General features: G+C 63.1%; 52 protein-coding genes (1 of these 52 cut by a window edge). 23 read left to right on the top strand and 29 right to left on the bottom strand.

Annotated elements, in window-relative coordinates; genetic code table 11:
* Nucleotides 1-80: the end of an arylsulfatase gene (locus ACFORG_RS17800; protein ID WP_386736883.1), read on the top strand. It extends 2,428 nt beyond the left edge of the window; only the last 80 of its 2,508 coding nucleotides appear in the window; its start codon lies beyond the left edge, outside the window; it ends in the stop codon at nucleotides 78-80.
* Nucleotides 81-347: 267 nt separating this feature from the next.
* Here the strand turns inward: ACFORG_RS17800 and ACFORG_RS17795 are convergent, their stop codons facing one another.
* The 6 genes from ACFORG_RS17795 to ACFORG_RS17770 all read right to left on the bottom strand — a co-directional run bounded on the left by ACFORG_RS17795 (nucleotide 348) and on the right by ACFORG_RS17770 (nucleotide 7,964).
* Nucleotides 348-545, bottom strand: a complete 198-nt coding sequence (locus ACFORG_RS17795) for a helix-turn-helix transcriptional regulator (protein ID WP_386736882.1) — start codon at nucleotides 543-545, stop codon at nucleotides 348-350.
* Nucleotides 546-616: 71 nt separating this feature from the next.
* A complete protein-coding gene (locus tag ACFORG_RS17790; RefSeq protein WP_386736881.1) occupies nucleotides 617-1,732 on the bottom strand; it encodes a tyrosine-type recombinase/integrase in 1,116 nt (371 codons plus the stop codon).
* Nucleotides 1,733-2,271: 539 nt separating this feature from the next.
* Complete coding sequence (locus tag ACFORG_RS17785; RefSeq protein ID WP_386736880.1) at nucleotides 2,272-5,325, bottom strand: efflux RND transporter permease subunit; 3,054 nt, start codon at nucleotides 5,323-5,325, stop codon at nucleotides 2,272-2,274.
* 4 nt (nucleotides 5,326-5,329) lie between these two features.
* Entirely contained in the window at nucleotides 5,330-6,409 is a 1,080-nt protein-coding gene (locus ACFORG_RS17780) for an efflux RND transporter periplasmic adaptor subunit (protein ID WP_386736879.1), read from the bottom strand.
* The gene (locus tag ACFORG_RS17775; RefSeq protein ID WP_386736878.1) at nucleotides 6,393-7,004 is read right to left on the bottom strand and encodes a TetR/AcrR family transcriptional regulator; all 612 of its coding nucleotides are present in this window, start codon (nucleotides 7,002-7,004) and stop codon (nucleotides 6,393-6,395) included. The genes ACFORG_RS17780 and ACFORG_RS17775 overlap by 17 nt, the downstream gene beginning before the upstream one ends.
* 471 nt (nucleotides 7,005-7,475) lie before the next feature.
* Complete coding sequence (locus ACFORG_RS17770; RefSeq protein WP_386736877.1) at nucleotides 7,476-7,964, bottom strand: GatB/YqeY domain-containing protein; 489 nt, start codon at nucleotides 7,962-7,964, stop codon at nucleotides 7,476-7,478.
* 150 nt (nucleotides 7,965-8,114) lie between these two features.
* Between ACFORG_RS17770 and ACFORG_RS17765 the strand changes: the two genes are divergently transcribed.
* The 3 genes from ACFORG_RS17765 (at nucleotide 8,115) to ACFORG_RS17755 (ending at nucleotide 11,771) form a co-directional block, all read left to right on the top strand.
* Complete coding sequence (locus ACFORG_RS17765; RefSeq protein ID WP_386736876.1) at nucleotides 8,115-8,573, top strand: hypothetical protein; 459 nt, start codon at nucleotides 8,115-8,117, stop codon at nucleotides 8,571-8,573.
* An 87-nt stretch (nucleotides 8,574-8,660) separates the two neighbouring features.
* Entirely contained in the window at nucleotides 8,661-9,815 is a 1,155-nt protein-coding gene (gene carA, locus ACFORG_RS17760) for a glutamine-hydrolyzing carbamoyl-phosphate synthase small subunit (RefSeq protein ID WP_386736875.1), read from the top strand.
* A 75-nt stretch (nucleotides 9,816-9,890) separates the two neighbouring features.
* Complete coding sequence (locus ACFORG_RS17755) at nucleotides 9,891-11,771, top strand: glycosyltransferase family 2 protein (RefSeq protein WP_386736874.1); 1,881 nt, start codon at nucleotides 9,891-9,893, stop codon at nucleotides 11,769-11,771.
* Between the two features lie 3 nt (nucleotides 11,772-11,774).
* Here ACFORG_RS17755 and ACFORG_RS17750 read toward each other — a convergent pair whose 3' ends face one another.
* A complete protein-coding gene (locus ACFORG_RS17750) occupies nucleotides 11,775-12,425 on the bottom strand; it encodes a GntR family transcriptional regulator (RefSeq protein ID WP_386736873.1) in 651 nt (216 codons plus the stop codon).
* Between the two features lie 101 nt (nucleotides 12,426-12,526).
* On the opposite strand from ACFORG_RS17750, the gene ACFORG_RS17745 reads away from it, so the two are divergent.
* From ACFORG_RS17745 to ACFORG_RS17735, 3 genes are all read left to right on the top strand, one after another.
* Nucleotides 12,527-13,171 (top strand): pyrimidine 5'-nucleotidase, encoded by a 645-nt coding sequence (locus ACFORG_RS17745; RefSeq protein WP_386736872.1) that lies wholly within the window; start codon nucleotides 12,527-12,529, stop codon nucleotides 13,169-13,171.
* 113 nt (nucleotides 13,172-13,284) lie between these two features.
* Nucleotides 13,285-13,533: a hypothetical protein gene (locus ACFORG_RS17740; protein WP_386736871.1), complete on the top strand. Its 249-nt coding sequence runs from the start codon at nucleotides 13,285-13,287 to the stop codon at nucleotides 13,531-13,533.
* A 68-nt stretch (nucleotides 13,534-13,601) separates the two neighbouring features.
* Nucleotides 13,602-14,798, top strand: coding sequence for a UbiH/UbiF family hydroxylase (locus ACFORG_RS17735; protein ID WP_386736870.1), 1,197 nt, complete (start codon nucleotides 13,602-13,604; stop codon nucleotides 14,796-14,798).
* A 76-nt stretch (nucleotides 14,799-14,874) separates the two neighbouring features.
* Here the strand turns inward: ACFORG_RS17735 and ACFORG_RS17730 are convergent, their stop codons facing one another.
* From ACFORG_RS17730 to ACFORG_RS17720, 3 genes are all read right to left on the bottom strand, one after another.
* A complete protein-coding gene (locus ACFORG_RS17730; protein ID WP_386736869.1) occupies nucleotides 14,875-16,002 on the bottom strand; it encodes an aminotransferase class V-fold PLP-dependent enzyme in 1,128 nt (375 codons plus the stop codon).
* A 73-nt stretch (nucleotides 16,003-16,075) separates the two neighbouring features.
* Nucleotides 16,076-16,534, bottom strand: coding sequence for an Lrp/AsnC family transcriptional regulator (locus tag ACFORG_RS17725; RefSeq protein WP_386736868.1), 459 nt, complete (start codon nucleotides 16,532-16,534; stop codon nucleotides 16,076-16,078).
* Entirely contained in the window at nucleotides 16,531-16,986 is a 456-nt protein-coding gene (locus ACFORG_RS17720; RefSeq protein ID WP_386736867.1) for an Lrp/AsnC family transcriptional regulator, read from the bottom strand. Before ACFORG_RS17720 ends, ACFORG_RS17725 begins: the two co-directional genes overlap by 4 nt.
* 132 nt (nucleotides 16,987-17,118) lie before the next feature.
* Between ACFORG_RS17720 and ilvC the strand changes: the two genes are divergently transcribed.
* Nucleotides 17,119-18,141 carry a ketol-acid reductoisomerase gene (gene ilvC, locus ACFORG_RS17715; RefSeq protein ID WP_386736866.1) on the top strand — a complete coding sequence of 341 codons (1,023 nt, stop codon included), beginning with the start codon at nucleotides 17,119-17,121 and terminating at the stop codon, nucleotides 18,139-18,141.
* A gap of 34 nt (nucleotides 18,142-18,175) precedes the next feature.
* Here ilvC and ACFORG_RS17710 read toward each other — a convergent pair whose 3' ends face one another.
* The gene (locus ACFORG_RS17710; RefSeq protein WP_386736865.1) at nucleotides 18,176-18,397 is read right to left on the bottom strand and encodes a hypothetical protein; all 222 of its coding nucleotides are present in this window, start codon (nucleotides 18,395-18,397) and stop codon (nucleotides 18,176-18,178) included.
* Nucleotides 18,398-18,517: 120 nt separating this feature from the next.
* Between ACFORG_RS17710 and ACFORG_RS17705 the strand changes: the two genes are divergently transcribed.
* Complete coding sequence (locus ACFORG_RS17705; protein WP_386736864.1) at nucleotides 18,518-19,417, top strand: DMT family transporter; 900 nt, start codon at nucleotides 18,518-18,520, stop codon at nucleotides 19,415-19,417.
* Nucleotides 19,418-19,473: 56 nt separating this feature from the next.
* Nucleotides 19,474-20,145 (top strand): DNA alkylation repair protein, encoded by a 672-nt coding sequence (locus tag ACFORG_RS17700; RefSeq protein ID WP_386736863.1) that lies wholly within the window; start codon nucleotides 19,474-19,476, stop codon nucleotides 20,143-20,145.
* Here the strand turns inward: ACFORG_RS17700 and ACFORG_RS17695 are convergent.
* Nucleotides 20,142-20,609: a hypothetical protein gene (locus tag ACFORG_RS17695; protein WP_386736862.1), complete on the bottom strand. Its 468-nt coding sequence runs from the start codon at nucleotides 20,607-20,609 to the stop codon at nucleotides 20,142-20,144. The genes ACFORG_RS17700 and ACFORG_RS17695 overlap by 4 nt on opposite strands.
* Nucleotides 20,610-20,700: 91 nt before the next feature.
* On the opposite strand from ACFORG_RS17695, the gene moaA reads away from it, so the two are divergent.
* Genes moaA through ACFORG_RS17680 form a run of 3 tightly spaced genes read left to right on the top strand, consistent with a single transcriptional unit; the run spans nucleotide 20,701 to nucleotide 24,045 of the window.
* Nucleotides 20,701-21,708, top strand: coding sequence for a GTP 3',8-cyclase MoaA (gene moaA, locus ACFORG_RS17690; protein WP_386736861.1), 1,008 nt, complete (start codon nucleotides 20,701-20,703; stop codon nucleotides 21,706-21,708).
* 1 nt (nucleotide 21,709) lies between these two features.
* Complete coding sequence (locus tag ACFORG_RS17685) at nucleotides 21,710-22,999, top strand: 3-deoxy-D-manno-octulosonic acid transferase (protein ID WP_386736860.1); 1,290 nt, start codon at nucleotides 21,710-21,712, stop codon at nucleotides 22,997-22,999.
* Entirely contained in the window at nucleotides 22,999-24,045 is a 1,047-nt protein-coding gene (locus tag ACFORG_RS17680; protein WP_386736859.1) for a glycosyltransferase family 4 protein, read from the top strand. Before ACFORG_RS17685 ends, ACFORG_RS17680 begins: the two co-directional genes overlap by 1 nt.
* A gap of 50 nt (nucleotides 24,046-24,095) precedes the next feature.
* Here the strand turns inward: ACFORG_RS17680 and ACFORG_RS17675 are convergent, their stop codons facing one another.
* Genes ACFORG_RS17675 through argE form a run of 5 tightly spaced genes read right to left on the bottom strand, consistent with a single transcriptional unit; the run spans nucleotide 24,096 to nucleotide 29,425 of the window.
* The gene (locus tag ACFORG_RS17675; RefSeq protein ID WP_386736858.1) at nucleotides 24,096-25,259 is read right to left on the bottom strand and encodes a M20 aminoacylase family protein; all 1,164 of its coding nucleotides are present in this window, start codon (nucleotides 25,257-25,259) and stop codon (nucleotides 24,096-24,098) included.
* Between the two features lie 28 nt (nucleotides 25,260-25,287).
* Nucleotides 25,288-26,451: a M20 aminoacylase family protein gene (locus tag ACFORG_RS17670; protein WP_386736857.1), complete on the bottom strand. Its 1,164-nt coding sequence runs from the start codon at nucleotides 26,449-26,451 to the stop codon at nucleotides 25,288-25,290.
* Between the two features lie 11 nt (nucleotides 26,452-26,462).
* Entirely contained in the window at nucleotides 26,463-27,629 is a 1,167-nt protein-coding gene (locus ACFORG_RS17665) for a M20 aminoacylase family protein (protein WP_386736856.1), read from the bottom strand.
* A gap of 38 nt (nucleotides 27,630-27,667) precedes the next feature.
* Nucleotides 27,668-28,201, bottom strand: a complete 534-nt coding sequence (locus ACFORG_RS17660) for a MarR family winged helix-turn-helix transcriptional regulator (RefSeq protein ID WP_386736855.1) — start codon at nucleotides 28,199-28,201, stop codon at nucleotides 27,668-27,670.
* A gap of 60 nt (nucleotides 28,202-28,261) precedes the next feature.
* Nucleotides 28,262-29,425, bottom strand: coding sequence for an acetylornithine deacetylase (argE, locus tag ACFORG_RS17655; protein ID WP_386736854.1), 1,164 nt, complete (start codon nucleotides 29,423-29,425; stop codon nucleotides 28,262-28,264).
* Nucleotides 29,426-29,549: 124 nt separating this feature from the next.
* On the opposite strand from argE, the gene ACFORG_RS17650 reads away from it, so the two are divergent.
* Nucleotides 29,550-30,002, top strand: a complete 453-nt coding sequence (locus tag ACFORG_RS17650) for a PRC-barrel domain-containing protein (protein WP_386736853.1) — start codon at nucleotides 29,550-29,552, stop codon at nucleotides 30,000-30,002.
* Between the two features lie 67 nt (nucleotides 30,003-30,069).
* Here the strand turns inward: ACFORG_RS17650 and ACFORG_RS17645 are convergent, their stop codons facing one another.
* Entirely contained in the window at nucleotides 30,070-31,902 is a 1,833-nt protein-coding gene (locus ACFORG_RS17645; RefSeq protein ID WP_386736852.1) for an ABC transporter ATP-binding protein, read from the bottom strand.
* Nucleotides 31,903-32,192: 290 nt separating this feature from the next.
* Between ACFORG_RS17645 and ACFORG_RS17640 the strand changes: the two genes are divergently transcribed.
* The 4 genes from ACFORG_RS17640 to ACFORG_RS17625 all read left to right on the top strand — a co-directional run bounded on the left by ACFORG_RS17640 (nucleotide 32,193) and on the right by ACFORG_RS17625 (nucleotide 37,253).
* Complete coding sequence (locus tag ACFORG_RS17640) at nucleotides 32,193-33,896, top strand: peptide ABC transporter substrate-binding protein (protein WP_386736851.1); 1,704 nt, start codon at nucleotides 32,193-32,195, stop codon at nucleotides 33,894-33,896.
* A gap of 100 nt (nucleotides 33,897-33,996) precedes the next feature.
* Complete coding sequence (locus ACFORG_RS17635) at nucleotides 33,997-35,004, top strand: ABC transporter permease (protein WP_386736850.1); 1,008 nt, start codon at nucleotides 33,997-33,999, stop codon at nucleotides 35,002-35,004.
* A complete protein-coding gene (locus ACFORG_RS17630) occupies nucleotides 34,997-35,971 on the top strand; it encodes an ABC transporter permease (RefSeq protein WP_386736849.1) in 975 nt (324 codons plus the stop codon). The genes ACFORG_RS17635 and ACFORG_RS17630 overlap by 8 nt, the downstream gene beginning before the upstream one ends.
* 211 nt (nucleotides 35,972-36,182) lie before the next feature.
* A complete protein-coding gene (locus tag ACFORG_RS17625; protein ID WP_386736848.1) occupies nucleotides 36,183-37,253 on the top strand; it encodes a YeeE/YedE family protein in 1,071 nt (356 codons plus the stop codon).
* Here ACFORG_RS17625 and ACFORG_RS17620 read toward each other — a convergent pair.
* The 5 genes from ACFORG_RS17620 to ACFORG_RS17600 form a co-directional block, all read right to left on the bottom strand.
* Entirely contained in the window at nucleotides 37,177-38,469 is a 1,293-nt protein-coding gene (locus ACFORG_RS17620; RefSeq protein ID WP_386736847.1) for a DUF3422 family protein, read from the bottom strand. The genes ACFORG_RS17625 and ACFORG_RS17620 overlap by 77 nt on opposite strands.
* Before the next feature lie 173 nt (nucleotides 38,470-38,642).
* Nucleotides 38,643-40,076 carry an NAD(P)(+) transhydrogenase (Re/Si-specific) subunit beta gene (locus ACFORG_RS17615; RefSeq protein WP_386736846.1) on the bottom strand — a complete coding sequence of 478 codons (1,434 nt, stop codon included), beginning with the start codon at nucleotides 40,074-40,076 and terminating at the stop codon, nucleotides 38,643-38,645.
* A 13-nt stretch (nucleotides 40,077-40,089) separates the two neighbouring features.
* A complete protein-coding gene (locus ACFORG_RS17610) occupies nucleotides 40,090-41,661 on the bottom strand; it encodes a Re/Si-specific NAD(P)(+) transhydrogenase subunit alpha (RefSeq protein ID WP_386736845.1) in 1,572 nt (523 codons plus the stop codon).
* 127 nt (nucleotides 41,662-41,788) lie between these two features.
* Complete coding sequence (locus ACFORG_RS17605) at nucleotides 41,789-42,238, bottom strand: methyltransferase family protein (RefSeq protein WP_386737049.1); 450 nt, start codon at nucleotides 42,236-42,238, stop codon at nucleotides 41,789-41,791.
* 14 nt (nucleotides 42,239-42,252) lie between these two features.
* A complete protein-coding gene (locus ACFORG_RS17600; RefSeq protein ID WP_386736844.1) occupies nucleotides 42,253-43,203 on the bottom strand; it encodes an MBL fold metallo-hydrolase in 951 nt (316 codons plus the stop codon).
* 124 nt (nucleotides 43,204-43,327) lie between these two features.
* On the opposite strand from ACFORG_RS17600, the gene ACFORG_RS17595 reads away from it, so the two are divergent.
* Nucleotides 43,328-44,080, top strand: a complete 753-nt coding sequence (locus ACFORG_RS17595; protein ID WP_386736843.1) for an SDR family NAD(P)-dependent oxidoreductase — start codon at nucleotides 43,328-43,330, stop codon at nucleotides 44,078-44,080.
* Nucleotides 44,081-44,145: 65 nt separating this feature from the next.
* Nucleotides 44,146-45,339: a kynureninase gene (gene kynU / locus ACFORG_RS17590; RefSeq protein ID WP_386736842.1), complete on the top strand. Its 1,194-nt coding sequence runs from the start codon at nucleotides 44,146-44,148 to the stop codon at nucleotides 45,337-45,339.
* 72 nt (nucleotides 45,340-45,411) lie between these two features.
* On the opposite strand, the gene ACFORG_RS17585 is transcribed toward kynU, so the two are convergent.
* Nucleotides 45,412-45,990, bottom strand: a complete 579-nt coding sequence (locus ACFORG_RS17585) for a TetR/AcrR family transcriptional regulator (protein ID WP_386736841.1) — start codon at nucleotides 45,988-45,990, stop codon at nucleotides 45,412-45,414.
* 99 nt (nucleotides 45,991-46,089) lie between these two features.
* Here ACFORG_RS17585 and ACFORG_RS17580 point away from each other — a divergent pair, with 99 nt between their 5' ends.
* From ACFORG_RS17580 to ACFORG_RS17570, 3 genes are all read left to right on the top strand, one after another.
* Nucleotides 46,090-46,554 carry a (2Fe-2S)-binding protein gene (locus ACFORG_RS17580; RefSeq protein ID WP_386736840.1) on the top strand — a complete coding sequence of 155 codons (465 nt, stop codon included), beginning with the start codon at nucleotides 46,090-46,092 and terminating at the stop codon, nucleotides 46,552-46,554.
* A gap of 2 nt (nucleotides 46,555-46,556) precedes the next feature.
* Entirely contained in the window at nucleotides 46,557-48,794 is a 2,238-nt protein-coding gene (locus ACFORG_RS17575; protein WP_386736839.1) for a xanthine dehydrogenase family protein molybdopterin-binding subunit, read from the top strand.
* A 196-nt stretch (nucleotides 48,795-48,990) separates the two neighbouring features.
* Nucleotides 48,991-51,060, top strand: coding sequence for a Hint domain-containing protein (locus ACFORG_RS17570; RefSeq protein WP_386736838.1), 2,070 nt, complete (start codon nucleotides 48,991-48,993; stop codon nucleotides 51,058-51,060).
* A gap of 29 nt (nucleotides 51,061-51,089) precedes the next feature.
* On the opposite strand, the gene ACFORG_RS17565 is transcribed toward ACFORG_RS17570, so the two are convergent.
* The 5 genes from ACFORG_RS17565 to gatB all read right to left on the bottom strand — a co-directional run bounded on the left by ACFORG_RS17565 (nucleotide 51,090) and on the right by gatB (nucleotide 56,608).
* Nucleotides 51,090-51,869 (bottom strand): gamma-glutamyl-gamma-aminobutyrate hydrolase family protein, encoded by a 780-nt coding sequence (locus ACFORG_RS17565; RefSeq protein ID WP_386736837.1) that lies wholly within the window; start codon nucleotides 51,867-51,869, stop codon nucleotides 51,090-51,092.
* Nucleotides 51,870-52,019: 150 nt separating this feature from the next.
* Nucleotides 52,020-52,445 carry a GlcG/HbpS family heme-binding protein gene (locus ACFORG_RS17560; protein ID WP_386736836.1) on the bottom strand — a complete coding sequence of 142 codons (426 nt, stop codon included), beginning with the start codon at nucleotides 52,443-52,445 and terminating at the stop codon, nucleotides 52,020-52,022.
* An 87-nt stretch (nucleotides 52,446-52,532) separates the two neighbouring features.
* Nucleotides 52,533-54,665 (bottom strand): malate synthase G, encoded by a 2,133-nt coding sequence (locus ACFORG_RS17555; protein ID WP_386736834.1) that lies wholly within the window; start codon nucleotides 54,663-54,665, stop codon nucleotides 52,533-52,535.
* Between the two features lie 104 nt (nucleotides 54,666-54,769).
* Nucleotides 54,770-54,919 (bottom strand): DUF2256 domain-containing protein, encoded by a 150-nt coding sequence (locus tag ACFORG_RS17550; protein ID WP_386737048.1) that lies wholly within the window; start codon nucleotides 54,917-54,919, stop codon nucleotides 54,770-54,772.
* Nucleotides 54,920-55,096: 177 nt separating this feature from the next.
* Complete coding sequence (gatB, locus tag ACFORG_RS17545; RefSeq protein ID WP_386736833.1) at nucleotides 55,097-56,608, bottom strand: Asp-tRNA(Asn)/Glu-tRNA(Gln) amidotransferase subunit GatB; 1,512 nt, start codon at nucleotides 56,606-56,608, stop codon at nucleotides 55,097-55,099.
* Nucleotides 56,609-56,716: the final 108 nt, after the last annotated feature.

Here is a 56,716-nt window from a genome sequence, read left to right as displayed (position 1 = left end):
CCATCAAGGTGGACCGGCCGCAACTGAGCGAGGCCGACATCAAGAAGCTGGAAGACGCCCGTCAGCGCGCCAGCGATTGAGGGGTATTACAAGGCCGCGCCTGACAAGGCGCGGTCTGGCTTGGCACGGGGCTCGGTCAAGAGACCGGACATTCGCGAAGCTTCGCCATTTGTCGGCTTCGTCCGCGACCCGGTCATTGCCGAAGTGAAAATGCTGCGCCAAGCACTAATGGCAGGAATGCGAAAGCTGCAGTGCGGCGCCCGACGAACCTGCGGAGGTCCGGTCTGGGCCGGGTGCTGACAAAATGGGTGACCGGGCTGTGCACGCCCGATCACCCTGCTCCTGTATCAGGAGTGTCGTTTGGGCGCTTCTCGACAATCCAGACGTTGCTGAAGCCAGTCCAGCACCTCATCCTCAACCCATCCCACTCTGTTCGGGCCAAGCTGTACCCGCTTGGGGAAATGACCTGCCTTTTCCAGCCGCGCGACGTGTTGCGGCGAGTAGAGGACCAGCTCCTTGAGCTGGCGTTTTGAAAGTATCCTCATCACGATGTCTCCATGACTGAAGAGCACCGCGATGCCCTAGGGTTGACAAAAGCCTAGGCTGGGTGAGCGTATCAGGTCTCAATCAATTTGACGATGTATTCATCAAATCTGGCCATCGCCTCTCTCATTTCTTCTGCGTATGTGTGCTGGTTGTAGACTGCTGCCACACCACTGATGGTACCGGTGACATGGTTCAAGAGCTTTTCAGTAACGTGGATTGGGGTCCCAATCTTGGCATGAACAGTCGCGAAGGTTCGGCGTAGATCGTGCAATGTGTAGGGAGCAACATCTTCAAGGTCGTCATCAAATTGCGCCTTGTGCCACGCCCAACCGCTGAAGGTTTTTTCATTGTTCGTCGCAGCGGGAAATAGCAGGTCTCCGGTATCGGGCAGACCCTCGATGATCTCTTGGCTCCTGCCAGTAAGTGGGAAGCGGTGTTCGCGCTTGTTCTTCGTGAACCCGGCAGGGAACACCACGCAATCGTCGATTATCCAAGTCCGGCGCAATGAACCGACTTCTGACCTGCGCTGACCGGTAAGGATCAAAAGCTGCATGATCGGACCAAAGGGGAAAGGGGTTTCCTGTGACCTCAGAAAGACGTCCCTCAGCTCACCCTCGCTCAAAACACGATTTCGCGCAATCGACCCTTGTTTGATCTGCGGAACGATTGATTGCTCCACCAGCCCATGTCGCACGCACCAGTTCATCATCGTGCGGATGGCAACATAAGCGTGCGATTGCTCCGAAGGCGTATTCGACAGACTGGAAACGACCTTCATAACTTGCTGGCGACTTACATCTTCCAGGTTTCCTGAAAACTGGAAATGCTTGTCCAGGTGTCGTGTGTAGTCTGCAACCGTTCGGGGCTTGTTCTTGTTCCTACAATCTTCAAGAAATCGATCTTTCGCCTCATCAAATGAAATTGCGTGCTGGTGTTCTCCGTGCGCCCCTTCTTGATGCAGAACAAAAAAGCGCTTTGCTTGCGCCCGCGCGTCGGAAAGCGACATGTCGGGGTAGCGGCCTATCGTCTTAAGCTTACGCCTCTCGCCGTACATGACTACAAACGACTTGCTTTTGGTTGAGCACCTGAGGCCGAAACCTGGCGTCAGTTCATCCCAGTGTGTCACTTGTCCCTGAGCGGGATGCGGCAGCTTCTTGATTGCCATATCAGTTAGGCGCAGCTTCAATTTAGTCTCTTTTTAGTCACATAAACCGGGTGTTTTTAAGGGTTTCTCTATGTTCAACCATGCGCACATCCTTCCTACTTTATCAATAAAATAATAGACTTGCGGTGCAGCATGTTTATCTATGATGTCAGCAAGCCTCGGATTGCAAATCCGTGTACACCGGTTCGATTCCGGTACTCGCCTCCAAGTCTTTTCAATGACTTGGGCTGCCTTCTACAGTCTAACGCTGGCGCACGGTAATACACTGGTTTCGTGCTGTTCGCGTTTGTCCAGACATGACGGAGTGCGATTGGAATACTTGGCTTTCACCTCATCGTTATTGCTTTCGGACTACAAACGACATCTCTCGACGCAAGACCTTTGTCAGGACTGTTCGGTAAGGTTCCGCGGAGAAGGTTTCGTGATTTAGTGGCTCGAAGCACGCGTTTTGGTTGCGTTGTTACACCGCGCGCGCCTTAGGTGCTCGCGGGTAAAGGTATGTGAGGACATCAAAACGCCTCGAACACGTCCAGAATCGTCTAGCGCGTACGTTCCGACGATCAGGCCGCGGCCGCTGACGCGGCGGCCAGCGGTTCGGTGCTGCGCTTGAAAAAGATGTAGTACAGAACCGGTGCTGCGATGAGGGTGAGGACCGATGCGAAGGCCAGTCCGCCCATGATCGTTGCCGCCATGGACTGAAAGAACGCGTCAGACAGCAGCGGCAGCATACCGAGGATGGTCGTCGCAGCCGCAAGGAAGACCGGTCGCAAACGTGATGTCGAAGCGGTCACGATCGCCTCCTGCAGCGGCAGCGTCGGGTTCGCCGCGCGGGTCAGGTCGATCTCTTCCACCAGCACGATACCGTTCTTGATCAGCATGCCCGACAGCGACAGCAACCCCAACAGAGCAGTGAAGGTAAAGGGCAGCCCGGTACCAAGCAGTGCAAGGCTGACACCGTTGACCGCCATGGGAACCAGCAACCAGATGATAATCGGCTGGCGCAGCGCATTGAACAGAAGCACCGAAATCAGCACCATGATGATCAAGCTGAAGGGCAATTGAGCACCCAGTGCGACCTGAGCCTCTGTCGCGCTTTCCAGTTCGCCGCCCCATTCCATCACGTATCCTTCGGGGATCTCCATTGCCTCGATCGCGGTCTGGATTTCTCCTTGAACCTGTGCAGCGGTCATGCCGCGCGGGATATCGGCACCGACGATAATCACCTCGGCGCGGTCACGACGATGAAGAAGGGTGTCCTGTGGCTCGAACGTAAAGCCGTCGATCACCTGCTCCAGCGGCACAAGGGTATTGCCGCTATCGGAGTAGATCAGGTGATCGGTCAACGCCAAATCGGCCTCCTGCGACGTGCGTACGACGATTGGGATCTGCCGGTCGCGTTCGCGGAACGTGCCACCCCTGATGCCCTCGGACGCGAATTGCAGGGTTTCGGTGATGTTCGTGCGGGAAATGCCGGCATCCTGAGCCCGCTCCTCTGCATATATCGGGCGCAGGACCAGCTCGCGCTCGCGCCAATCGTGGCGCGGGGTGACGATATTGTCCGAAGCCGCCTGCATGCGCGCCATCGCCTCGTCCGCCAGATCGCGCAGCACGTCCGGATCGCGCCCAATGAACCTTACCTCGATCGGCGCACCACCCCCCGGTCCGAAAGCCAGACGCTTAACGCGGAATTCGCCCTGGGGCACGGCACTCCCGGCAAACGTCTCTAGCGCGTCCATCTCGTCTTCGATCACCTCGAGCGATTTGACGCGTACAATGAGGTGACCGTAGCTGGGGTTCGGATCCTCTGCCTCGTAGGTCAGCATGAAGCGAGACGCGCCCTCGCCCGCAAAGGCAGTCACGGCCTGAACCTCGGGACGATCGACAAGCCAATCCTCGAGCACGGCGAGATCGCGGGACGTCTGGTGAATCGAGGCACCCTGCGGCAGCTTGTAGTGCACGAAATAGAGTGGCGTGTTGCTGTCGGGAAAGAACTGCTGCTTGATCTGGCCGAACAGCGCGTAGCAAACGGCGGTTCCGGCAACCAGCGCGGCAACGACCAGCCAGCGCAGCTTCAACGACGCACGCAAGATCGCCGCATAGGCCCGGAACAACCGTCCGTCGAAACCGTCACTGGCGCCCTCCGCCCCACGTTCGAAGAAGTAGTAACCAAGAAGCGGTGTCGCGGTTATCGCCAGCACCCATGACAACAGGAGCGAGATAGCGATCACGGCAAAGAGCGAAAAGAGAAACTCGCCGGTCGCATCAGGGCTGAGCCCGATGCCGGCAAAGGCCATTATCCCGATCACCGTCGCGCCCAACAGCGGAATCTGGGTCTTGCTGGCCGCTTCCGTCGCCGCGTCGCGCGAGGATTTGCCCTGCCGCATGGCAATCTGCATGCCTTCGGCCACGACGATAGCGTTGTCGACCAGCATACCCATGGCGATGATGAGGGCGCCCAGCGAGATGCGCTCCATTTCGATCGATCCGAGCGCCATGAAAAAGAGCGTGCCGACCACGGTCAGCAAAAGCGTCGAGCCGACCACGATCGCCGCCCGCCATCCCATGAACAGGGCAAGAACAACCGCGACGATGCCCACGGACATTGCGAGGTTCACCAGAAAGGCGTTCGAGGCCTCTTCGACAACGGCATGCTGGCGATAGATCGACTGGATCGAAATACCCAGCGGCAATGCCTGCCGCAGTTGGTCGAGCTTGGCATCGACCCGCTTGCCGACATCGACGATGTTCTCGGTCGCGATGCCTGCAACGCCGAGGGTAAAGGCCTCGACACCGTCATGCCGGATGATCAGATCCGGGTCGGCCTCGCGGCCGCGGTGGATATGGGCAAAGTCCGACAGGTTGATGATCTGACCACCGACACCCACCGAAAGGGCCGCGATCTCGGAAACGCTGTCCGAACCTTTCGGGCGCCGCAACAGCGTCCGGCCGTTTTCGCCTTGCAATTCGCCACCATCGACCATCTCGTTTGCGCTGGCGACGGCACCGATCACCGCAGCAGGCGGGATACCCAGGGTCGAGCTGAGCGCGAGGTCGGGCTCGACATAGATAACTTCGTTGGGCACCCCGGAAAGCACGACATCCGACACGCCGTCAACCAGCAGGAGTTCGCGCCGCAGATAGGTCGAAAGCTCGTTCATTTCCGCGTCCGAAAATCCGGGAGCGCTTACCGCGTAGTACAGCCCGTAAACATCCCCGAAACGGTCATTGACGTAGGGCGCACTCGTCCCGCTGGGCAAGGCCGCCTCGGCAACCCGGTGGCGCAACTTGGTCCATATCTCGGGCAACTCGGTACCGTCATAGGTATCCTTCATGTTGACCGTGATCCAGGACAGGCCAGGCTGGTTCATCGACTCGATGTCCTTGACCTCGCCCATCTTCTGGATCTGCGATTCCAGCGGCTCAGTGACTTCCAGCGCCACTTCCTCGGCCGAGGCGCCGGGATACTGGGTGACCACAATCGCAGTTTTGATGGTAAAGGCCGGATCTTCCAGCCGGCCGAGCGTCGCAAATCCCCATATGCCGCCCAGAAGGCAGGTCAGCATGATGATCCAGGTATAGATCGGGCGATCTATGGAAAAACGAGCGATGTCCATACCGTCAGTCCCCGAAGCCGGTAAAGCGACGCACCCGCGCGCCATCGTCAAGCTGCTCGGCCCCGCTCACGACGATCTCCTGCGAGGCCTGCAGACCCGCGACGATCTCGACCGTGCCGCGATTGGTTGGCGCTATCTCGACAGCAGTGCGCGTCACCCTGCCCTGATCGGCTCCGGCGGGCTCGAACACCATGACATATGTCTGCCTGTCATTCCCGATGACGATGGCCGAACCGGGAACCTCGATGCTCTGCGCACGGGTTCTAACCGTGGCTGTGACCCTTGCAGACGAACCCGGAAGCACTTCGAAATCCGGCGGCATGGGCATGCCAAGCGTGATCCGGTAGGTCTGACCAATCTCTGCGGTTTCGGCGTTGAATTCGCGTAGTTCGAGCGGAAAGGACTCGTCACTCGCCGGGAATGTGGCCTGCAGGGAAATGTCAGGATTGCTTCCTACGCGTTGAGCCAGCATTTCGGGCACGTCGATGTCGATCCTCAGTTCTGACATGTCATGCAGCCGAACCACCGGTGTACCCGCTTCGACGGTTGAGAAATTGGGAACGAGCCGGGTGGCTACGATGGAATCGAACGGGGCGTAAAGCGTGGCATGCTCCAGATCGCGTTCGGCATTCCTGACCGCAATGTCGGCCAGGGTCAGAGTGGTCCGCGCATCCTGCAGGCTGGTTTCCGCGACCGAGGATCCGGCAAGCTGTTCAAACCGCACGACGGTACGGGCGGCCTGCTCCTCCTTGGCACGCGCCTGCTCGAACGCAAGCTCGAAAGGTTCCAGATCCATCTGTGCGACAACAGAGCCTTTTGCGACGGTGGCCCCTTCCTGAACCGGGAACGCGACGATCTGCCCTCCCACCTGAAAGGCGAGATCCACGGTTTCACGCGCAACGGCCTTGCCAAAAAAGATCCGCCGAATCTCGGCCCTTCCGGCGCTGACTTCGGCAAGCTTGACGGTCGGCAGGTCTTCGGCGGCAGCCAAAGGACCTGTCCAGGAAAAGGCAAGCGCCGCCAGGATCGCCAGGGTCGACTTGTGCTGGTGGCCCTCTGCGTTGGCCTTAATGCCCTTGCGCATGTCTGCTCTCCTTCAAAGGTGTTTTGTCCGGCCCGTCTTCCGATGCGGCACCCAGACAGAGGAGCCTCAGTGTTCGAAGTTGCCTGATGAGGTGCGCCCGGTCACGCGCATGGATGCCGGCAGACTTTGCCGCGCGCTGCACAAAATCAGACAACTCGTCGATGCTCAGCCCTGCCCGACGAAATGCTGCCTCGTGCGGGGTCAGGATTTCCGCGATCACTGCACGAAACCTGCTGGCCGAGGCTTCCAGCGCCTCCGCGCTGACGGCGTTGACCCCGTCGATGAAATCCTGCGCATGGGGCATGGCCTGAACGGTGTCATAGCCATCGATCACCATGCATTGAAACACAAGGTCCAGCTTTTCGCTCAGGCTCGCCCGGTCAGGCATGGCCTGTGCGATCTCTTCGATCGCGATGTCGGTGTAGTGCCCGATGAGACCACGCAGGATATCGTCCTTGTTGCGGAAACGGTTGTAGAGGGTTTGGCGAGAAACACCGGCCTCTTCGCACAGATCGCTCATGCTGGTCCGTTTCACCCCGTTGAGGGAGAACACGCGCAAGGCGGCGTCAAGTATCCGTGCCTCTAGGTCATTCATCCAGATTGTCTTTCGACCGTCTTTTCGGCTTTGATTTACAATTTGACCCATTCTGTCAATATGTAAATCGTCCGCTTGTCGCACAGCGCATGGCAGCTATTCTCGAAACGGTAACTGAGCGGCATCCGTCACTCGATCGACAGGCCAGACCAAGGCGGGAATCGCTCCGGCCTGAACCCACGGCTTCTAGAGCATCCGAATGCCGGCGGCCGGCTCCTCTTCGATCTTGTTGCCGTGCTTCACGACGGTGTACCCACATAACCTTGGCGCCAACTTGATCGTTGCGATGTCGGGGTACTGTTTCGGCAGGTTGACTACGACAGCGTTGAAGCGCACCCTCGGGCATCGCGACACGCCAGTCGAACACAAGAACACCGCCTGATAGCGGTGCAAGCATGTGACGATCATGTTCAATGACTTAGGGCCGAGCCGCGATGCGCCCCGCCCCCACAAAGGCCTCGAGCGGCCGAATTAAGCGCAGGGCGACTGCCCCGCGCAGAGGTGATCCTTTACCCGCGGGCCGACCTTGCCGAAATCCATGCGCCCGGAGTAGCGCGACTTCAACTCGCCCATCACCTTGCCCATGTCGCGGATGGAACCTGCACCGGTGGAAGAGATCGCCTCTTCAATGGCGCGGTCCACTTCGCTCTCGTCGAGCTGGCGCGGCATAAACTCCTGGATCACCGCGATCTCCCGCTCCTCGCGCTCAGCGAGGTCGAGACGACCACCTTCTTCGTAGGCGCGTGCGCTTTCGCGGCGCTGCTTCGCCATTTTGCCGAGGATATCGAGCACTTCGACATTGCCACAACCGGGCTTTTCCTCGTCGCTCGCGGCACGGTTTGCAATGTCGCGATCCTTGATAGCGGCATTGATCAGGCGCAGGGTGGACAGTCTTTCTGCGTCCTTATCCTTCATGGCCTGCTTCAGCGCCGCAGATATCTGCATTCGCAAATCGGTCATCGGTATCGTGTTCCCCATCTTCACGAAACTGTACACGTATCTCCGGCAACCAACGAAAACAAGGCCGAATCGGGTCCGGTGTTTATCGGCTGCGTGACTCGTGATATGTTTGCGACGTTTTGTTCGCGTTCATTTTTCGAGGTATTCTGCATGGCCCATCCCCCGAACTGCCGCCTGGTGCTTGCCGCCGGACTAGCCCTGGCAACCGCAAGCCCCGTGGCAGCCGATCCGACATTTGGCGTCGGCCTGACATTCGTATTTGGTGACGGCAACGGCCCGGGCCTGACGGTCAAGGTCTTTTCGGACGATGAAGAAGACAGCGTGGTCGCCAGCCTGGGGATCGATTACCTGTTCCAGGCCAATCGCTGGCGCCCGAATATCGGCGTCGCCTACCTCGGTGAGGGATGGTATATCGGACCGGACCTTGGGCTGGTGCTCGGAGACGATCAGGCAAGCGTGGGTATCAGCGCGGGCTGGGCCGATACCGAGGCTCCGCCAGCTGCCGCCCCCGCCCCTCCGCCCGGCCCGACACCGAATCCGACACCAACAACGCCGCCAACGGATGAAGGAACCTGCGACCGCTTTACCGAGGATTGCTACGCCGAGTAATAGCAGCCATCCCATGGCGTCGTCGGCTTGACGCCATAGCCGTGGGGTCCTATTGCGGGCCGGACCCCCAGCATGGAGATTGCCGCAATGGTTTCCAGACCGACCGCTTGTCTTGCCCTGGCCGACGGTACGCTGTTTTACGGGCACGGTTTCGGCGCGACGGGCCAGACCGTTGCCGAGCTGTGCTTCAACACCGCCATGACAGGCTACCAGGAGATCATGACCGATCCCTCCTATGCCGGGCAGATCGTGACGTTCACGTTTCCCCATATCGGCAATGTCGGCGTAAACCCCGACGATGACGAAACGGCGGATCCGGTCGCCGCAGGCATGGTGGTCAAGTGGGACCCCACCGAGCCGTCGAACTGGCGCGCCGCCGAACCGCTGACCGATTGGCTGGCGCGGCGCGGCCGTATCGCCATTGGCGGTGTGGATACCCGCCGCCTGACGCGGGCGATCCGCCAGCAGGGTGCGCCGCATGTGGCGCTCGCCCATGACCCCGAGGGGCAATTCGACATCGAGGCGCTGGTCCGCGCGGCGCGCGGATTCGCAGGGCTCGAAGGGATGGACCTCGCCAAGGACGTCACCTGCGCGCAAAGCTACCGCTGGGACGAGATGCGGTGGGCTTGGCCCGAAGGGTACAAGCGGCTCGCCGACCCGGCACACAAGGTCGTCGCGATCGATTACGGCGCCAAGCGCAACATCCTGCGCTGCCTGGCAAGTGCCGGATGCGACGTGACAGTCCTGCCTGCCTCGGCCACGGCCGAAGAGGTCCTCGCCTATGAACCCGATGGCGTGTTCCTGTCGAATGGTCCTGGAGACCCCGCTGCCACCGGCACATACGCCGTTCCGACGATCCGTGGCATCCTCGAGAAAACCGACCTGCCCGTTTTCGGCATATGTCTCGGCCATCAGATGCTGGGCCTCGCCCTCGGGGCGAAAACGGTCAAGATGAACCATGGGCACCACGGTGCGAACCACCCGGTCAAGGATCTCGAGACAGGCAAGGTCGAGATCACCTCGATGAACCACGGTTTCGCGGTGGACGCGCAGAGCTTGCCGGAGGGCGTGGTCGAAACGCATCGCTCTCTGTTTGACGGTTCCAACTGCGGCATTCGCATGGCAGACCGTCCCGTCTATTCGGTCCAGTATCACCCCGAGGCAAGCCCGGGCCCGCAGGACAGCTTCTATCTGTTCGAGCGGTTCGCGGACGCAATGACAAAGCGCAAGGACGTCGCCTGACGCTACACTCGTTAACCATGTATTAACTACCCCCATACAACCCTGACGTAACCAATAGGCGTCAGGGGACACGGGATGAGTGAGCAGAACCTCAGGCTGTTTTCGCCTGCGCCGGCCGCGCAGGCGGGGCGGTCGCGTCTGCCGCTGGGACGATGTCTTGTCGACTCGGGCGTGATCACGCCGCCGCAACTCGTCAGAGCCCTGGAACTGCAACAGCGCATCCGGGCACCGCTGGGCGAGATCCTGATTGCCGAGGGCTGGGCCGAGAAGCCGGACATCATGAATGCGCTGGCCGCGCAATCGGGCCTTCAGCACGCGGATTTGTCTCGTCAACCTCCCGTGCACGCGCTCTTTGGACTTGCGTGCCGCCGGTTCTGGTTCGATCAGCGCGTGGTCCCGTGGGTGCGTATGGGGCCCATGATCCTCGTCGCGACAGAGCGGCCCGACCGTTTCGAACCAGTCAGGCAAGAACTGGCGCGACGCGGCCTGACTGCCGTTCCCGTTCTTGCCCGACGCGCCGATATCGACCACCGGCTCGCCGAACACTACGCCGAAGGGTTGGCGGCAGCGGCCAGCAATCGCGCCCCTGCCGAAATGAGTTGCCGCACATGGACGCCGATCGCGAAGCTGCCCGCAGCTCTAGGCTTGACCGCGTTCTGCCTTGCCCTCTTGGCGATGCCTCTAGCGGGTTTCACGCTGCTCTTCGTGACCGCCGTAATCACACTGCTGCTCTTCTTCGGTCTTCGCCTGGCGGGATTTGTCGCGCATATGCTGTCCCACCATTCACTCTTGGCACCATCGACCCGACCATCGCTCGACTTGCCCGACCGCCCGCCTTGCGTATCGATGCTGGTTCCTCTCTACAGGGAACGCGAAATCGCCGGCGCTCTGGTGGAGCGACTGTCGCGCTTGACCTATCCCAAGGCTCTTCTCGATGTCATACTTGTGCTCGAAGCGCATGACGACGTCACCCGCGCAGCCCTTGCAAGGGCTCGGTTGCCGCATTGGATGCGCGTGATCGAGGTGCCTGCCCATCGAGGTCTGACAACCAAACCGCGCGCGATGAACTATGCTCTCGACTTCTGCAAGGGCGACATCATAGGCGTCTGGGATGCCGAGGATGCCCCCCTACCCGACCAGATCGAGCATGTGGCCGCACGTTTTGCCCACGCAGACGAGGACGTGGTCTGCCTCCAGGGCATTCTCGATTACTACAACCCTCGCAGCAATTGGCGGGCCCGTTGCTTTACCATCGAATATGCCAGCTGGTTCCGGGTCGTCCTGCCGGGCATCGCCCGTCTTGGCCTCGTTGTACCTCTCGGCGGCACGACGCTGTTCTTCAAACGTGACGTTCTGGAAAGGCTCGGCGGATGGGACGCGCATAACGTGACCGAGGATGCCGATCTCGGGGTCCGGCTCTGCCGCGCCGGGTATCGAACCGAGTTGATCGAAACCGTCACCTTTGAGGAGGCAAACTTCCGGACGTGGCCCTGGGTCAAGCAGCGTTCTCGCTGGCTCAAAGGGTTCATGAAAACCTATCTCGTACACATGCGCAGCCCGCGTCGCTTGCTTGCCGATCTCGGCTGGGCGCGGTTTGTCGGTGTGCAGGCCTTCTTTCTGGGAACGCTCGGCCAGTTCCTGCTTGCCCCGGTGCTATGGTCCTTCTGGCTGATCCTGATGGGCCTCGACCATCCGGCTCATGCCATGTTGCCGACTTCCGCCATCCTGGCATGCGCCGCGATCTTCATCGCGGCCGAGACCCTGAACTTCGTCGTAGGCGTGGTTGCCGTTTCGGCTCCGCAGCGGCGATTTCTGCTCCCATGGGTCCTGACCATGCCGCTGTATTTTCCCCTTGGAGTCGTGGCAGCCTACAAGGCGCTGTGGGAATTGGCAGCCGACCCCTTTTTCTGGGACAAGACGCAGCACGGACAGGCCGGAGAGGAAAGCGCGGCCTGACCCTCAGTGCCGCTCGCGCGTATCGGCATCCTGTTTCAGCCGTGTCATGAAGGCGATCGAGATGTGATCCTTGAGCGCCTGCGCCGCACGATCCTCGTCTCGGGCCGCAATGGCATCGACGATCCCCTGATGTTCGGACTGGGCGATCTCTCCCCGCCCCTGCGCAGCCAGCGACGTGGTCGCCATCAACGCCATGGTCCGATGCACGAGGTCCAGTTGCTGCACGAGATAGCGATTATGAGACGCAAGATGGATCTGAACATGAAACCGCCGGTTCGCACGCGACAATGCCGAAGGGTCATTCACCAGCTTGTTGTCGGCGGCCACCATGTCGCGCAGAACGTCGATCTCTTCCTGGGTCGCGTGCCTGGCGGCGAGACGCGCGGCCAGCCCTTCCAGTTCACGGCGCACCACGTACAGCTCAGCCATCTGGTTGTGGTCAAGCGACGCTACGATCAGCGAGCGCCCGTCCCGTTCGAGCAGGCGCTGGGTTTCCAGCCGTTGCAGCGCTTCGCGGATGGGTGTGCGGGAAACACCGAAACGTTCGGCAAGTTCGCTTTCGACCAACCGGTCACCCGGCTTGTAGATGCCGATATCGATCGCCTCGAGGATCATATCATAAGCGTCCTTCTGCGGCGGTCGTGTCTGTGTCATGCCCTGCCTTCCCGTTGCATTCCACATGTTTAGCCGGGCGCCATCAATTCAATCAAGCCCGCCCATTGAAACCGGGGTATGAGAGTCCTAAACCCCTGCCCATGGTAAAGTGTTCTTTCTCGCACGTGTCTCAGTGGGTCTTCGACCTCGACAACACACTCTATCCGCCGCAGATGCGGCTCTTCGACCAGATCGAAGTGCTGATGACGCAATACGTCATGGACCAGCTCAGCGTGACGCAGGACGAGGCCGACCGGCTGAGGCATGAATACTGGCGCGACTATGGCACGACGCTGGCCGGGCTGATGGCCGTTCATGGCATCGACCCCGACCCCTATCTCGTCGCCGTGCACGAGGTCGACACCAGCCACATGACACCCGATGTCGAGCTTGCCGCACATATCCGCGACCTGCCCGGCCGCCGGATCGTCTACACCAATGGTAGCGCTCCGTATGCCGAACGCGTCCTTGCCGCGCGCGGCTTGTCGGGCCTGTTCGATGCGATCTACGGCGTCGAGCATGCCGGTTACCGGCCCAAACCGCACCGTGCCGCTTTCGAGACCGTGTTCGCCGCCGACGGCATCGCCACTGAACGTGCCGCTATGTTCGAAGACGACCCTCGCAACCTTGCCGAACCGCATGCGATGGGCATGCGCACGGTACATGTCGCACCAGAGCCGCTCGAGGCCGAGCATATTCACCACCATACCGACGACCTGACGGCATTTCTGTCACGCCTCGTCTGACCGGGGGCTACGCGGCGCTGACGCAGGGGAGATGCGACCAAATGTGCCTCCCGCGCCGGAGCCACGCAACCTATATGCCCGGTACGCGAACAATACTTACCTTGGAGACACGAATGGCCGCGACCGAGATGCCGCGCCGTCTGCCCTTTTGGCAACGGTTTTTCTTTGCAATCCCCCTCTTCGGCTGGATGGCCCGCGAGGTCGCGTATGGCGACGAAGAGAACCTGTTCTGGGCGGCCATCGCCCTGATTGCCATGTGGGGCTGTTCGATCATGCTGTTCGGCATTCCCGGCCTCTACATCCCCGCCTTGATGATGGTACCCGTGCTTTGGGTGCTGCTGGTCTGCATGGCATGGGGATGACCCCTGACAGGATGTCGCTTGGCGGGCGCGGCCACCGCGCCATATGGTGCCCCTGAACGGAGGGCGCCATGGCCGATACCTGTGATATCCTGATCTCTGGCGGCGGCATTGCCGGACTGACCGCCGCCGCCGCCTTTGGAAGTGCCGGGTTCGACGTGATCTGCGTCGACCCGACTCCGCCCGTTACCGAACGGGACGTCGACGGCGCGGACATGCGCAGCACCGCCTTTCTCCAGCCCGCGCGCGGTCTTTTGGAACGCGCGGGCCTCTGGGACCGGCTGGATTCCCATGCAAGCCCGCTTCAGGTCATGCGCATCGTCGATGCCGGCGGCACACTGCCGGAACCGCGCGTCGTGCGCGATTTCGACGCTTCCGATATCTCCGACCGGCCCTTTGGCTGGAACCTTCCGAACTGGTTGTTGCGCCGCGAAATGGTGGCCCGGCTGGCCGAGCTTCCGAACGTTCAGTTCCGTCCGGGGACCGGGACACGCAGCCTGTTCACCCGAACCGCCGAGGCGCGGGTGGGACTGAGCGACGGCACCCAGATCCGTGCGAAGCTCGTGATTGCCGCCGATGGCCGCAACTCCCCCATGCGCGAAGCGGCCGGGATCGGCGTTCACACGACACGCTACGGCCAAAAGGCACTTGCCTTTGCCGTGACCCATCCGATTGCCCACCAAGACGTGTCGACCGAGATCCATCGCTCGGGCGGGCCGTTCACACTGGTGCCGCTGCCGGATTGGCAAGGGCGCCCCTCGTCCGCCGTCGTCTGGATGGAACGCGGGCCCCGCGCGGTCGAGTTGCAGACGATGGACACTGCCACTTTCGAACAGGCGATGACGGAACGATCCTGCGGCCTCTTCGGGCCGCTTACGCTGGCCTCGCGCCGGACGATCTGGCCGATCATTAGCCAGCAGGCCGACCGGCTGGCCGGGGAACGCATCGCGTTGATGGCCGAAGCTGCTCATGTCGTGCCGCCGATCGGTGCGCAGGGGTTGAACATGTCGCTGGGCGATCTTGCGACACTGCTCGAACTGTCCGAGGCGCACCGCGAAGACCCCGGCGCGGTCGATCTGCTCGACCGTTATCACAAGGCGCGCCATCGCGATATCTCGCTGCGTGTGCAGGGTATCGACATGCTGAACCGGGCCTCGATGTGGCAGGCCCAGCCGCTGCGCGATGCCCGTGCGATGGGGTTGAACGCGCTTTACTCCATGGCACCGGTACGCAAGACGCTGATGCAGATGGGGCTCGGCGTGCGCTAGCCCGCAGGGGGCCGGGGGCGCTGCCCCCGTCGCGGCGTGCCGCGACTCCCCCGGGATATTTCTTGCAAGAGGAAGGTCAGAGGACCGCGTCGAGCGCCCGTCCGAGCCGCGCAATCGTTCCGTCGACATCATAGAGCTTGTCCAGCCCGAACAGGCCCAGACGGAAGGTAGAGAACCCTTCGGGCTCGCCCACTTGAAGCGGCACGCCCGCAGCGATCTGCACGCCCTGCGCGGCGAAGGCCCGACCGCTCTGGACCTCAGGGTCGTCGGTGTAGCTCACCACCACCCCCGGGGCGCCGAAGCCTTCGGCCGCGACCGAGGTTACCCCCTTGGCCCCGAGCATCGCGCGCACCCCGTTCCCCAGCGCCCATTGCGCATCGCGCAGTCGGGCGAAGCCGTAGTCGCGAGTTTCGGCCATCGTGTCACGGAACACGCGCAGCGCGTCGGTAGGCATGGTCGCGTGATAGGCATGGCCGCCGCTTTCATATGCCTGCATGATCTGGCGCCATTTCTTGAGGTCCAGCGCGAAACTGTCGGAACTGGTCTCGGCCAGCCGCGCCTCGGCCCGTTCCGAGAGCATCACCAACCCGGCGCAGGGCTGCGCGCTCCAGCCTTTTTGCGGGGCCGAGATCAACACGTCGACCCCTGTCGCACGCATGTCGACCCAGGCGCAGCCCGAAGCGATGCAGTCTAGTACCATCAGGGCCCCCACCTCATGCGCAGCAGCGGCCATCTGCGTGATGTAGTCATCGGGCAGGATCACCCCGGCAGAGGTTTCGACATGCGGTGCAAAGACGATGCCGGGCTTGTCGTTGCGGATCGCATCCACCACTTCGCCGATTGGTGCGGGCGCAAAGGGCGACGGCGCGGTGTTGCCCGTGGGGCGCGCCTTCATCACAGAGGAGGATGCGGGCAGACCTCCGGCCTCGAAAATCTGGCTCCAGCGGTAGGAGAACCATCCATTTCGTACCACCAGCACCCGCGCGTCGCGCGCAAACTGGCGGGCGACGGCCTCCATGCCGTAGGTACCGCCGCCGGGCACGAGCGCGACGCCATCAGCACCGTAAACCTCGCGCAGCATGTCCGAGATGTCGCGCATCACCTGCTGAAAAACGGCGGACATGTGGTTGAGCGAACGATCGGTGAAGACGACCGAGAACTCCTCGAGCCCGTCGGGATCGATATCGGGGCGCAGCGCTGTCATGGGAAAGGTCCTTGTAAAGGGCGGCAGTATCTCAGGCACTATGGCGCGACGGCACCTGCCCTTCAAGCGTCACTCAGCCCAAGGGGCCCGGTCGCCGTTCCTCGGACAGCAGAACATTGGCCTCGACCTCTCCGGCCCCGGGCAGGGTCATGATCCGCCGCCGCAGCACGCGTTCGAAATCGGCAAGGTCGCGCGCCACCACGCGAAGCCGGTAGTCGTAGAGGCCTAGAATATGCTCAACCGTCTGAACCTCGGGAATGGCCGAGACGGCGCGTTCGAAATCCTCGAGGCTGACCCGGCCCTTGCGTGCCAGTTTTACCCCAAGAAAGACCGTGACACCGAATCCCAGTGCCTCGGTATTCAGCCGCAAGCGCCGTCCCTTGATCGCACCGCCGTCCTGCAATCGACGGATGCGCCGCCACGCCGCCGGCTGCGACAACCCGAACCGGCGACCAAGTGCACTGGCGTTCTGCGTGGCGTCCCGTGCCAGCGCGGCCAGCAACTTTCGGTCGATCTCGTCAAGCTCGATCATACTGGCAAGGCCTCTTCTTCCTTGACACGTGCGATATGCATCAGCGCCTCGATATCGGCAATATGCGGCAGCGTCAGGATGCGATCCCGGTAGAGCTGCTGATAATGGGCCATGTCGCGCGCAATCACCGACAGGCGCACATCGACCCGGCCAAGGAAAGTCTGGATCTCCAGCACCTCGGGCACGTCGCGTGCAGCGGCGAGAAACTCGTCAAAGGCACGCGGTTGCGTCTTGTCCAGGGTGAAACGGAGCGAGACCTCGACCGCGTAGCCTAGCGCCGCCCAGTCGATCACGGCCTCCTGCGTAAGGATTATGCCCGCAGCCTGCATCTTCTCTACGCGCCGCCAGCAGCTTGCCGCGCTGATGCGGGCGCGCTCTGCCAGTTCGGCGGTCGAAAGCGTCGGGTCGGCCTGCAAATGGCGCAGGATGCGGCGGTCGATGTCGTCCAGCATGATTTGTCCACCAATCAGCCAATGGAAGAATGATTTTTCACCACATAACTCATTATCCATGTCGGATCGACTTAAAAACCCAAAACTGGCGGGATAGAACTACCCCAGATCCAAACGGAAAGGGAAAAGATCATGCGCGTTTATTACGACCGCGACTGCGACATCAACCTGATCAAGGACAAGAAAGTTGCGATCCTGGGCTACGGCTCGCAGGGCCACGCCCACGCTCTGAACCTGCGCGACTCGGGTGCCAAGAACCTTGTCGTCGCCCTGCGCGAAGGCTCGGCCAGCGCCAAGAAGGCCGAAGCCGAGGGGCTGCAGGTCATGGGCATCGCCGAGGCGGCGGCGTGGTGCGACCTGATCATGTTCACAATGCCCGATGAACTTCAGGCCGAAACCTACAAGAAATACGTGCACGACAACCTGCGCGAAGGCGCAGCAATCGCCTTTGCCCACGGCCTGAACGTGCATTTCGGCCTGATCGAGCCCAAGCCCGGCGTCGACGTCATAATGATGGCCCCCAAGGGTCCCGGCCATACCGTGCGCGGCGAATACACCAAGGGCGGCGGCGTGCCCTGCCTGGTGGCCGTTCATCAGGACGCGTCGGGCAAGGCGCTGGAACTGGGTCTCAGCTACTGCTCGGCGATCGGCGGCGGCCGGTCGGGCATTATCGAGACCAATTTCCGCGAAGAATGCGAAACCGACCTGTTCGGCGAGCAGGCCGTTCTTTGCGGTGGTCTCGTGGAACTGATCCGTATGGGTTTCGAGACACTGGTCGAGGCGGGCTACGCCCCCGAGATGGCCTATTTCGAATGTCTGCACGAGGTGAAGCTGATCGTCGACCTGATTTACGAGGGCGGCATCGCCAACATGAACTACTCGATCTCGAACACCGCCGAATACGGCGAGTATGTCTCGGGTCCCCGCGTTCTTCCCTATGAGCGCACCAAGGCCGAGATGAAGGCGATCCTGCACGACATCCAGTCGGGCAAGTTCGTCCGCGATTTCATGAGCGAGAATGCAGTAGGTCAGCCGTTCTTCAAGGGGACGCGCCGGATGAACGACGCACACCAGATCGAAGAAGTCGGCGAAAAGCTGCGCGCCATGATGCCCTGGATCAGCGCGGGCAAGATGGTCGACAAGGCAAAGAACTGATCTCACGGGCGGGTTCGACCCCGCCCGTCACATCTCAAGGTTCGGGGCGATTGCTGGCGCGGTCGCCCCATTCCGGGTCGCCGATCCGCGACGCCTCGACCGGGTTCGGGCCGGGACCATCCTTTGCCAGGGTCGATTTCGGGGCGGTATCGTCCTGCATGCGCTTTTCGGTCTTGCGCTTGCTTACGATGGCCCAGATCAAAACCGCACCCGCGGTGACGACGAACAAAACGATGACGAGTGATGATGTTTCCATGTGAACTGCTCCTTTCGAGCGCGTTGACCTTTCCATCGTCAACAAGCCTTCCGCAGGCGCGGTTCCGGAATTGTTCGGCACACAATGGCACACAGTGAGATCACGCCAAAAAGCTGGCTGATGATCTCCGCCCTCGGCATCACCTGGGGCGGGACCTTTCTGGTGACCGAACTCGCGCTGGAAGAGGCAGGCCCGTTCTGGCTGGCCAGCGGACGGATCGGGTTCGGCGCGCTGACGATGCTGACAATCTGGTGGGCTGTCGGTTTTCGCCTCTTTGCTGAACGCCCGGCACGCAGCACGGTGGCGGCCGTTCTTGCGGTTGGCGCTTTTTCCACCGCCATTCCCTTTTCGCTGCTTGCATGGGGTCAGCAGCATGTCACAGCCGGGTTCGCCGGCGTGTCCATGGCATCCGTCGCGCTGATCGTGCTGCCGCTTGCGCACTTCTTCGTTCCCGGCGAGCGCCTGACGCCACGACGGATCGCCGGTTTTCTCATCGGATTCATCGGGGTGACCGTGCTGATAGGCGGGCAAGCTTTCGACACCAGCGGGTCGAACCTGGAATGGGCCGGGCGCATGGCCTGTGTCGGGGCGGCCTCTTGTTACGGCATATCCTCGGTCCTGATGCGGCGACTGCCGGCGGTCGATCCCTTGGGACTGTCCACGGTGATCCTGCTGATCGCGGCCTGCATGGTAATCCCGATCGCCTTGGCGGTCGAAGGGCCCGTGCCGGAAATCAACGGTCGTGGCCTTGTCATCATCGCCTTCCTCGGCCTCGTCCCGACTGCGGCGGCCAACCTGTTCCGTGTGCTCGTGGTGCGCAGCGCGGGTCCGGTCTTCATGTCGCTGACAAATTACCAGGTCCCTGTCTGGTCGATGCTGCTGGGCGCGCTCATCCTCGGCGAACCGCTGCCCCCCACGCTGTTGGGGGCGCTTTCGCTGATCCTTGCCGGTGTGGGGATCAGCCAGTACGGCGCGCTGAAGCGGCTGTTTGCCCGTCCCGATCCGACCCACAAGGGGTGAGCGTGCACTTGTGCGCCCTGGCGCAAGGCGTATCCTCGCCGTGAGAGGGACCACATATGTCACATCCGCTGATCGAAGAAATCGAAGCCCATGCCGACCCGGACCGGGCTGAAGGCCAGGCAAGTTACCACAAGTTTCCGCGCCGCTACCTCGGTGTGCCTAATCCCATCCTCAACGATCTGACGAAAACTTGGCGCCAACAGATGAGCGTCGAGGACCGCGTGGCAGCGGCAGACGCGTTGTGGCGCACCGACGTCTACGAGGCACGTGTCGCGGCGGCCAAGCTTTTGACGCAGGCGCGCATTCGACCCGACAGAGAGGTCTGGAAACTACTGGTAAGCTGGGTGCCCGATTTCGACTCATGGGCGATTGCGGATCATGCCTGCATGGCGATGCAGAAACGGCTGGTGGCAGATCCTGCGCGGTTGGACGAGGTCGAGACATGGACCACGTCCGAGCACATGTGGACGCGGCGCGCCGCGCTCGTTTCCACCCTGCCCTGGACCAAGCAGAACCACCCCAAGCCCGCGGAACTGGTCGCCCGTGATCGTATCCTTGGCTGGGCCGCAGGGTATGTCGAGGATCGCGACTGGTTCATGCAGAAAGCTGTCGCATGGTGGCTGCGCGAATTGTCAAAGCACGACGCCGACCGGACACGCGCCTTTCTCGAACGGCATGGCGACGCGATGAAACCCTTTGCCCGCAAGGAAGCGGGCCGGCACCTTTAGTTGGCGTAAACCTCGAGTTCCACCAGCTCGTCGATCGGCGCCAGAAGCGCGCGCATCGCATCCAGCGACAGGCGGCTTCCCGCTCCGGGATCACCGCCGATGGGAATCAGCGTGACATTCGTCATTGCGCCGGTTTTCGGCAGCACGATACGGGCGTTCCGTTCGACATCCACAAGCGGCGTTTCCATCCAGCGCCCCGCCTTGGTCGGATCTCCCAGCGCGGCAACGGTCGTCTTGGCCCCTTGCCAATCGGTATTGACCACGGGTGCGGGTTCTTCCGGCTCGACGGCCGCGGTCTGGACCGTTTCCTCGGCATCGACCGCTTCGGTTTCGGCAGACGCCTCCACCGCATCGGCGGCTTGGAGGGGCTGCGGTTGTCCTCCTCCGAAAATGCGGCCGGAAGTCTCGCGGACGGTGTCGCACCCGGCCAGCGCGGCGAGGCTAATCAGGATCACGTATCTCATGGCGCGGACCCTAGTCGCAAGCACCCCGGCAGGCCAGCACAAATGGCCGAAATCTCTTGTGGTAAGCGAGGAGCCGCCTTACCTAGGACGCATGACCGCACCGTTGATCGATCCGTTCGCCCGCGCCATCAGCTATCTCCGTGTCTCCGTCACGGATCGCTGCGATTTTCGCTGTGTATATTGCATGTCCGAAAACATGACCTTTCTGCCCAAGAAAGAGCTGTTGACGCTCGAGGAACTGGACCGGATGTGCTCCACCTTCGTGCGGATGGGCGTGCAGAAACTGCGCATCACCGGGGGTGAGCCGCTGGTACGACGGGACATCATGACGTTCTTCAACGCGATGACCCGCCATCTCGACAGCGGCGCGCTCAAGGAACTGACGCTGACTACGAATGGCTCGCAACTCGAACGCTTTGCCGATCAGCTTTACGCGGCCGGGGTGCGGCGGGTGAATGTTTCGCTCGACACGCTCGACGAAAAAAAATTCGCCGACATCACCCGCTGGGGTCGTCTGCCGCAGGTGCTGCGCGGGATCGACGCGGCGCAGCGCGCGGGTCTGCGGGTCAAGATCAACGCCGTCGCGCTCAAGGGCTTCAACGAGCCGGAACTGCCCGAGATCACCCGATGGTGCGCGGAACGCGACATGGACCTGACCTGGATCGAGGTCATGCCGATGGGAGATATCGGCAATGAGGACCGGCTGGACCAGTACTGGTCGCTGCGCGACGTACGGGCGGAGTATGAAAAGCACTACACCGTAACCGACCTTGCCGAGCGGTCCGGCGGCCCGGCGCGCTATGTCCGGCTGGAGGAAACCGGGCAGAAGATCGGTTTCATCACGCCGCTATCCCATAATTTCTGCGAGAGCTGCAATCGCGTGCGCCTGACCTGCACCGGCGAGCTTTACATGTGCCTCGGACAAGAAGACATGGCCGATCTGCGCGCACCGCTGCGCGAGCATGCCGACACCGAGGAACCGCTCGAGGCCGCGATCCGCGCCGCGATCGAACGCAAGCCGAAAGGGCATGATTTTGACTACTCCCGTCAGCGAGTAGGCGGGCAGATGTCACGCCACATGAGCCATACGGGCGGATGACATGACCGGCAGCCCGACGCTGCTTTATTCCATTTACCGCGGGGCCACGACAGCGTTGGCCCCTTTTGCTTGGCGCGCCGTCCGGCGCAAGCTGGAGGCCGCAGGCGTCCCCGAAACCCGCCAGCAGGAACGGTTGGGCCACGCCAGCCAGCCCCGCCCCGATGGCCGGTTGATCTGGTTTCACGCAGCCAGCGTCGGTGAGAGCCTGTCAGTGCTCAGCCTGATCGCGCGGCTTGGCGAACGTCTGCCCGACGCCGAATTCCTGATTACTTCCGGCACGCCGACCTCGGCCGCTTTGCTGGAAAAGCGGATGCCGCCACGATGCCGGCATCAATATCCGCCACTCGACACCGGCCCGGCTGTCGAACGGTTCCTGTCTCATTGGCACCCCGATGCCGGAATCTTCGTCGAAAGCGAGATCTGGCCACGCACCATCGTCGAGGCGGCGTCGCACGGTATCCCGCTCGCCTTGCTGAATGCACGGCTGTCGGCGCGGTCTGTCGACGGCTGGAAGAAATGGCCTGACACTGCGCAGTTCGTTCTGGGTCAATTCTCTGTCTTCGTCACGCAGAACGCCCGCATGGCCGAGGACCTGCGCGATATGGGCGCAGACCCTGCGCGCGTGCGGCCCGGCACCAACCTCAAGGCCATGTCAGCCCCCTTGCCGGTCGATCAAAACGCGCTTGCCGACATACGGGATCAAATCGGCGCCCGTCCCGTCTGGATCGCCAGTTCCACCCACGAGGGTGAGGAAGAGGCGGTGCTCGAAGCACACCGCCGCCTGCTTGCTCGGTATCCCGACCTGTTGCTCGTGCTTGTCCCCCGCCACCCCGAACGTGGCGACGCGGTGGCCGCGCAGATCCGCGATGCCGGGCTCGAAGGTGCGCGCCGAACGGCGGATCAGGCTGTGACGAAGGACACGCAAGTCTACCTTGCTGACACGCTCGGCGAGTTGGGGACGTGGTACGCGCTTTCGCCTATGGTCTTCCTGGGTGGATCGCTCCGCGAGATCGGCGGGCACAACCCGTTCGAGCCCGCACAGGCAGGCGCCGCCGTGATCACCGGACCAGGCACCTTCAACTTCTCCGAAACCTTCACACCGTTGATCGCGATGGGCGGCGCGGCAGAGGTTTCGGATGCCGCCCAACTTGCCACGGCACTCGACCGCTGGCTGACCGACCCCAAAGCGCTGGACACCGCCCGGGCGGCAGCCGCCCGCTTTGTCGCGAGACAGGACAGCGCGCTGGAGGATGTGGTCGAGACTCTCTGCAGCGAGCTGGGCCTGGCGTGATGCCCGAGCTGTTCGTCACCAATTTCAACCGCAATTTCACCGGCGTATCGGCGACGGCCGCGAATGTCATCCGCCAGCAGGCCAAGCGATACGACCTGCGGCTGGTGGGTCATCCCCTGCCCGGCTGTCCCGATCCAATCACCTTGGGCGAAGCCCGGCGCCTGTCACGGCACGCACCCGACGGGCGGGCGTTTGCTATCTGGCACGTTCGCCGCAACACCGAGATGCGCGCCGCCATCTGGGCACGCGACGTGTTGCGCCTGCCTATCCGTATCGTCTTCACCTCGGCCGCGCAGCGACGGCACTCGGCCTTTCCCCGCTGGCTCATCAGCCGAATGGACGCCGTGGTGGCCACGACCGAATCCGCCGCCGATTACGTTCCCCATGTCCGCGCGGTCGTGCCCCATGGTGTCGATTGCGACATGTTCACGCCCGCCCAGGACCGGGACGCTGCCTGGTCCGCCCTGGGATATGGCGGCGAGCGAGGCGTTGCCACGGTCGGCCGCATCCGCCCCGAAAAGGGAACGGACCTGTTTGTCGAGGCGATGTTGAACCTCCTGCCGCGAAACCCGGGCACCGTGGCGCTGGTGATCGGGCGCGCGACGCGCGAGCATGAAGGCTTCCTGCGAGGGTTGAAGGATCAGATTGCCTCGGCCGGTTTGCAGGAGCGCATCCTGTTTCCCGGAGAGATCCCTGCCGACCAACTGCCTGCGCTCATGCGGGCCTTGTCGCTGGTCGTGCAGCTACCTCGCTACGAAGGGTATGGCATGGCACCTCTGGAGGGGATGGCATCGGGCGTGCCGTTCGTCGGCAGCGATACCGGCTACTACCGGGCTTTCTCGGCGCAGGGGCGCTGCGGGGTGGTCGTGCCGCTGGAAAGTGCCGGCGCAGCGGCAGAGGCCGCCTGCAATCTGCTGGAACCCTCCCGCCACGACGCTGCCGCCAAAGCCGCGCGCGACGTGGCCGAACACAGCTTCAGCGCTCAGGCCGAAGCTGACGGAATCGACGCGGTGTACAAGGAATTGTGGGCGACCCCGCCGCGCTGAACGGCAACGGCCCGACCTGATCCGCCGGGCCGACGCAATATCAGGGCCGATCAGGCCGCCGGCATTCTTTTCTCGACGATCTCGGCCCACCAGGAACAACCCGCCGGGATGGCCTCGTCGTTGAAGTTGTACTCGGGGTGATGAACCATCGCCGTATCGCCGTTGCCAACAAGGATATAAGCGCCGGGCCGCTCTTCCAGCATAAAGGCAAAGTCCTCTCCGCCCATCACCAGCGGGGCGTCGTCGCACTGGCCCGATACCTCGCGCGCAACCTGTGCGGCGAATTCGGTCTGTTCGTCACTGTTGACCATGACCGGATAACCCCGGTGATAAGTGACATCGACCGTCCCGCCGAAAGTGGTGGCGATACCGGCACAGATCTCCTTGATCCGCGTTTCGGCAAGATCGCGCATCTCTTTCGACATCGTGCGCACCGTGCCTTTGAGCTGCACGCGCTGGGGGATGACGTTGAACGCCTTGGACGAGGTCTCGAACGAGGTGACCGAAACGACGACCTGGTCAACCGGGTCCGCGTTGCGGCTGGCGATCGTCTGCAGCGCCAGCACCGCCTGCGCCGACATCACCGTGGTATCGACCGTCTCCTGCGGCTTGGCGGCATGGCCACCACGCCCCTCGAAGGTGATGTCGAACTGGTCGGTGGCGGCAAAGAACGCGCCGGGACGGATGGCAAAGCTGCCCACCGGGCGGCCGGGCCAGTTGTGCATTCCGTAGACCTCCTGAATGCCCCAACGCTCCATCAGCCCATCGTCGCACATCTCCTTTCCGCCGCCGCCGCCTTCCTCGGCGGGCTGAAAGATCACGACGACCGTACCGTCGAAATTGCGCGTCTCGGACAGGTACTTGGCCGCTCCCAGCAGCATCGCGGTATGCCCGTCATGGCCGCAGGCATGCATCGCACCGGGCGTCTTCGAGGCATAGTCGAGCCCCGTCGCCTCGTGGATCGGCAGCGCATCCATGTCGGCGCGCAGCCCGATCACCTTGCCGCTGTTGTTCGATTTGCCCCGAATGACACCCACAACGCCCGTACGCCCGATGCCGCCCACGACCTCGTCACAGCCGAACGCCTTGAGCTTTTCCTCGACCAGTGCCGAGGTGCGATGGGTTTCGAACAGGATCTCGGGGTTTTCGTGGATATCCCGGCGCCAGGCGGTGATCTCGTCCTGAAGCTCGGCAAATCGGTTCTTCACGGGCATGTCTGCTCTCCTTTGGTCATGATCATGGTCACGCGACGGGCATCCGCCGTTCGACCATCTCGACGAACCACGAACATCCTGTGGGGATGATCGCGTCGTTGAAATCGTATTCCGGGTGATGCAGCCCGGCACTGTCCCCGTTTCCCAGCACCATGAAGGCGCCGGGACGCTCCTGAAGCATGAACGAGAAATCCTCTCCGCCCATCACCAGAGGGGCCAGCGCGCACCCGCCCGACACGGCAATGGCGGCGTTGCGGGCATGATCCGTCTGCTCCTCGGCATTGATCGTCACCGGCACGCCGTGGGTATAGGTCACTTCGGCCCGCCCCCCGAACGTCGCCGCGATTCCAGCCGCAACCTCGGTCAGGCGGCGTTCGATCATCACGCGCATGTCTTCGGAATGGGTGCGCACCGTGCCGCGCAGACGCGCGGTTTGCGGGATCACATTGAACGCCTTGGACGAGGTTTCGACCGACGTCACCGACAGAACACCCTGCTCGACCGGATCGGCATTGCGCGAAACGACCGTTTGCAGCGCGACGATCAGCTGCGCAAGCATCACCGTGGTATCGACCGCCTCATGCGGTTCCGCCGCGTGCCCGCCGCGCCCTTCCACGACAATATCGAACTCGTCGGCAGCGGCCAGTTGCGGACCGGGACGGATGGCGAACTCGCCGGTCGGCAGGCCCGGCACGTTGTGCATGGCATAGACTTCCTGAACGCCGAAGCGATCCATCATCCCGTCATCGCACATCGCCTTGGCGCCGTTGCCGCCTTCTTCGGCGGGTTGAAAGATGACGATGGCGGTACCGTCGAAGTTACGCGTCTCGGACAGGTACTTGGCCGCGCCCAACACCATCGCCGTGTGCCCGTCATGGCCACAGGCATGCATCGCGCCGGGCGTCCTGGAGGCATACGCCCTGCCCGTCTGTTCGTGAATCGGCAGCGCGTCCATATCCGCACGCAGCCCGATCACGCGACCGGCTGTATCGTTGCGGCCGCGGATCACGCCAACCACCCCCGTGCGCCCGATCCCCGTCACGACTTCGTCGCACCCGAATTCGCGCAGCTTCTCGGCCACCAGCGCCGAGGTGCGATGCGTCTCGTACAGGATTTCAGGATTGGCATGGATGTCCCGGCGCCATGCCGTGATCTCCTCATGCAGTTCGGCAAGGCGGTTTCGGATCGGCATCTTGTCCTCCGTCAGGCAGCAGGCATGCGGCGTTCGACAAGTTCCGCGAACCACGAACATCCCAGCGGTATCGCTTCGTCGTCAAAAACATATGCAGGATGGTGGCACATCGCCGTGTCACCATTTCCGAGGAACACATATGCGCCCGGCCGCGACTCGAGCATGTAAGCGAAATCTTCCGATGGCATGATCGGCGGCGTGTCGGTATCGACATGCGGCGAAACCGCCTGCGCGGCCTCGATCGCGTGTTGTGTCTCGTCCTCGGAATTCACTGTCACGGGATAGCCGGGCGTCCATGTAACCTCGGCCGTCGCGCCAAAGGCCGAGGCCGTATCCTCGGCCACGCGGCGCACCCGCTCCTCGGCAAGGGTGCGCATGTCCGGATCAAGCGTGCGAACAGTCCCCTCCAGCCGCGCGGTGTGCGCGATCACGTTCGACGCGTTGCTATCGGTACGAAAGGTCCCGACCGTCAGCACCACGCGCTTGATCGGGTCGACGTTGCGCGAAACGATGGAGTGCAGGGACACGACGACCTGCGAGGCGACCAGCGTCGTGTCGATGGCGTCATGCGGGGCGGCGGCATGCCCGCCCTTGCCAGTCACGACGATCTCGAACTCGTCGGAACTGGCCAGCAGGGGACCGGGGCGGACAGCGATCTGCCCCACCGGCAGGCCCGGCATGTTGTGCAAGCCATAGACCTCCTGGATCCCCCAGCGATCCATCATGCCGTCATCGACCATGGCCTTGCCTCCGGCCCCACCTTCCTCGGCAGGCTGAAAGATCAGAACCGCGGTGCCGTCGAAGTTACGAGTTTCGGACAGGTACTTGGCCGCACCCAGCAGGATAGACGTGTGCCCGTCATGGCCGCAGGCATGCATCTTGCCCGGTACGGTCGAGGCATAGTCGACGCCCGAGGCCTCTTCGATCGGCAGGGCATCCATGTCGGCCCGCAGGCCGATCACCCGCCCCTTGGTATCCGTCTTGCCCTTGATGACCGCGACCACGCCGGTGCGGCCGATGCCGGGGGTAATCTCGTCGACGCCGAACTCTTTCAGCCGCTCCTGGACGAAGGCGGCCGTCTCGTGCACGTCATACAGCAATTCGGGATGGGCATGCAGATGTCGGCGCCAGCCGGTGATCTCGTCATGCATTTCGGCGAACCGGTTCTTTACGGGCATTCAACCTCTCCCTCGCTGGACTGGCATCGGGGCCGAAGTCACCCCGGCAGCGTCCAGTTCCGAGAGTGCAGGAATTCGGCCAGCAGCTCGAACAGCTCTTCGTAGCGGCCAGCAGGCATGCCATCCCTGAACTCGGAAGCGACGCTGGTCAGACGTTGCCTCAATTCCTTGAAGACCGCCAGCCCCTCTTGGGTCGGCGTCAGCATGACCGTTCTGCTGTCCTGATCGCCGCGATGCCGCTCTACCAGGCCTTTTTCCTCCAACCGCATCGCGTAGCGGCCAAGCGTTGCATCGTTCAGAACAAGGATCGCGCCATAGGACGATTGCGGCAGGCCCGGAAAACGCACGATCATTCCGAGAAGAGACAGATGCCCCCCGGACACGCCGAAATCGCGTCCCGTCCGGTCCAACGCCTCGGCAGCGACCCGCCCCGCAACCTGCAACAGGACCCCGGTCGGGATGTCGTTGGCCTTCAGCGACGACAATCTGGAATTTTCGGTCGGCAATTCTGACATTGCCAGATCCTGAGCGCTGTCTGACTGCGTGGCAAGTAAAGATTTGGGGTCGGTCATGACACCTCCGTTGATTTCCGCCAAAGCGGAAACCCGCTCAGTCCGAAAGGATGGGCAGGATCAGGTCAGACGTTCGACCAGCCGCCGCATGAAATCATGCCCCGCTTCGAACTGCGCGACAGTGATGTATTCATTGGGCTGATGCGCCTGCGCAATGTCGCCCGGGCCGCAGATCACGGCAGAGTATCCCGCTTCCTGGAATTGCCCGGCCTCGGTGCCGTAGCTGACAACGTGAACTCCGTTGTCGCCGGTCAGCGCCCGCACCAACGCCTCGGCCTCGCCCTGCTCTTCGGGTTGAAGGGCAGGCACACGAAACCGTTCCGACAGGTCAATCCGCGCATCGGGGTGAACCGCCTGCATCTGCGCCTCGACCTCGCGCACCTTCTCGAAATAGGCATCACGCCACGCCGCGGGGTCTTCTCCGGGCACAACGCGGAAATCCATCGCGAACCAGCAATCCTTGGCGGTGATGTTATGCGCCGTGCCACCGGTGATCTGCCCCACATGCGAGGTGGTGAAAGGCGGGTCGAACATTGCCGCCATCTCCGAAGGCTCGGCCCCCATGCACTCGGCATTGCGGTGATTGGCCCAGTCGATCAGCGGCGCCGCGGACATGATGGCGTTGACGCCCGTATGCATGATCGAGCTGTGCACCTCGAACCCAACCACATGCGTGTCATAGCCAAAACCGCCCTTGTGGCCTGTCACTGCCCTCATCATCGACGGCTCGCCCACGATCACCGCCGCGCCCTTGGGCAGAACGGGCTGCATCGCCTCGATCATCGGCGGTGCGCCGGTGCATCCGACCTCTTCGTCGAAGCTGAGCGCCAACTGCAGGGGGCGTTTCACGCCGGCATGTTTCGCCTCGACCAGCGCCCAGATCGCCAACGCATCGAACCCCTTCATGTCGCATGTGCCGCGCCCGTACAGCTTGCCGTCGCGCTCCACCACTTCGAACGGGTCGCTGTCCCAAGGCTGACCATCGACCGGAACGACATCCGTATGCCCGGACAACACGATGGCGCCCTCCTCCCACGGGCCGACATGCGCAAACAGCGCGACCTTCTCGGGCTGCTGCGGGTCGGGCCAGCGATGCGCCTCGATGCCGTGCCCGGCAAGGTATTGTTCGACCCAGTCGACAAGCGGCAGGTTCGTGTCGCGACTGACGGTCGGGAACGAGACCAGCTTGGCCATCAGGTCGCGGGGAGAGAGACGATCGGTCATGCAGATCTTTCCGGGAAATTAGGGCGGTACTCGGTTCGGTTCGAAATAAAGCATAGCCCGACCGGGAACAATCCTCCAAGCGCCACGTTGAGACTTCGAAGCAACCAGAAAGAAGGATATAGCTATGAAAAATCTGACGATTTCCGCAATCGCCCTGACCATCGCCGCTGCACCTGTCTTCGCGGACAACCACAGCACCATGGACAAGCGCGACAGCATGAAAGACGTCGATTACGCCGAGCTGATCCGCACCCGCGACATCACTGGCGGGCAGGTCTACACCACCAACGAAGCCCATGACGAAGGCGAATGGGGCTCGATGGCCTACGAAACGCTGGGCGACGACTGGAACCAGATCGGCGAGATCGAGGACGTCGTGCTTGACAAGAACGGCCAGATGATCGGGATCGTGGCCGAAGTCGGCGGTTTTCTCGACATCGGTGACAAGCACGTGATGCTGAAAATCGACGAAGCCAAGCTCGTGCCCGTTGACGACCGCAGCTATGCCATCGTCACCCGCCTGAACGAGGAAGACCTCGAGGCGCGCGAAGGTGTCGACGAAGGTTGGTGGGACTAATCGGTCGCGCCTCTTTTCCAGGAAAGCGCCCCATTTGCGGGGCGCTTTTTCTTGCGCGGCTCGGCGATCAATAGCCGCTGTCGGTGGTCAGGACATAGTGGCCCGGCTCGACCTCGCGATATTCCGACGGCGCCGGATCATGGCCCATCGGGTGAATCGGCGACGGGATCGGTTTGAAGTTGAGGTCCTTTTCGGATTTCCGCCGCGCAGGATCCGCGATCGGAACGGCCTTCATCAGCGCCTGCGTATAAGGATGCTGAGGATTCTCGAACACGCGGGCTCGCGGCCCCAGCTCAACGATACGACCAAGGTACATCACGCCGACATGATGGCTGACGCGTTCGACTACGGCCATATCATGGCTGATGAACAGGTAGCTGAGACCCAGTTCAGCCTGAAGCTCCATCATCAGGTTGAGAACCTGCGCCTGCACCGACACGTCCAGCGCCGATACGGCCTCATCCGCGATGATCAGCTTCGGGTTCAGCGCCAGCGCGCGGGCGATGGCGATGCGCTGACGCTGTCCGCCCGACATTTCATGCGGGAAGCGTCGCATGAAACTGCGCGGCAAATGCACCCGGTCGAACAGGTTCGCCACCCGGTCGTGCAGCTCTGATCCCGACGCGATGTCATAGTTGCGCAGAGGTTCCGCCACCTGGTCGACAAGCTGCATCTGCGGATTGAGCGACGCGAACGGATCCTGAAAGATCATCTGCATGTCGAGCCGCGCCTTGCGCAGCCCCGACTGGTCCAGCTTCATCACGTCGACGCCATCAAGGTCGATCTCGCCCGACAAAGGCTCGACCAGCCGCAGGATCGACCGCCCGGCCGAGGATTTGCCGCATCCCGATTCACCCACCAGGCTCAATGTCTGGCCCTTGTTGATGGTGAACGACACGTCCTCCACCGCGTGGACATTCGCCACGACGCGGCGCAGGAACCCGCCCTTGACCGGGAACCGTGTCGTCAGCCCCTTGACCCGCAACAGGACGCTGTCCGTACCCGGAATGGGGGCGATTTTCTGCCCCTCGACGCCCAAAAGCTTCATCGGTTCGGGCGCAGCCTTGCCGCGCATCTCGCCCAGCTTGGGCACCGCGGCCAGCAGCGCCTTGGTGTAATCGTGTTGCGGCGCGTTGAATATCTGCTCGACCGGCCCCTCTTCGACCTTGTTGCCGCGATACATGACGACGACCCGGTCCGCCATCTGCGCGACCACGGCCATATCATGGGTGATGAACATCACCGCCGTGCCGGTTTCCCGCTTCAGCCGGTCCATCAGCGCCAGGATCTCGGCCTGGATCGTCACATCCAGCGCCGTGGTCGGTTCATCCGCGATCAGCAACCGCGGCTCGCAGGCCATCGCCATCGCGATCACCACCCGCTGGCGCATCCCGCCGGACAGTTCATGCGGATATTGCTGCAACCGCCGCTCGGGCTCGGGGATGCGCACCTGCCGCAACAGCTCCAGCGCGCGCTCCTCGGCCTTGGCGCGGCTCAGCCCCTTGTGCACGCGCAGCCCCTCGGTAAGCTGCCGGCCCACGGTGAAAACGGGGTTGAGCGCTGTCATCGGCTCCTGAAAGATCATGCCGATCTCGTTGCCGCGGATCTGCTTCATCAGGTCCTGATCGACCTTGGCAAGATCCGTCTCGCCGCCATCGCGCCGATCGAACAGCAATGTACCGCCGGAAATCTCGCCGCCCCCGAACTCGACCAAACGCATCAAAGACAGCGACGACACGGATTTGCCCGACCCGGATTCGCCGACGATGCAGACCGTTTCGCCCGGCGCCACCTCGAAGCTGACATCCTCGACCCCCACGACGGGGCCATCCTTGGTCTGGAACTCGACCCTGAGATTCCGGATCTGGGCGATCGGGTGGGCAGAGGGGGTATCCAGCACGGGGGCGCTCTCCTGTGGCTGCAAATGAAAGAAGCGGGATGTCAAACGCTAGGGCGCAGCGCAATGCAAAGTCAAACGCAATGAAGGGTTTTCCTACGGCAAGTCTTGCAATTTTCGCGCGTTCTGTTTCGATACCCCACGTATCCGGGCGATGGGGACAGCTGGATTTCGCGACACGGCTCTGCGGTGTTCAAGGTTTTCAGGAACTTGCCCATTCCGGCACATACAGCACGCCACGGCTAACGTGGCGATAATCGAGGCACCATACGTGTCCAACAAGGAGTGTATTAATGAAGATCAAAGCCCTATTGCTAGGTGCCATCGCCAGCACCGCGCTTGCGCCGATGGCCATGGCCGAGCGTGGGTCGGACGGCAATGTCAGCATCATCTACTGGCAGGCGCCGTCGATCCTGAACCCGTTCCTGTCGGGCGGCACCAAGGATGTGGAATCGGCCTCGCTCATCATCGAGCCGCTGGCGCGCTATGACCAGAACGGCAACATGGTGCCCTACCTCGCCGAAGAGATTCCCACCGTCGACAATGGCGGCGTGAGCGAGGACCTGACCTCGATCACATGGAAGATCAAGCCCGGCATCAAGTGGTCCGATGGTAGCGATTTCACCGCCAATGACGTCAAGTTCACCGCCGATTACTGCATGCATCCCGAAGGCGGCTGCGCCCAGCTGACCAAGTTCGAAGGCGTGACCAGCGTCGATGTCGTCGACGACATGACCGTCAAGGTAACATTCGACAAGCCCACCCCCTTCCCCTACGGCCCGTTCGTCGGCGGCGAAAGCCCGATCATCCAGGCCGCGCAATTCGCCGATTGCATGGGCGCCAAGGCCCCCGAATGCACCGAGCAGAATTTCGGCCCCATCGGCACCGGCCCCTTCGTGGTGACGGACTTCCGTCCCAACGACGTGATCCAGATGGAAGCCAACCAGAACTACCGCGACCCGGCAAAGCCCGCCTTTGCCACGCTGACCTTCAAGGGCGGCGGCGACGCGACGGCCGCGGGCCGCGCCGTGATGGAAACGGGCGAATTCGATTATGCCTGGAACCTTCAGCTGGCCCCCGAGGTGATCCAGCAGATGGAAGCAGGCGGCAAGGGCACCCCGGTCGCGGGCTTCGGTCCACTGGTCGAGCGCATCATGCTCAACCAGACCGACGCCTCGTCGGACCTGCCCGAGGGCGAGCGCTCCACCGCGATGCACCCGCATCCCTTCCTCAAGGATCCGGCGGTGTACAAGGCCATGTCGATGGCGATCGACCGCCCGCTGCTGGTCGAGATCGGCTATGGCCAGGCCGGCAAGGTGACCTGCAACTGGGTTCCCGCCCCCGCTGCGTTCAACTCCGACACCTTCGATTGCTCCACGCAGGACATCGCGGGCGCCAACAAGATGCTGGATGACGCCGGTTACATGGATACCAACGGCGACGGCGTGCGGGAAACCCCGGACGGCGAGCCGATGTCGATCCTCTACCAGACCTCGACCAACGCCGTCCGCCAGGACTTCCAGGCGCTGATCAAGCAGTGGTGGAGCGAAATCGGCATCGAAACCGAACTGCGCAATGTCAACGCATCGGTGTTCTTCGGCGGCGATCCGGGCAGCCCGGACACGTTCCAGAAGTTCTATGCCGACGTGCAGATGTACGCCAACACCTTCAACGGCACCGACCCGCAATCCTACCTGGGCAACATGCTCTGCGACAAGGCACCCCGCCCGGACTCGCAGTGGCAGGGCGAGAACATCTCGCGCTGGTGCTCCGAGGAATATGACGCGCTGCACGCCGAGCTGGCCAAGACCGCCGGCACAGACGCCCGCGCCGAAATCGGCAAGCGCCTGAACGACATGGCGATCGAAGGCGGGGCGATGATCCCGCTCGTTCACCGCGGCCGCCTCTCGGCCCATGCAAACTCGCTGGGCGGTGTCGTTCTGAACGTCTGGGACAGCGAATTGTGGAACGTTGCGGACTGGTACCGCATCGACTGATCGTTTCCGCTTGAAACACCGGGCCCCGATCCTTATCGGGGCCCGGCCTCAGGCATCTCCCCGACAGGTTTCTCAAGACTGCTGAACAAAGGCGCGCTCGATGCTCACCTTCACCATCCGACGTCTGGTACTGGCGGTTCCCACGCTTTTGTTCATCAGTTTGGTGATTTTCCTCCTTCTCGAACTGGCGCCCGGCGATCCGATGGCCCAGGTTCCCCTGACCGTCCCGCCCGAGGTCAAGGAAAAGATGCGCGAGGCGCTCGGCCTCGGCCAGCCGATGCATATCCGCTTCTGGAAATGGATCGTGCAGTTCTTCTGGATCGAGCCGCAGGTGCTGATCGACCATTACTTCGGCACCTCCTTCTCCGAGGGCGATCTGCGCGTGATCTCTTGGCAGACCCGTTCGCCCGTCATGGACATCGTGGTCCAGCGGATGCCCCAGACCCTGTGGGTGGTGGGCACCGCCTATGTCGTCGCAATCATCATCGCCCTGCCCATCGGCATCTACTCGGCCTACCGGCAGTATTCCTGGTTCGACCAGATGGGTACCTTTGTTTCGATGGTGGGCTTCTCGGTGCCGCCCTTCTTCTCTGGCGTGCTGGTGATCGTGATCTTCTCGGTCAACCTTGGCTGGTTCCCGTCGATCTACGACACGACCCACGTGGTCAACGACTGGGACAGTTTCGTCGTCCAGCTCAATCAGATGGTGATGCCGGTCATGGTTCTGGCGCTGCAGATCACTGCACAACTGTCGCGCTTCATGCGCGCTTCGATGCTCGACAATCTCAACCAGGATTATGTCCGCACCGCCCGCGCCAAAGGGTTGAGCGAATACGTTGTCGTGATGGTCCACGTGCTGCGCAACTCGATGATCCCAGTGGTCACCGTGATCGCGCTGGGAATCCCGGCAATCTTTGGCGGGGCGATCATCACCGAGCAGGTGTTCAAGGTGAACGGGATCGGCCAGCTTCTGATCGGTGCGATCCAGGCCAATGACCTGCCGATGGTGCAGACGCTCACCTTCATTTTCGCCGTACTCATCGTGCTCTTCAACCTGATTGCCGACGTGCTCTACGGCATCCTGGACCCGAGGATCCGCTATGACTGACAAGGATCGTTTCGTGCCCGACGAGGGGCTCGCCCCTGCCTCGACCGCCCTGCCCGCCGCGGCCGGCCCGCTGGAGGAGCTTCACCAGCCCCCGCGCAGCCAATGGCGCGATGTCTGGGACCAGTTCAAAAGCCACCGGGGCGCGCTTGCCGGCGGGATCATCTTCGTGCTGATCGTGGTCACCGTCTATCTCGGCCCGTTCGTCTGGGACGTCGACCCGACCCAGATCGATATCCGCGCTCGCAACCAGGGGCCAAGCCTTGAACATCCTTTCGGCACGGACCAGCTGGGACGGGACATGCTCGCCCGGATGATGGCCGGCGGCGCGACATCGGTCTCGGTCGGTATCACCGCCATGCTGCTCGCGCTCTTTCTGGGCTCGTTCATCGGCGTGCTGGCGGGTTTCTTCAAACGGCTCGACGGGCCGTTGATGCGCCTGACCGACCTGTTCCTCGCGCTACCGCTGCTGCCCCTTCTGCTGGTAATGATGCTGTTGTTCCGCGAACCGCTCAATGCGGCTTTCGGGCTTGAACAGGGGATCTTCATTCTGATCGTCTGCGCCATCGGCATCACCTCGTGGATGCCAACCGCGCGGATCGTCCGGGGCGACGTCCTTGCGATCAAGGAACGTGAATTCGTCCTCGCCGCCCGCTCGATCGGCACCACGAACAGCCGGATCATCACGCGGCACATCCTGCCCAACGTGCTGTCGCCCATCATGGTCTCGGCGACGCTGGGGATCGCAACCGCGATCATCACGGAAAGCGCGCTTTCCTTCCTCGGCCTGGGCTTCCCGCCCGACTTCCCGACCTGGGGGCGGCTTCTGTTCGACGGAACGGACTACCTTCAGCAATACCCCGAACGCGTCTTCTGGCCCGGCATGGCGATCTCGCTGACGGTGTTGAGCGTGAACTACCTCGGAGATGGCCTGCGCGACGCGCTGGACCCGCGGATTCGCGGGCGGTGAGTCACAAAATAAGAACGGGTTGACCGGCCGCTGCGCCCTGTGGCGGCCGCCTGTTTTTCTGCACCTGCAAAATACGAATATCCGACGCCATTTCGCGTGTATTCCGGGAAACTGTTCCGACCTACCCCGGCGTAAACCGGACAGCTCACCTTGATCCGTTTCATCAACTGACGCATCTGGGAAAAAATTCCGCTCCAACGGAGGATCCCCCATGTTCGAGCAATTCGGATTCGAGGAAACCACCGCCCGTCAGGCCAGCCTCTACTTTGCACTCGGCCTCGGCCTGCTGTTTGGTGCCCTGGCTCAAGTGACCCGGTTCTGTTTCCGCCGCGCCGTCGTGGGCGAGGATCGCAGGCAAGCCGCGGGCGTCTGGGCCACCGCGCTGATCGTTGCGGTTCTGGGAACGCAAGCCGTGGTTGCTTCGGGCCTCGTCTCCTTTGACGGTCACCGTCTGCTGACACCCGACCTGCCATGGCTGGCCGTGATCGTGGGTGGCCTGCTCTTTGGCGTGGGCATGGTTCTCACCCGCGGTTGCATTTCACGCCTCGCGGTCCTTGGCGGTGGCGGCAATCTGCGCGGCCTCTTCGTGCTGCTCGTCTTCGCCGTGACGGCCCATGCCACGCTCAAGGGCGTGCTGGCCCCGTTACGCACCGGGCTGGGCCAAGTCACCGTTGGCCTGGGCGACGCCGCATCGCTGGCGGCGATCCCGGGGGGCGCCTGGGTCGGTGCTGCACTGCTCTCGATCATCGCCCTCGCCTTTGTCTGGCGGTCGGGGAACCGTCCGCTGACGCTGGTCGGAGCGGCTGCCATCGGTCTGCTGGTCCCGCTCGGCTGGGTCGGCACCGGCTACGTTCTGCTCGACGAATTCGACCCGATCACGATGGAGAGCCTGTCCTTCACGGCACCGACGGCGGACACGCTGTTCTGGGGCATCGCGTCATCGGCCGTTGAGCCGGGATTTGGCGTGGGCCTTGTCGGCGGCACGATCCTCGGCGCGCTCGTGGCGGCCTTGCTGGCGGGCAGCTTCAAGTGGCAAAGCTTCGAAAGCCCAGCGCAAACCGGCCGCTATGTTGCAGGTGGCGTACTGATGGGCATGGGCGGGGTTCTCGCCGGTGGCTGCACCCTGGGCGCAGGGCTCAGCGGCCTGCCGACGCTGAGTGTCGCGGCGCTCCTCGCACTCGGCTCCATGGCCCTCGGCGCAAGACTTACCGATGCGGCCCTTCGATCCGCCGACGCACGCTCCGCACGGCCCACCACACCCCAAGCACAACCGGCAGAGTGACCATGGCGGTCAGCATTCCCTTGCTCACCCCGGCAAGCGCGCTGACCGGGAACAGAAGGTAAGCCGCCAGCGAAACCGCATAGTAACTGATCGCCACGACCGACAGCCCCTCGACCGTGTGTTGCAGTCGCAGGGCAAGGTCGGCGCGGCGGTCCATGCTCTCAAGCAGCTCCTGGTTCTGAGCGCTGCGCTCCACATCGACCCGCGTGCGCAGCAACTCCCCTGCCCGGATGGCCCGATCCGACAGCGCCTGCAAACGCCGCTCGGTCGCCTTGACGGTGCGCATTGCCGGCTCATAGCGACGCATCATGAAATCGGCAAAGCTCTGGCGCCCTTCGAACCGTTCTTCGCGCAAGGCTTCGATCCGCTGGTTAACGATCGCCTCATAGGCCCCGGTGGCGCCAAAGCGAAAGGAATTGCGCGCCGATATCGTCTCCAACTCGGTCGAAGTCGCCAGCAGGTCGGGCAGCAACTCCTCGGCCTGGCTGTCATCGGCGACCATCTGGCTCATAACCCCCGTCAGCCGCGTATCCAGCCGGGAAATGGCCGGGCCAAGGGCGCGGACCTGCGCAAAGCCCAGCATCGACATCGCCTTGTAGGTCTCGATTTCGCACAGGCGCTGGATGACCCGCCCGATCCTCCGCCGCCCCGTGCCGGGCGTCACGAACATGGCAAAGCGCATATGACCGGCCGGATCTATGCGGAAATCACCCGCCGCGATGATCGCATCGTCCAGCACATGCGCAATGGCAAGGCTTTCGGGAACGAACCAGTCCTCTATCGTTGCCTTGATCTCTGCCGTGTCCGGTCGCGGCACCACCCGCACCATGGCCGAGGTCACGCGCTGGCCCGGCATGTTCGCCAGCCAGTCCTCCGGGAACACGGCAAAGTCTGCCGGGTCAAAGGGGCGACCGCTCACGCCACGCGAAAAGGCCGTGTAGGTCACGAATTCCGTATGGCTTTCCCACTTCAGCAGGTGACGGCCGACCTGTCCCGAATAATGCGTGGCCTCGGGCGAAGGATGCGGTACCCCGTGACGGTCGAGCAGGTTCAGCAGGTGATCCCGGTCTGCGCCGCGGTCACGGTCGGCCCCGTCCTCGGGATGCATCACCGCCAGAAAGACGACTGTGCATGGCGCATCCGTCACCGGAAAAGGGCGCGCATGCAGCTCGTTTGCAAGCTGGTAGCGCAGCGGATGATCCTGGATTGCGGGCATGGGCGCTCCTGACGGTTTGGGCCACTATACCGGGCCGCGAGCGTTCCGCAAATATCTTTATAAATCATCCATTTAACTGGATACCGCGGTATACGGGTGGGCGAAACACAGCCCCGAACGCAAAAAGGGCGCCCCGCGTCGGGGCGCCCTTTCCCGTTCAGCAACTGCCGGTATCAGTCGAGCAGGGTCAGCAGCTTGTCCATCGACTGCTTCGCATCGCCATAGAACATCCGCGTGTTGTCCTTGAAGAACAGCGGATTCTCGATCCCGGAATAGCCGGTGCCCTGACCACGCTTGGACACAAAGACCTGCTTGGCCTTCCACACTTCCAGAACCGGCATCCCCGCGATGGGAGAGTTCGGATCGTCCTGCGCAGCGGGGTTCACGATGTCGTTGGAGCCGATTACGATCACCACGTCGGTTTCGGGGAAATCATCGTTGATCTCATCCATCTCCAGCACGATGTCATAAGGCACCTTCGCCTCGGCCAGCAGCACGTTCATGTGCCCCGGAAGACGCCCGGCAACGGGGTGAATGGCGAAACGCACTTCCTTGCCCTGCGTGCGCATCTTGCGCGTCAGTTCGGCAACGGCGTTCTGTGCCTGTGCCACCGCCATGCCGTAGCCCGGCACGATGATCACGCTGTCCGCATCGTTGAGTGCAGTCGCCACGCCATCGGCGTCGATCGCAATCTGCTCGCCCTCGACGGCCATCTGCTCACCCGCGGGGCCGCCAAAGCCACCCAGGATCACGCTGACAAAGGAGCGGTTCATCGCCTTGCACATGATGTAGGACAGGATCGCACCGGAGGAGCCGACCAGCGCACCTACAACGATCAGCAGGTCATTGCCGAGGCTGAAGCCGATCGCTGCCGCGGCCCAGCCCGAGTAGGAGTTCAGCATCGAGACAACGACCGGCATGTCGGCGCCGCCGATGCCCATGATCAGGTGATAGCCGATGAACAGCGCCGCCAGCGTCATGATCAGCAGCGGCACGAAACCGCCCGTGTTCATGTACCAGATCAGGCAGAGGAACGAGAGCGCAGCCGCGCCAGCGTTCAGCATGTGACCGCCCGGCAGCTTTTCCGCGGCCGAGGTCACGCGCCCCGACAGCTTGCCATAAGCGATGACCGACCCGGTAAAGGTGATCGCGCCGATGAACACGCCAAGGAACAGCTCGACCCGCAGGATGCCCTGCTCGACTGCGTCCTTCTTGGCCAGTAGCGCCGCGAAACCTTCCAAAGACTTGCGCGCCGTTTCGTCCATGCCCAGCACACGCACCAGTTCGAAATGCGCGTTGAAGCCGACAAAGACGGCCGCAAGGCCCACCAGGGCGTGCATACCGGCCACCAGTTCCGGCATCTGGGTCATCTCGACCCGGCTGGCCAGCAGGTAGCCGATGATCCCGCCGCCCGCGATCAGGATGATCGACAGCAGCCAGAACCCCGAACCCGGCCCGATCAGCGTTGCCAGTACGGCGATCGCCATGCCGACGATCCCGTACCAGACCGCGCGCTTTGCGCTTTCCTGGTTGGACAGCCCGCCCAGCGACAGGATGAAGAGGACGGCCGCGACCACATAGGCCGCCGTGGTAAATCCGAAATCCATGATCCCCTACTCCTTACGATTTCTGGAACATGGCGAGCATGCGCCGCGTGACGAGGAAGCCACCGAAAATGTTGATTCCCGCCATGAAGACCGACACCGCGGCCAGCAGGATCACGATGAACGACCCCGACCCGATCTGCATCAGCGCGCCTAGGATGATGATCGACGAGATCGCGTTGGTGACCGCCATCAGCGGCGTGTGCAGCGAATGCGACACGTTCCAGATCACCTGGAAACCGACAAAGACCGCCAGTACGAAGACGATGAAATGCTGCATGAAGCTGGCAGGCGCCACCAGGCCCACGCCCAGGATCAGCGCGCCACCCACGGCCAACAGCGTGACCTGGTTCTTGGTTTGCTGCTTGAAGGCGGCGATTTCCTCGGCGCGCTTCTCTTCGGGAGTCAGTTCCTTGGGCTTTTCGCGCTTGACCGCCGCGATGGCCTTTACCTTGGGCGGTGGCGGCGGGAAGGTGATCTCGCCTGCATGCGTCACGGTCGCGCCGCGGATGACGTCATCCTCCATGTTGTGATTGACCACGCCGTCCTTTTCGGGCGTCAGGTCCGTCATCATGTGGCGGATGTTGGTTGCGTAAAGCGTCGAGCTCTGCGTCGCCATCCGCGAGGGGAAGTCGGTATAGCCGATGATGGTCACGCCATTGTCGGTCACGATCTTCTCATCAGCCACGGTCAGCTTGCAGTTGCCGCCCTTTTCCGCGGCAAGGTCGACGATGACAGAGCCAGGCTTCATCGCCTGAACCATGTCCTCGGTCCAAAGCTCGGGCGCCTCGCGGTTCGGAATCAGCGCCGTGGTGATGACGATGTCCATGTCAGGGGCCAGTTCCCGGAACTTGGCCAGCTGCGCCTCGCGGAACTCAGGGCTGGAAACCGAGGCATAGCCGCCGGTGGACGCCCCATCGGCCTGCTCTTCCTCGAAATCGAGATAGACGAACTCGGCGCCCATCGATTCCACCTGCTCGGCCACTTCGGGCCGCACGTCAAAGGCGTATGTGATCGCGCCCAGCGAGGTCGACGTACCGATGGCAGCCAGACCGGCCACACCCGCACCCACGACCAGCACCTTGGCAGGCGGCACCTTGCCCGCCGCCGTCACCTGCCCGGTGAAGAAGCGGCCGAAATTGTTGCCCGCCTCGATCACTGCGCGGTAGCCCGCGATATTGGCCATCGAGGACAGCGCATCCATCTTCTGGGCGCGGCTGATACGCGGCACCATCTCCATCGCGATGACGGTGGTGCCAGCCTCTTTCGCGGCCTCCATCCCCTTTTCGTTCCCAGCGGGATTGAAGAAGGAAATCAGGGTCTTGCCCTGCTCGAGATAACCCAGCTCGCTGTCTTCGGGCTGGCGTACCTTGGCGATGATATCCGCGGTCTTCCACAAGGTCGCCGCATCAGCGACGACCTCGACGCCGGCCTCCTTGTACAAATCATCGGCAAAGCCAGCTCGGACGCCTGCGCCGCTTTCGATGACGCAGTCATGGCCGAGCTTTTGCAGGGCCCGTGCCGAGTCGGGTGTCATCGCCACCCGGTTCTCGCCCGGAAATACCTCTTTCGGTGTTCCTATCTTCAACTCTTGGTCCCCCTTCTTCGCCCTTTTGGCGGAATGGTTCGGATTGCAAAGAAAAGCTGTATCGCGCGCAAGATTATTTCGCAAGCGCAGCATTCGAAACGTCAGGTCACGGGGTATCCCCCATTATTCAGATCCACCGGCGCGTCTTGCGCTCGTAACGGGCATAGTCCGCACGGAAGGTCCGACGCAAGCGATCCTCTTCGGGAATGATGAATCTGCGCTCCAGAATCCAGACCAGGATCGGGATCAACGGCAGCGATAGCACCGCGTCGAACCGCAGGATCAGCCCTGCAAGGATCAGCGCGTCGCCCAGGTAGATCGGATTGCGCGACCGGCTGTAGATACCGCTCTGCACCATCGTGCTGGGCGTGTTGTGCGGAATGGGCGTCGTGCGATGGCGGCGCAACTCGTACACGGCCAGCAGCATCAGAACGACACCGCCGCCCACCAGCAGGCCGCCAACCAGGTCGGCCCAAGGCCCACCAAAGGTGAAGCGCAGGCCGAAATACTCCGCCTGCGCCCAGGCCGCCACGGCAAACCCCAGCAGCCAGACAGGCGGAATATCGATCCATTTCAGCGATGAGCCCTCGCTCATTCCCACTCCATCTCCTCGAACACGCGACCTGCGTTCTTGGTGGCAAGCTCGTCGAACGTGTCCAGGTTGCGCCAACGTTCCTGGTCAACGTAGTAGGCGCTGGCCAGGTCGCCACCTTCGTCGATATGTGCGCCGATCTTTTCCCGCAGATCCACGAGGTAGTCGAGCGTATAGCGCCGCACCTGCGCGAAATTCGTCGGATGCCCATGGCCGGGGATCACATAGGTCGGCGCGATCGGCTCCAGCGCGGTCTCCCAAGTCTCGATCCAGCAACTCGTGCAGGTATGCTCGAATATGGGCAGCATCCGTTCGTGAAAGGCAATGTCGCCCGCGATCATGATCTCCCATTCGGGGATCCAGACCTGCGCATCACCCGGATCGTGCGCCGGCCCCAGGTGCAGCACCCTGATCTCGACCCCGCCCAGTTCGACGACATGCTCGTCCTCGAAGGTCAGGTTTGCATGCTCGATCCGCGTCCCCTCGGCCTTGTCGCCATTGTAGCGCTGCATGCCCTGCAGAATGAAATCGCCATTGGCCTGCGTTTCCTCGACCGCGTCCACATGGGCCAGAACGTCCACGCCCAGATCGCGCCAATAGGCATTGCCCAGCATCGCATGGCCCTGCCCGTTCTCGTTGACGACCAGCACGACCGGCTGATCCGTCACCGCCTTGATCTCGTCATGCAGCGCCTTCGCCAGCCGGACGGACGCGCCCCCATTCACCACGACCACCCCTTCCCCGGTCACGATGAAGGACAGGTTGTTGTTGTGGCCCGAATTTTCATAGGTCGGCGGTGCGGTCGCCCCGATCGCCGACCAGACATGCGGAATCACCTCCACCGGTTTCGAATAGAGCTCGGATTGCGGATACTGGTCCGCGATATCCTCGCTCGCCTGCGCCATACCCGCGATCAGCGTGGCGGCGAGGGTGAGTGCAATGGGTTTCATGGGGCTTTCCTCCGCGAAGATACATATTCGCATATAATAATCATACGACGCCGCGACGGTACGGCGCGACTTGTCACGGGTGCAAGGGCCTTTAGGGTGGCGCCAACCACGAGGAGGATACCACATGACACTGAACGGCAAACACGCGCTGGTCACCGGCGGCGGTACGGGCATCGGTCTCGCCATCGCCCGCGCGCTCGCCGAAGAGGGGGCCGAAGTCACCATCACCGGCCGCCGCCAAGAGGTTCTGGACGAGGTCGCAAGCGACCGCATCACCGGGATGGCCATGGATGTGCGTAACGAAGAGAACGTCGTGCAGGTCATCGGCAAGGCCGCCGAGGCACGCGGCCCGATCCAGATCTGCGTCGCCAATGCCGGCATCGCCACTGGCAAGATGCTGCAAAAGACCGACATGAGCTTCTGGCGCGACATCATGGCCACCAATCTCGACGGGGCATTCCTGACCATCCGCGAATCCCTGCGCTCGATGCTCGCAACCGACTGGGGCCGCGTGATCTCGGTCGCCTCCATCGCCGGTCTGCGCGGCGCGCCGGGCGCGGGGGCCTATGCCGCCTCGAAACACGGGCTGGTGGGCCTCACCCGCACCTATTCCGAGGAGTTCATGGGCAAACCCTATACGTTCAACGCGCTATGCCCCGGCTATGTCGACACACCCATTGTCGAACGCAACGTCGCCTCCATCTCGGAACGGGCAAAGCTCAGCGACAGCGAAGCGCTGCAACTGATGGTCGACCAGAACCGTCACAAGCGCCTCATCGTCCCCGAAGAGGTCGCCGCCGCCGCGCTTTGGCTGGTGCGCCCCGGCTCCGAAAGCATCAACGGCCAGTGCATCGAGATCGCCGGCGGCCAGGTCTGAGTCGGATGGACAGCGGCGGCGGGATCGGTTAGCAAATACTTCAAGCCTAAAGCAAAGGGAGTGCCATGACCGATTTCGCCGCCACCAAGGCCCTGTTCGATCTGCCCGAGGGCGTGATCTATCTCGACGGCAATTCCCTCGGCCCCCTGCCCTCCGCCGCCAACGCGCGGGTCCAGTCGATGATGACCGAAGAATGGGGAAAGATGCTCATCACCGGCTGGAACAAGGCCGGCTGGATGGCCATGCCCACCGCGCTCGGCGACCGGATCGGCAAGCTGATCGGGGCCGAACCGGGCCACACGGTCGTGGGCGACACACTCTCGATCAAGGTCTACCAGGCCGTCGCCTCAGCCCTCGAACTCAATCCGACGCGCAAGGTCGTGCTGTCGGATACCGGCAATTTTCCCACCGACCTCTACATGGTCGAAGGCCTCCTGCGTTCGATGGGCCAGGGATATGAGTTGCGCACCGTCGAGCCCGAGGCCGTGGCCGATCACATCACCGATGAGGTCGCCGTGCTCATGCTGACCGAGGTCGATTACCGCACCGGCCGCAAGCACGACATGAAGGCGCTCACCGAACTGGCCCATGCCAGCGGCGCGGTCACCGTCTGGGACCTCGCCCACACCGCCGGCGCGCTCGCGGTCGATCTCGCGGGCTGCCACGCCGATTTCGCGGTGGGCTGCACCTACAAGTACCTCAATGGCGGCCCCGGCGCGCCCGCCTTCATCTACGTGGCCCCGCGCCACGCGGACAAGGTGCGCCCCGCGCTCTCCGGCTGGCTCGGGCACGAGGCGCCCTTTGCCTTCGACCTCGACTACCGGCCCGGGGCAGGGGTCGAACGTATGCGCGTCGGCACCCCGCCGGTGATCCAGATGGTCGCGCTCGACGCCGCGCTCGACGCGTGGGAGGGCGTCGACATGGCCGCGCTGCGCAGGAAATCGGTCGAACTGTGCGACCTCTTCATCGCCGAGGTCGAGGCGCGCTGCCCCGATCTCTCGCTCGCAAGCCCGCGCGACGCCGCCCTGCGCGGCAGCCAGGTCTCCTTCCGCTTCGCCGAAGGCTACGCCGCCATGCAGGCGCTCATCGCACGCGGCGTGATCGGCGATTTCCGCGCCCCCGACATCATGCGCTTCGGCTTCACACCGCTCTATATCGACGAGACGGACGTGCGCGGCGCCGTCGACATCCTGCAGGACATCATGGCAAACCGCCTGTGGGACAAGCCGGAATACCGCACCCGGCAAAAAGTCACCTGACCTTCCTCTTGCCGGAAATATCCCGGGGGTGAGGCCCGCAGGGCCGAGGGGGCAGCGCCCCCTCCCCACGGCTCACGAAACAAGCCCCTCGCCGATCAGACGCGCCAGCTGCGCCACCCGGCGGGTGTAATCGCCATATTCCGGCACCGCCGCTTTCAATCCCTTGAGCGCGGCGGTGATCGTCACCGCGACATCCGGCGCGTCGCCCTCAAGCCGCACGCGCCCGGCCAACGCCTCGCGCTCAAGCCAGTCGGCATAGGCCCGCGCGATCCGCGCCTCGCCCGCCTCGGCGATATCCGATGCCATGGCATTGCCCGTATCCAGCAGCTCCATCCCGTGCGGCGAGGTCAGCATCGCCTGAACGACTCCGCCGCCCTGCGCCGCAAAGGCCGCCGCCAGAAGCTCGGGCACCGTCCCCGGCCCTTCGAGCGCCCGCGCAACACTCTCGGCCGCGTCATCGTAATAGAACTGCGCAAGCGCGCGAAAGATCGCCTCCTTGTTCGCGTAATGCAGGTACACGGCAGGACGGGACATCCCCGCACCGCGTGCTATGTCCTCCATCGACGTCTTGCGGAACCCGTATTGCGCAAAGGCATCCCAGGCGGATTTCAAGATCGTTTTCTGCTTCGGGTCGGGCTTGAGGTCCTTCATGATCCCGTTCTGACAGTCTGGACAAAATTTGTCAATTGACACACTGACACTTTCCGATAATTATGTCAGAAGAGGAAACGCAACGGAAAGGAGCGCGCCATGGCCGCCTCGCTGACCATCAACGGAAAAACCCACCAGCTCGACCTGCCCGATGACGTGCCCCTTTTGTGGGTCCTGCGCGATGCGGTCGGGCTGACCGGCACGAAATTCGGCTGCGGCGTCGCGGCCTGCGGCGCCTGCACGGTCCATATCGACGGCGCCGCCGTCCGGTCCTGCCAGGTCGCGCTCGGCGATGTCTGGGGCGACGTGACCACGATCGAAGGTGTCGGCACGCCCGACAACCTCGCCGTGATCCAGCAGGCCTGGGTCGTCCACCAGGTCGCGCAATGCGGCTATTGCCAATCCGGCCAGATCATGCAGGCCGCCGCGCTGCTCAGCGAAACGCCCGATCCCAGCGATGACGAGATCGACGAGGCGATGGCCGGCAACCTGTGCCGCTGCGGCACATATCCCCGCATCCGCGCCGCGATCCGCAGCGCCGCCGACAAGATGAAGGAGGCGTAATAATGGCATCCGTCGGAAAGATCCTCCGCCGCACCTTCCTGATCGGCTCGGCCGCCATCGTCGGCGGCGTGGCCTTTGGCGTCTACAAGGTGCGCCAGCCGGCCGCCAACCCGCTCGCCCCTGGCGACGGCGCGGCGCTCAACCCCTTCGTGATGATAAACGGCGACGGGATCACCCTGATCGCCCCGCGCGCCGAAATGGGCCAAGGCGTGCGCACCACCTGGGCCGCACTCATCGCCGAAGAGCTCGATGTCGGTCTTGACCAGGTCCGCGTCATTCACGGCCCCGCGGCCAAGGCCTATTACAACTCCGCCCTGATCGGCGACGCCCTGCCCGGGCGCGGCTATGACAAGTCGGACTTCCAGCACAATCTGGGCGAGGCTCTGGGCGAGGCCGCCAAGCTGTTCAGCCTTCAGGTTACCGGCGGGTCCACCTCGATGAAGGACGGGTTCGAACGCATGCGCGCCGCCGGCGCTTCGGCCCGCGAAACGCTCAAGGCCGCCGCGGCCGAACGGCTGGGCGTACCCGCCCGCGATCTGCGCACCCAGGCGGGCCGCGTGATCGCCCCTGACGGGACCGAGATCGCCTATACCGACCTCGCCGCCGAGGCCGCGCGCCTCGACCCGGTTGAAACGCCGTTGCGCGATCCCGGCGAATGGCGGCTTCTGGGCGCGGATCAGCCACGCGTCGACATGATCGAAAAGGCCACCGGCACCGCGCAATTCGGCATCGACGTGCGTCTGCCCGGCATGAAATTCGCCGCCATCCGGCGCAATCCGGCCCCCGGCGGCGGCATGGCAGGCTTCGACGATTACGCGCTACGCGACATGCCCGGCGTCGAAAAAGTCGTCGACATCGGCGACGGCGTCGCGGTGATCTCGTCGAACACATGGCTCGCGCAAAGGGCCGTGGACGCGATCGAGATCGCATGGACCGAACCGCCCTACCCGGCCGAAACGGATGCCCTGTTCGACCGGATCGCAGCGGCCTTCGAAGACTCTCCCAACTCCACCATGCGCGACGACGGCGACGCCGACACCCTGCCGCAAGGCGCAACGGAACTCACCGCCGAATATCGCCTGCCCTATCTCGCCCACGCCACGATGGAGCCGATGACCGCAACCGCGCTCATCTCCGGCGACGGGGCAGAGATCTGGACCGGAACACAGGCGCCCACGCTGATGGCGATGAAGGTGGCCGGGACCGCCGGGATCGACACCGATCAGGTCACAGTGCACACCACCTATCTCGGAGGCGGTTTCGGCCGTCGGGCCGAGGTCGATTTCGGCGTGATCGCGACCCTCGTGGCGATGGAGATGCCCGGAACCCCGGTCCAGACCACCTGGAGCCGTGAAGAGGACATGCGCCACGACTTCTACCGCCCCGCGGCGCTGGCCCGGATGCGCGGCGGCGTTCAGGATGGCAAGGCCGTGCTGCTCGACGCGCAGGTCGCCACTCAATCGCCGACCCAGCAGATCACCGAGCGCATGATCGGCATGCCCGGCGCCGGACCCGACAAGGTGCTGGTCGAAGGGCTGTTCAACCAGCCCTATGCCATCCCCGCCTACCGCGCCCGCGGCCACATCGCCGATCTGTCGGTGCCCGTCGGCTTCTGGCGGTCGGTCGGCAACAGCCACAATGCGTTTTTCGTCGAAAGCTTCATCGACGAGATGGCCCATGCCGCCGGGCGCGACCCGCTCGATTTCCGGCTGGAGCTGATGCGCTCAGAACACGAACCCTCTGCCCGCTGCATCGAGGCGGTGCGCGAGATGTCCGGCTGGACCGGCGAGACGCCGGACGGCGTCGGGCGCGGCGTGGCCTTCTGCTACAGCTTCGGCACGCCCGTCGCCCAGGTGATCGAGGTCGTGGATCGCGACGGCAGCATTCATATCGACAAGGCCTGGATCGCCTGCGACATAGGCCTCGCGCTCGACCCGCGCAACGTCGCAGCACAGATGGAGGGCGGCATGATCTACGGCCTGTCCGCCGCCTGCTTCGGCGAGATCACCTTTGCCGATGGCGCGATCGAACAGGGCAATTTCCCCGATTACGAGGCCTTGCGGATGCACACCACGCCCAAAACGCAGGTGCAGGTGCTTGAAAACAACAAGTTCATGGGCGGCGCGGGCGAGCCGGGAACACCCCCCGCAGCCCCGGCGCTCGCCAACGCGATTTTTGACCTCACCGGCAAGCGGGCGCGCAGCCTGCCCTTGATGCACGCGTTCGACCTCGCGGTCTGACCCGAAACGGCGGCGGGTCCCGACCTGCCGCCGCCCCGGGCATCATGTGCCCCGGATTTGCCGCAAATTGTTTCCAACCCGGCCCCAATCCCTCCCTGCTTCTGCCAGACCGTTTCTCTATCCCCGAGACTGACGCAACAGGTTCGCGCGCATCCGCGCCACGCCTGCCGCGGCTGACACGCAAGGGATAGGTGACATGCCAAACGGTTATCTGGTGACGCTCGGCTCCTCTCAGGACCTGTCGCTTGCCGCTTCGATCAGCGGCAGCCTGACCTTCTTCACCACCGACCAGGCGCTCGGCTCCGGCGAATGGGCATGGACCGGCACGTTCGGCGCCACGACCTATGAAAACGAGCTGGAAACCGGCGAATACTTCCTCGCCACCAATGGCAACGTCTACTTCGTGCCCGATCTGGGTCCCGTCACGACGCTCACGGGGGCCGAAGCGGTCGGCGCGCCCTTCTACTCGCCGGTCAACAAGGTGCAGGGCACCAATGGCGACGACGACATGGATTCCGGCTATGTCGACAACAACGGCAATTCAATCGACAGCGGCGAGGGCTCCGGCCCCGGCGGAAACGGCGACGAAGTCAGCGCCAAGGGCGGCAACGATACGGTCGATGCCGGCTTGGGCGACGATACCGTCTGGGGCGGGTCGGGCAACGACCTGATCGACGGCGGCGAGGGCGACGACATCCTCTTCGGCGATGGCCGCACACCTGCCACGGAATCGCTCAACTGGTTCGCCGAAGGGACCGATGGCGATGACGTGACGAGTTTCACCCAGACCACCGGGCGTATCGATGTCAGCGTGTCGTTCACCGATGATGGCAACAACAACCCCAGCTTCGAGGTCAGCACCGAGGACGACACCTTCACCGGTGCAGGCGAACCCCAAAGCGCGAATTCCTCGCTCTACCTGTTTGGAAACGGCGGCGGCGCGACATCGACAACAACGATCGATTTCTCGGCCAACGCCAGTTACGATGTCGAGGACGAGGTCGAAAACGTCATTTTCCGCCTCAATGATATCGACGCAGGCTTCCACCGCGATGTCGTCACCGTCAACGCATTCGATGCCTCCGGTGCCGCAGTCGACGTGACCCTCACGGTGACCCCTTCGCCATTCGGAGAGGACAGCGTTTCTGGCAACACGGTCACGGCCGGCACACGCGGGGCGCAGCCCGACGACGATCACGGCTCGGTCCTTGTCGAAATCGCGGGCCCGGTGCAAAGCATCGAGATCATCTACTCCAATGCGGGTGGCGGCGCGCAGGCCGTCTATGTCAGCGACATCTTCTTCGACCCGGTCAACCGACCCGGCGGCAATGACACGATCGATGGCGGCACCGGCGACGACACCATCGCCGGACAGGAGGGCGACGACCTGCTGACCGGCAGCGAAGGGGCCGACAGCGTCTTGGGCGGAACCGGGGACGACACGCTTCAGGCAGCCGAGGGGGACACGCTCGATGGCGGCGCAGGCGATGACCTGTTCCAGCTCACCGATCTCGGCGAAGCAGGCAGCAGCACCATCACAATCACCGGCGGCGAGGATGACGAATCCGCCGGCGACACGCTCGCCCTCGGCTCCGCCGCCGATTACAGCACCCTCAACCTGACCACCGACGAACCCGACGAAAAGGCCGGCACGGTCGAGTTGACCGACGGCACCGTCGTTTCCTTCTCGGGGATCGAGAACATCATCTGCTTCACCCCCGGCACGCAGATCCTGACCGATACCGGCCCTCGCCCGGTTGAAACGCTGCGGCGGGGCGACCTGATCGTCACCCGCGATGACGGCTTGAAACCCCTGCGCTGGATCGGCCAGCGCCAGGTGGCCGCACGGGGCCGCTTCGCCCCGGTCGAACTTGCACCCGGCCTGCTTCCCGGCGCCACGGCGCCCCTTCTCGTGTCACCGCAGCACCGCCTGCTCTGGACAGGCCCGCAGGCACAGCTTCTCTTCGGGACCGGAGAGGTGCTGGTCGCGGCCCATCACCTGCTGGGCCAACCCGGTACGCGCACGCGCAGCGGCGGCACGGTCACCTACATGCACCTGATGTTCGACCGCCACGAGGTGATCTACGCCAACGGCGCCGCCTGCGAGAGCTTCTTTCCCGGCGACGCCGCGCTCGACGCGCTGGCCGATCACGGGCGTGAAGAGCTCTTTACGCTCTTCCCGGAACTGCGCAGCCACACGATCGGATTCGATGAAACAGCACGCCTGTGCCTGCGCGCGCACGAGGCATCGCTGCTGGCGGCCTGACCCTTGCGCCCTGACAGCGCCTGCGCCCGTCAGGCCGACCGGCGCAAGGTCGCTTCGCCTTCGCGGCCGACCCAGTCCCGTACGGCATCACCAAATGCCTGGAACAGCGGGCGCGAGACGGGATCGTTCGCCGCATCCCATTCGGGATGCCACTGTACCGAAAGGGTAAAGCCCGGCGCACCATCGACATGGATCGCCTCTGGCGTGCCGTCGGGGGCGTAGCCGTCGATCACGATCCGCCGTCCCGGCGTTTTGATCCCCTGCCCGTGCAATGTGTTTGTCATCACTTCACGCGCACCAAGAAGGCGATGGAACACGCTGCCCTCTTCCAGTGACACCACGTGGCGCAGCGCGAATTTCTCCTCCAACGACCCGTCCGGCGGCATCCGGTGGTTCATCCGCCCCGGCAGGTCACGGATCTCGGGGTAGAGCGTTCCGCCCATGGCCACGTTGACCTCCTGGAACCCGCGGCAAATGCCCAGGAACGGCTGCCCCCGCTCCACGCAGGCCCGTACCAGCGGCAGGGTGATCGCGTCGCGCGCCCGGTCATGATCGCCATGCGCCTCGGTCCAGGTCTCCCCGTATTCCTCCGGATGCACGTTCGGACGCCCGCCGGTCAGCAGGAACCCGTCACAGGTTTCCAGCAGTTCCTCGACCGAGACATAACGCGGGTCCGATGGGATCAGCAGCGGAAGACAGCCCGAGACATTGGCCACCGCATCCGAATTCATCGTACCCCCCGCATGGGTGGGATACTGATCGTTGATCAGGTAGGAATTGCCGATGATACCGACGATGGGCCGTGCCATATGCGCTCCAGACAGAACAATAACCGTCGGGCAAAGCTATAGCGACGACCCGGCGGCTTCAACGGGGCGCACCCTCCGTCAGGGCGCAGGGACGTGTTCAGTTGCGCACATGGCCAAATAACAGGCAAATGCCGGTGCGCCCACGCACCCTTACGCTTCGCCGGTCAATCCCGCCGCCTCGATCCCGGCCAGCGCAGCCTCGGCATCATTGTCCGAGGTATCCCCGGTCACACCCACCGCGCCGATCACCGCGCCCTTGCGGTCGCGTACCAACACGCCGCCCGGCACCGGCACGACCTGCCCGCCATAAACGCCGTTCACCGCCGCCATGAAATAGGCCTGCTGCTCGGCCCGCGCCATCTGCGCGCGCCCCGCCATGCCCAGCATCACCGCGCCATAGGCCTTGCCCTGCGCGATGGCAAAGCGCCCCGGCGCCGCGCCATCCGACCGCTCGAAGGCGATGACATGCCCGCCCGCATCCAGCACCACGACCGATAGCGGCTTGAGCTCCATCTCCTGCCCCTTCTCCATCGCCTTGCGAATGATCGTGCGCGCGCGCCTCAGTGAAATCGCCATGTCCCGTCCTTCCTCTTGCCCGAAATATCCTCGGGGGTGAATTGGCCGCAGGCCAAGAGGGGGCAGACAGCCCCCTCGCCCCGCATGTCAGCCCTGCGCCGCCTTCAACTCCAGCCGCCGCGCATGAAGCACCGGCTCGGTATAGCCCGACGGCTGCACCCGCCCCTTGAAGACCAGGTCGCACGCTGCCTCGAACGCAATCCCGTCAAAGCCGGGCGCCATCGGCTTGTACTCCGCATCGCCTGCGTTCTGCGCATCGACCTTGGCGGCCATCTTGCGCATCGCCGCCATCACCCGGTCCTCCTCGACCACGCCGTGATGCAACCAGTTGGCCAGCGCCTGGCTCGAGATCCGGCAGGTCGCGCGATCCTCCATCAGGCCCACGTCGTTGATGTCCGGCACTTTCGAGCAGCCAACCCCCTGGTCGACCCAGCGCACGACATAGCCAAGGATGCCCTGCGCGTTGTTCTCGATCTCGCGGGCGATCTCCTCCTCGGACAGGTTGCGCCCCGTCATCACCGGGATGCTCAGCAAATCCTCCAGCGTGCCGCGCGCGCCGCCCTCCTTGATCCGGTCCTGCACCTCGTGCACGTCGACCTCGTGGTAATGGGTCGCATGCAGCGTCGCGGCGGTGGGCGACGGCACCCAGGCGCAGGTCGCGCCCGCCTGCGGATGCCCGATCTTGGCCTCCAGCATCTCGCCCATCCGGTCGGGCATCGCCCACATGCCCTTGCCGATCTGCGCGCGCCCCTTGAGCCCGCAGGCCAGCCCGATATCGACGTTGCGATCCTCGTAAGAGGCGATCCAGGCGGTGCCCTTCATCTCACCCTTGGGCAGCATCGGCCCCGCCTCCATCGAGCTGTGGATCTCGTCGCCCGTCCGGTCGAGGAACCCGGTATTGATAAAGGCCACCCGGTCCTTCGCCGCGCGGATGCACTCCTTGAGGTTGACGCTGGTGCGCCGCTCCTCGTCCATGATCCCGATCTTCACCGTGTTGCGCGGAAGGCCGAGAATATCCTCGACCATGTCAAAGGTGCGAACGGCAAAATCCACCTCCGCCGGCCCGTGCATCTTGGGCTTGACGACATAGACCGACCCCGCGACCGAGTTTCCGCCCTCGGCTTTCAGGTCGTGCATGGCGATCATCACCGTGATCAGCGCATCCATCAGGCCCTCGCCGATCTCGCGCCCTTCGGCGTCCAGAACGGCGGGGTTCGTCATCAGGTGCCCCACGTTCCGCACCAAAAGCAGCGACCGGCCCTTGAGCACGCCCTCGCCACCATCGGCGGCGGTATAGGCGATGTCCTCGTTCAGAACACGGGTAAAGGTCTTGCCGCCTTTCGTGACATCCTCCGACAGGTCGCGCTTCATCAGGCCCAGCCAATTGCCATAGGCCAGCACCTTGTCCTCGGCATCGACGCAGGCGACGGAATCTTCGCAATCCATGATGGTCGACAGCGCCGATTCCAGCGTGATGTCGTTGATCCCCGCCCGGTCGGTCTTGCCGATGGCGCCGTTGCGGTCGATCTCGATGATCACATGCAGGCCGTTGTTGCGCAGGATCACCCGCTCGGGGTTGTCCGCCGCCCCCACATGGCCCACGAGTTGCACCGAGTTCCGCAGCGCGGGCGCTATCTCGCCACTGACGCTCAGGCTCTCGATATCGGCCCAGCTTCCGTCGGCCAGCGGGAAATGCGCATCGAGGAAGCTCCGCCCCCATGCGATCACCCGCGCCCCTCGGTCGGCATCATAACCGCCGGCCGAGGGCAGATCGCCCATCGCATCCGTGCCGTAGAGAGCGTCGTAAAGCGAACCCCAGCGCGCGTTCGCGGCGTTCAGCGCAAACCGCGCGTTTGTGATGGGCACCACCAGCTGCGGCCCGGGCACTTCGGCGATCTCGGGGTCGACATTCGCCGTGCCGATCTCGAAATCCGCGCCCTCCGGCAACAGGTATCCAGTCTCTTCCAGAAAGGCGCGATAGGCCTGAGCATCATGCGGCTGCTCGCGCCGCTCCATGTGCCAGGCGTCCAGCTTGCCCTGTATCTCCGAACGCTGCTTCAGCAGGGCGCGGTTCTCGGGGCCCAACTCCGTCACCATCCGTTCCAGCCCGGCCCAGAAATCCGCGGGGCTGACCCCGGTTCCAGGCAGCGCGCGCGCTTCGACGAATTCCTTCAGCTCAGCTGCAACCTGCAAGCTGCCGATCCCGATCCTGTCGCTCATTTGGGCCTCCATCCTTCCGGGCGTGTCGGACCCTGACTAAGACAAAAGTTTCCTATCGGCAACAGCACTGGTAAATAAACTTTACCAATGACCCGGCAGCACTTTCAACTTTTCTTTGCAGATGTGCCGCCACTTCGGCATTTCCGCGAGCAATAGCGGACCTCGTCCCAATCCCGCGCCCACTTCCGTCGCCACGCAAAGGGGCGTCCGCAGCCAACACACAGCTTCTGTGGCAGGTCCCCTTTTCGGCGCATTTTCGGCATCTCGTCCTCCTTGAACGGGATGGAGGTTAGCGCAGACCGGGCATGTGAAAAGCGGGCGCGCCCGCAAACGAAAAAGGGGGGTACCGCGCGGTACCCCCCGGATTCCAAATTGTACAAAACGGTCAATCGACCCTGTCCGCGCGGTACAAAACGGTCAATTCGCCGTTGTCACAGCCCCAGCTTGGCCGCAACGATCTCGTTCACCGCCTTGGGATTCGCCTTGCCGCCCGTCGCCTTCATGACCTGGCCCACGAACCAGCCCGCCAGTTTCGGGTTCGATTTCGCCTTCTCCACCTGCGCCGGGTTGGCGGCGATGATCTCGTCCACGGCGGCCTCGATCGCGCCGGTGTCGGTCACCTGCTTCATGCCGCGTTTCTCAACGATTTCAGCAGGTTCACCGCCTTCGTTGTAGACGATTTCAAACAGGTCCTTGGCGATCTTGCCGCTGATGTCGCCCTTGGCGATCAGATCGATGATACCACCCAGCTGCGCAGGCGACACCGGACTCTCGGTGATCTGCTTGTCATCTTTCTTGAGCCGCCCGAACAGCTCGTTGATGACCCAGTTCGCCGCAGCCTTCCCGTCGCGCCCAGCCGCCACATTCTCGAAATAGGCCGCCGCCTCAACCTCTGCCGTAAGTACGGAGGCGTCGTAATCCGTCAGCCCGAAGTCATTGATAAAGCGCGATTTTTTCTCGTCCGGCAATTCGGGAAGACCGGCAGCGATATCGTCAACCCAGCCCTGTTCGATCTCCAATGGCAGCAGGTCGGGATCCGGGAAATAGCGATAGTCATGCGCTTCTTCCTTGGATCGCATGGACCGCGTCTCACCCTTGTCGGGGTCATAGAGCCGTGTCTCCTGCACGATCTCGCCACCGGCCTCGACAATCGCGATCTGCCGTTTCGCTTCAACTTCAATAGCTTGCTGGATAAAGCGCATGGAGTTCATGTTCTTGATCTCGCAGCGCGTCCCGAGATGGGAGAAATCCTGCGTTTCCATGTACTTCTCATACGCACCCGGCAGGCAGATCGACACGTTCACGTCAGCGCGCAAGTTGCCGTTCTGCATGTTGCCGTCACAGGTACCGAGATAGCGCATGATCTGCCGCAGCTTCGCGATGTAAGCCGCTGCTTCTTCAGGACTTCTTATGTCCGGCCGACTCACGATCTCCATCAGGCAGACGCCTGTTCGGTTGAGATCTACAAAGGACATGTGCGGGTCCATGTCGTGGATCGACTTGCCCGCATCCTGCTCCATATGGATCCGCTCGATCCGCACCCGTCGCGCGGTGCCGTCTCCAAGCTCGACCAGGGCTTCACCTTCGCCCACAATCGGTTGATAAAGCTGGGAAATCTGGTACCCCTGCGGCAGATCGGGATAGAAATAGTTCTTACGATCAAAGGCCGATTTCAGGTTGATCTCGGCCTTCAGGCCAAGACCTGTCCTCACGGCTTGTTCAACGCAGAACTCGTTGATGACAGGCAACATTCCCGGCATCGCCGCATCGACGAAGGACACGTTGGAATTGGGTTCGGCGCCGAACTGCGTTGACGCGCCGGAAAACAGCTTGGCGTTGGAGCTGACCTGAGCATGCACTTCCATCCCGATCACAAGCTCCCAATCGTGCTTGGCACCGGCGATCGTTCTGGGTTTCGGGGTCTCGTAGGTCAGGTCCAGCATCTCGCGTCTCTTCGCTTGAGTTCGACCCGCGTTCTAGGCAGCGCACGGACCAAGAGCAAGGGGCAATGCAGTCAGAGGGAAGGCTCCCGCCGATAGCGCCCGCATCTG

The sequence above is a fragment of the Lutimaribacter marinistellae genome, from assembly GCF_042648365.1.
Lineage (GTDB): Bacteria > Pseudomonadota > Alphaproteobacteria > Rhodobacterales > Rhodobacteraceae > Lutimaribacter_A > Lutimaribacter_A marinistellae.
Note: the sequence above shows the minus strand (reverse complement) of the source record. Positions and strands in the feature narration are given on the sequence as shown.

Bases quoted from the DNA above. Each gene is read 5' to 3' on its own strand.
- ACFORG_RS17640 (WP_386736851.1), top strand. From the start codon at position 32,193: ATGAAGATCAAAGCCCTATTGCTAGGTGCCATCGCCAGCACCGCGCTT.
- ACFORG_RS17560 (WP_386736836.1), bottom strand. From the start codon at position 52,445: ATGGCGATTTCACTGAGGCGCGCGCGCACGATCATTCGCAAGGCGATG.
- ACFORG_RS17555 (WP_386736834.1), bottom strand. From the start codon at position 54,665: ATGAGCGACAGGATCGGGATCGGCAGCTTGCAGGTTGCAGCTGAGCTG.
- ACFORG_RS17705 (WP_386736864.1), top strand. From the start codon at position 18,518: ATGATCTCCGCCCTCGGCATCACCTGGGGCGGGACCTTTCTGGTGACC.
- ACFORG_RS17625 (WP_386736848.1), top strand. From the start codon at position 36,183: ATGTTCGAGCAATTCGGATTCGAGGAAACCACCGCCCGTCAGGCCAGC.
- ACFORG_RS17770 (WP_386736877.1), bottom strand. From the start codon at position 7,964: ATGACCGATTTGCGAATGCAGATATCTGCGGCGCTGAAGCAGGCCATG.
- ACFORG_RS17765 (WP_386736876.1), top strand. From the start codon at position 8,115: ATGGCCCATCCCCCGAACTGCCGCCTGGTGCTTGCCGCCGGACTAGCC.
- ACFORG_RS17615 (WP_386736846.1), bottom strand. From the start codon at position 40,076: ATGGATTTCGGATTTACCACGGCGGCCTATGTGGTCGCGGCCGTCCTC.
- carA (WP_386736875.1), top strand. From the start codon at position 8,661: ATGGTTTCCAGACCGACCGCTTGTCTTGCCCTGGCCGACGGTACGCTG.
- ACFORG_RS17620 (WP_386736847.1), bottom strand. From the start codon at position 38,469: ATGCCCGCAATCCAGGATCATCCGCTGCGCTACCAGCTTGCAAACGAG.
- ACFORG_RS17775 (WP_386736878.1), bottom strand. From the start codon at position 7,004: ATGAATGACCTAGAGGCACGGATACTTGACGCCGCCTTGCGCGTGTTC.
- ACFORG_RS17720 (WP_386736867.1), bottom strand. From the start codon at position 16,986: ATGCTGGACGACATCGACCGCCGCATCCTGCGCCATTTGCAGGCCGAC.
- ACFORG_RS17565 (WP_386736837.1), bottom strand. From the start codon at position 51,869: ATGGCACGGCCCATCGTCGGTATCATCGGCAATTCCTACCTGATCAAC.
- ACFORG_RS17755 (WP_386736874.1), top strand. From the start codon at position 9,891: ATGAGTGAGCAGAACCTCAGGCTGTTTTCGCCTGCGCCGGCCGCGCAG.
- ACFORG_RS17700 (WP_386736863.1), top strand. From the start codon at position 19,474: ATGTCACATCCGCTGATCGAAGAAATCGAAGCCCATGCCGACCCGGAC.
- ACFORG_RS17785 (WP_386736880.1), bottom strand. From the start codon at position 5,325: ATGGACATCGCTCGTTTTTCCATAGATCGCCCGATCTATACCTGGATC.
- ACFORG_RS17795 (WP_386736882.1), bottom strand. From the start codon at position 545: ATGAGGATACTTTCAAAACGCCAGCTCAAGGAGCTGGTCCTCTACTCG.
- ACFORG_RS17695 (WP_386736862.1), bottom strand. From the start codon at position 20,609: ATGAGATACGTGATCCTGATTAGCCTCGCCGCGCTGGCCGGGTGCGAC.
- ACFORG_RS17660 (WP_386736855.1), bottom strand. From the start codon at position 28,201: ATGACCGACCCCAAATCTTTACTTGCCACGCAGTCAGACAGCGCTCAG.
- ACFORG_RS17585 (WP_386736841.1), bottom strand. From the start codon at position 45,990: ATGAAGGACCTCAAGCCCGACCCGAAGCAGAAAACGATCTTGAAATCC.
- ACFORG_RS17710 (WP_386736865.1), bottom strand. From the start codon at position 18,397: ATGGAAACATCATCACTCGTCATCGTTTTGTTCGTCGTCACCGCGGGT.
- ACFORG_RS17680 (WP_386736859.1), top strand. From the start codon at position 22,999: ATGCCCGAGCTGTTCGTCACCAATTTCAACCGCAATTTCACCGGCGTA.
- ACFORG_RS17735 (WP_386736870.1), top strand. From the start codon at position 13,602: ATGGCCGATACCTGTGATATCCTGATCTCTGGCGGCGGCATTGCCGGA.
- moaA (WP_386736861.1), top strand. From the start codon at position 20,701: ATGACCGCACCGTTGATCGATCCGTTCGCCCGCGCCATCAGCTATCTC.
- gatB (WP_386736833.1), bottom strand. From the start codon at position 56,608: ATGCTGGACCTGACCTACGAGACCCCGAAACCCAGAACGATCGCCGGT.
- kynU (WP_386736842.1), top strand. From the start codon at position 44,146: ATGACCGATTTCGCCGCCACCAAGGCCCTGTTCGATCTGCCCGAGGGC.
- ACFORG_RS17740 (WP_386736871.1), top strand. From the start codon at position 13,285: ATGGCCGCGACCGAGATGCCGCGCCGTCTGCCCTTTTGGCAACGGTTT.
- ACFORG_RS17750 (WP_386736873.1), bottom strand. From the start codon at position 12,425: ATGACACAGACACGACCGCCGCAGAAGGACGCTTATGATATGATCCTC.
- ACFORG_RS17725 (WP_386736868.1), bottom strand. From the start codon at position 16,534: ATGATCGAGCTTGACGAGATCGACCGAAAGTTGCTGGCCGCGCTGGCA.
- argE (WP_386736854.1), bottom strand. From the start codon at position 29,425: ATGACCGATCGTCTCTCTCCCCGCGACCTGATGGCCAAGCTGGTCTCG.
- ACFORG_RS17665 (WP_386736856.1), bottom strand. From the start codon at position 27,629: ATGCCCGTAAAGAACCGGTTCGCCGAAATGCATGACGAGATCACCGGC.
- ACFORG_RS17550 (WP_386737048.1), bottom strand. From the start codon at position 54,919: ATGCGCCGAAAAGGGGACCTGCCACAGAAGCTGTGTGTTGGCTGCGGA.
- ilvC (WP_386736866.1), top strand. From the start codon at position 17,119: ATGCGCGTTTATTACGACCGCGACTGCGACATCAACCTGATCAAGGAC.
- ACFORG_RS17575 (WP_386736839.1), top strand. From the start codon at position 46,557: ATGGCATCCGTCGGAAAGATCCTCCGCCGCACCTTCCTGATCGGCTCG.
- ACFORG_RS17630 (WP_386736849.1), top strand. From the start codon at position 34,997: ATGACTGACAAGGATCGTTTCGTGCCCGACGAGGGGCTCGCCCCTGCC.
- ACFORG_RS17730 (WP_386736869.1), bottom strand. From the start codon at position 16,002: ATGACAGCGCTGCGCCCCGATATCGATCCCGACGGGCTCGAGGAGTTC.
- ACFORG_RS17635 (WP_386736850.1), top strand. From the start codon at position 33,997: ATGCTCACCTTCACCATCCGACGTCTGGTACTGGCGGTTCCCACGCTT.
- ACFORG_RS17685 (WP_386736860.1), top strand. From the start codon at position 21,710: ATGACCGGCAGCCCGACGCTGCTTTATTCCATTTACCGCGGGGCCACG.
- ACFORG_RS17745 (WP_386736872.1), top strand. From the start codon at position 12,527: ATGGTAAAGTGTTCTTTCTCGCACGTGTCTCAGTGGGTCTTCGACCTC.
- ACFORG_RS17670 (WP_386736857.1), bottom strand. From the start codon at position 26,451: ATGCCGATCCGAAACCGCCTTGCCGAACTGCATGAGGAGATCACGGCA.
- ACFORG_RS17570 (WP_386736838.1), top strand. From the start codon at position 48,991: ATGCCAAACGGTTATCTGGTGACGCTCGGCTCCTCTCAGGACCTGTCG.
- ACFORG_RS17595 (WP_386736843.1), top strand. From the start codon at position 43,328: ATGACACTGAACGGCAAACACGCGCTGGTCACCGGCGGCGGTACGGGC.
- ACFORG_RS17600 (WP_386736844.1), bottom strand. From the start codon at position 43,203: ATGAAACCCATTGCACTCACCCTCGCCGCCACGCTGATCGCGGGTATG.
- ACFORG_RS17675 (WP_386736858.1), bottom strand. From the start codon at position 25,259: ATGCCCGTGAAGAACCGATTTGCCGAGCTTCAGGACGAGATCACCGCC.
- ACFORG_RS17780 (WP_386736879.1), bottom strand. From the start codon at position 6,409: ATGCGCAAGGGCATTAAGGCCAACGCAGAGGGCCACCAGCACAAGTCG.
- ACFORG_RS17580 (WP_386736840.1), top strand. From the start codon at position 46,090: ATGGCCGCCTCGCTGACCATCAACGGAAAAACCCACCAGCTCGACCTG.
- ACFORG_RS17650 (WP_386736853.1), top strand. From the start codon at position 29,550: ATGAAAAATCTGACGATTTCCGCAATCGCCCTGACCATCGCCGCTGCA.